This is a genomic window from Klebsiella sp. RC2 (assembly GCF_014192815.1).
Taxonomy (GTDB): Bacteria; Pseudomonadota; Gammaproteobacteria; order Enterobacterales; family Enterobacteriaceae; genus Klebsiella; species Klebsiella variicola.
Window position 1 is genome coordinate 343,193 of record NZ_JACHYL010000001.1, and the last position, 56,187, is coordinate 399,379.

A 56,187-nucleotide genomic window follows, 5' to 3' on the forward strand; every position below is an offset into this window, starting at 1 on the left:
ATGAAGAGTACATTCGCACTGCCGCCAGCCAGCGGGTCACGGCGCTGGATAACATCCTGCGTCCGCTGAGCGCAGAGCGGGCGACGCTACTCTCCCTGGTCGACAAACCCTGCATGGATATTCATCTCACACTGCGCAAAATGGCGGCCTCGCTGCAGACGGTCCGCTCCGTCGCGCTGGTGGCGTCAGGGATGATCTACTGTTCCAGTATCTTTGGGCAACGGCAGGCGGATCTGCACCAGCTGCAGCCCGCGCTTCCGGCTCACCACCCCTTACTGCTCTTTTCTACCGACAACTCACTGCTCAAAGGCACACCGGTGCTGATCCAGTGGTATCCAGCCTCGGAAAGCGGCTTCGACGGCGTGATGTTAATTGTCAATATCGAGCTGCTGGGAACCTTAATTCTCAAGGAAAAATCGCCCCTGATCAGCGACGTCAGCCTGCAGGTCGGCGACCATTATTTTATCAGCGGCCTCGGCCTGATTGACAAAGCGCACGCCCCGCAGGCGTCGGTGATTTATCGCCAGCGCTCTACAGAATTTCCCTTTACCATCAATATTAACGGTCCGGGCGCCGCGACTATCGCGCTGGAGGAGCTGCCCGGTGAGCTGCCGCTGGCCCTCATCTTCAGCCTGTTGATGACCGGCATCGCCTGGCTGGCCACCGCCGGCAGAATGAGTTTCTCGCGAGAGATAAGTCTCGGCATCACGGCCCGGGAATTTACCCTCTGGTGCCAGCCGCTGCAGGATGCGCGCAGCGGACGCTGCTGCGGGGTGGAGATCCTGCTGCGCTGGAACAACCCCCGCCGCGGCGAGATTTCGCCCGAGGTATTTATTCCCATCGCCGAAGGGGACAATCTGATTATTCCCCTCACCCGCTATGTGATCGCCGAAACCGCCCGCCGCCTGGACGCCTTCCCCAGCGAGCCGCATTTTCATATCGCGATTAATGTCGCTGCCCGTCACTTTGCACACGGTTTGCTGCTGCATGACCTGCACAATTACTGGTTTAGCGTCAATCCGGTACAACAGCTGGTGGTTGAACTCACCGAACGTGATGTCCTGCAGGATGGCGACCAGCACATGGCCGAACATTTGCATTTAAAAGGGGTCCAGCTGGCGATAGATGATTTTGGCACCGGTAACAGCTCGCTCTCGTGGCTGGAAAAACTGCGGCCGGACGTGCTGAAGATCGACCGCTCGTTTACCAGTTCCGTCGGGATAGACAGCGTCAATGCCACGGTGACGGATATTATTATAGCCCTCGCCGACCGTCTGAATATCGTTACCGTGGCCGAAGGGGTGGAGACGCTGGAGCAGGAAAGCTATCTCCGGGGCCACGGCGTCGATGTGCTGCAGGGATTTTATTATGCCCGGCCGATGCCGATAGAGGCGTTTCCGGCGTGGCTGGCAGACAGAGAGGGGCAGAAAAGCGAGGGGGGAGAATAGCTCGCCGGCCACAGGGGCCGACGAGCAGGGCAATTACTCTTCTTCGTCGCTCAGCGGACGGGTGACCACCGCGCGGACCAGGTCGACCCGGTAATCATTCGCTTCCACCACGGTAAACTGCAGCGGCGGTAGCGACACGGTGTCGCCAATGCGCGGGATATGGCCATTGACGGCGATCACCAACCCGGCCACCGTGGCAATATCCTCATCTTCATTGACCAGCGCATCCAGTCCAAGCGCCTGCTGCAGCGCATGCAGGTCGGTCGAGCCTTTGATCAGCCAGCCATCGCCGTCAATGACGATCTCCGGCGTCTCATCGGCATCCGGGAATTCACCGGCGATGGCTTCCAGGACGTCCAGCGGCGTCACCAGCCCCTGCACCATGCCAAACTCGTTGGTCACGATGACAAAGCTGCCGCGCGCGCGGCGCAGAACGCCGAGCAGATTGATCGGGTCCAGCGTTTCCGGGACGACAATCGCCGGGGAGGCGGAGGCCAGCGCCGCAACGTTTTCGCCCGCCTCAAGGGCCACCAGCAACTCTTTCGCCCGCACGATACCAATGATTTCATCCAGCTCTCCGCGGCAGACCGGGAACAGACTGTGCGGCGACGAGAGCAGCTGACGACGAATTTCGTCATCACTCTGTTCGGCGTCGACCCAGCTGATTTCACCGCGCGGGGTCATAATACCGCGCAGGGAGCGCTGGGCCAGCGTCAGCACGCCGTTAATCATGTAACGTTCTTCTTCGGCAAACGCCCCTTCCGGCACCGGTATGGCTGCCGGGCTGTCGGCGTCATGGCTGACGGAGGTCTGTTTCCGGCCGCCCATCAGGCGCAGGATCGCATCCGCGGTACGGGCACGCAGCGGCAGCGTCGACTGATGTCGGACAAAGTTGCGTCGCGCCACCTGGTTAAAGAACTCGATGATGATCGAGAAACCGATCGCCGCGTACAGATACCCTTTCGGAATATGGAAACCAAACCCTTCCGCCACCAGGCTCAGGCCGATCATCAACAGGAAGCTCAGACAGAGCACCACCACCGTCGGGTGCTGGTTGACAAAGCGCGTCAATGGCTTCGACGCCAGCAGCATCATGATCATGGCGATCACCACCGCCGCCATCATCACCGGCAGATGGTTAACCATCCCGACCGCCGTGATCACCGCATCCAGAGAGAAGACGGCGTCCAGCACCACGATCTGCAGTACCACCACCCAGAAACTGGCATACCCTTTACCGTGACCGCTATCGTGCTGGCGGTTTTCCAGCCGCTCATGCAGTTCAGTCGTCGCCTTAAACAGCAAGAAGATCCCGCCGAGCAGCATGATAAGGTCGCGCCCGGAAAAGGAGAAATCAGCGATAGTAATCAGCGGCTTCGTCAGGGTCACCATCCAGGAGATCACCGACAGCAGCCCCAGGCGCATCACCAGCGCCAGCGAAAGGCCGATCAGTCGCGCTTTATCGCGCTGCTTCGGCGGCAGTTTGTCCGCCAGGATGGCAATAAACACCAGGTTGTCGATACCGAGCACAATCTCCAGAACGATAAGCGTCAACAGGCCAGCCCAGATTGAGGGATCCATTAACAATTCCATGTACGACTCCGGTTAGCGGCAAGCTGAGTCATCGCCATGTCATGCATGGGCGCGACAATAGGTGCTGAGAGAAAAGCGTGATGCGTGGAGGTGGCAACCAGGTGCCAGAAAGTGAAAAGACGTCGATGACGGTCCATACTGCGGGCTATGCCCTATACTCCTGAGTAATTAAACGGAAGTTAAACATAGCAAAATATAGATCGAAATTGGAAAAAATTTACCTGAATTTGCAATAACTAAGGCTATTTTTTGCGCTGCAAAATTATTACCAGGCGATGCCTGATTAACGGATCTTCATCACATTAATTATTTTTTCACTGTCTAAAATAATTCGCGGTAGTAACTATTTTCTATCTTACACCCTAACTGAATCGATTTTGTCCTCAAGAGTGATTCAGGATGTATCAAAGCAGATGATGCATTCACGATAATAAAGGAGGTAGCAAGTGACGATTGCTATTGTAATAGGCACACATGGTTGGGCTGCAGAACAGCTGCTGAAAACAGCAGAGATGCTGTTGGGCGAGCAGGAAAACGTTGGCTGGATCGATTTCGTTCCGGGTGAAAACGCCGAAACGCTGATCGAGAAATACAATGCCCAGTTGGCAAAACTGGATACCAGTAAAGGCGTGCTATTTCTCGTCGATACATGGGGAGGCAGCCCGTTCAACGCTGCGAGCCGCATTGTCGTCGATAAAGAGCATTACGAAGTTATCGCTGGCGTCAACATCCCGATGCTGGTGGAAACCTTCATGGCCCGCGATGATGACCCTTCGTTTGATGAACTGGTCGCCTTAGCGGTGGAGACCGGTAGCGAAGGCGTGAAAGCGCTGAAGGCCAAACCGGTGGAAAAAGCGGCTCCCGCGCCAGCCCCTGCCGCGGCGCCAAAAGCCGCCGCGCCGGCCAAACCGATGGGCCCGAACGACTACATGGTGATTGGCCTCGCGCGCATTGACGACCGCCTGATCCATGGTCAGGTCGCCACCCGCTGGACCAAAGAGACCAACGTCACCCGCATCATCGTCGTCAGCGACGAAGTGGCCGCGGATACGGTGCGCAAAACCCTGCTGACCCAGGTTGCACCACCGGGCGTCACCGCCCACGTGGTGGACGTCGCCAAAATGATCCGCGTTTACAACAACCCGATGTACGCCGGGCAGCGCGTCATGCTGCTGTTTACTAACCCGACCGACGTTGAGCGTATCGTCGAGGGCGGCGTGAAAATCACCAGCGTCAACATCGGTGGTATGGCGTTCCGCCAGGGCAAAACCCAGGTTAACAACGCGATTTCGGTCGATGCCAAAGATATTGAGGCGTTTAACAAGCTGAACGCACGCGGTATCGAGCTGGAGGCACGTAAAGTGTCCACCGACCCGAAACTGAAAATGATGGATCTGATCGCCAAGGTTGATAAATAACCCGGCCGATCGCGCCCCAGTTTTCACTTTAAGACTTAATCAACAGGAGAAGTACAATGGAGATTACCCTTCTTCAGATTGTGCTGGTGTTCATCGTCGCGTGTATTGCGGGTATGGAGTCGGTGCTTGATGAATTTCAGTTCCACCGTCCTCTGGTCGCTTGTACGCTGATCGGTGCCGTTCTCGGCGATATGAAAACCGGTATTATCATCGGCGGTACGCTGGAAATGATCGCTCTGGGTTGGATGAACATCGGTGCGGCGGTTGCACCTGATGCCGCGCTGGCGTCCATTATTTCCACCGTTCTGGTTATTGCCGGCCATCAGAGCATCGGTGCCGGTATCGCGCTGGCTATCCCGCTGGCGGCGGCAGGCCAGGTGCTGACCATTATCGTTCGTACCATCACCGTAGCCTTCCAGCACGCGGCAGATAAAGCGGCGGAGAATGGCAACCTGACCGCCCTGTCGTGGTTGCACGTCTCGTCCTTGTTCCTGCAGGCGATGCGTATCGCTATCCCGGCCGTCATCGTCGCCATTTCCGTCGGTACCAGCGAAGTCCAGGGCCTGCTGAACGCGATCCCTGAAGTGGTCACCAGCGGTCTGAACATCGCCGGCGGTATGATCGTGGTTGTCGGTTATGCGATGGTCATCAACATGATGCGCGCAGGCTACCTGATGCCGTTCTTCTACCTCGGCTTCGTCACCGCCGCCTTCACCAACTTCAACCTGGTAGCCCTGGGTGTGATTGGTGCGGTCATGGCTATCCTCTACATCCAGCTGAGCCCGAAATATAACCGCGTCGCCGGTGCGCCGGCTCAGGCGGCTGGTAACAACGATCTCGATAACGAACTGGACTAACAGGTGAGCGAAATGGTTGATATGACTAAAAATACCACCGAGAAAAAACTCACTCAGAGTGATATTCGTGGCGTGTTCATTCGTTCTAACCTGTTCCAGGGGTCATGGAACTTCGAACGTATGCAGGCGCTGGGCTTCTGCTTCTCTATGGTTCCGGCAATCCGTCGCCTGTACCCGGAGAACAATGATGCGCGTAAGCAGGCGATTAAACGTCACCTTGAGTTCTTCAACACCCATCCTTACGTTGCCGCTCCGGTACTGGGCGTAACCCTGGCGATGGAAGAGCAGCGCGCCAATGGCGCAGAGATTGACGATGGCGCCATCAACGGCATCAAAGTCGGTCTGATGGGACCGCTGGCCGGCGTCGGCGACCCGATCTTCTGGGGTACCGTGCGTCCTGTGTTCGCGGCCTTAGGCGCTGGGATCGCGATGAGCGGTAGCCTGCTCGGTCCTCTGCTGTTCTTTATCCTGTTCAACGCAGTGCGTCTGCTGACCCGCTACTATGGCGTCGCCTATGGTTACCGCAAAGGCGTGGACATCGTTAAAGATATGGGCGGCGGCTTCCTGCAGAAACTGACTGAGGGGGCGTCAATCCTCGGCCTGTTTGTCATGGGGGCTTTGGTTAACAAGTGGACGCACGTGAATATTCCGATGGTGGTGTCAAAAATCACCGGTTCTGACGGACAGGTTCACGTCACCACGGTGCAAACCATCCTCGACCAGTTGATGCCGGGCCTGGTACCGCTGCTGTTGACCTTCGCCTGTATGTGGCTGCTGCGCAAGAAAGTTAACCCACTGTGGATCATCGTTGGCTTCTTCGTCATCGGTATCGCGGGCTACGCTGTCGGCCTGCTGGGTCTGTAATTTCCAGGTTGTACGCCGGGGGCTTGCCCCCGGCTTTTTTTTATCAGGAGGAACGCAAAGCAATGACATTCACGGACCTGGTGATCATCCTGTTTATCCTTGCGCTACTGGCCTACGCGGTGTATGACCAGTTCATTATGCCGAGGCGGAACGGCCCGGTGCTGCTGGCCATCCCCCTGCTTCGCCGCAGCCGCGTTGACGGTCTGATCTTTGTCGGCCTCACCGCCATTCTGATCTATAACAACATTACCCAGCACGGCACCCCGATCACCACCTGGCTATTATCTGCCCTGGCGCTGATGGGTCTCTATTTATTCTGGATCCGTACGCCGAAAATCATTTTTAAACCGCGCGGCTTTTTCTTCGCCAACGTGTGGATAGAATATCAGCGAATTAAAGAGATGAATTTATCCGAGGACGGCGTGCTGGTGATGCAATTAGAGCAACGGCGGCTGCTTATTCGCGTACGAAATATCGACGACCTGGAGAAAATCTACAAACTTCTCGTTTCAACTCAATGAGTTATAAATATAGCCAGCGCTATATTTTCCAGTTTCCCTCTGGAAAAACATATAGCCATGGCTATATTTCCCTGCCTCCTCTTCCCTTTTTTATTAACTATTTATTTACTTATAAATTCAAATGAAAATCGTTATCATTTGGTTATTAAAATAGCCGTCTTCTGTTATTGTTTTATATTCTAAAAATATGTTAAGGTTGCGCCCGTCGTTGGGGAGTAGCCGATTTCCTGTTTGCCAGGAAATGTACGTGTCAACATACTCGTTGCAAAACGTGGCACGTACGGGTTGAAGTGATTCAATCAGGCGAGACCATAGATACATCACTGCTGTACGTATTGCTCAGCCATTGAGCGGCTCCGCGTATATTTACTGGGGGCAGCGATGTGTCATATGGATTATCCCCGGTCAGGACACGCACATGAATTTATCCGCTACCATTCTTCTCGCCTTCGGCATGTCTATGGACGCCTTTGCAGCCTCTATCGGCAAGGGTGCCACCCTGCACAAACCTAAATTCTCAGAAGCCGTCCGCACCGGGCTGATTTTTGGCGTGATTGAAACCCTGACCCCGCTGGTCGGCTGGGGACTCGGCATGTTGGCCAGCCAGTTTGTCCTCGAGTGGAACCACTGGATTGCCTTTATTCTGCTGGTGTTTCTCGGCGGGCGAATGATCGTGGAAGGTGTTCGCGGCGACAGCGACGAGGAGTGCGACGCGCCTCGCCGTCATGGTTTCTGGCTGCTGGTCACCACCGCCTTCGCCACCAGCCTTGACGCGATGGCCGTTGGTGTGGGTCTGGCCTTCCTGCAGGTCAGCATTGTGACCACCGCACTGGCGATCGGCTGCGCGACGTTTCTTATGTCGACGCTGGGGATCATGGTCGGTCGCTTTATTGGCCCGCTGTTGGGCAAACGGGCCGAAATCCTCGGCGGTATTGTGCTGATTGGCATCGGCAGCGAAATCCTCTGGAGCCATTTCGCCGGTTAAGCCTTACGCCTCGCGCTGCCAGCAATGGATCATGAAGTCGGTCTGGCAGCCAAACGTCGCCTGCTGACGCAGCGCGGCGTGCACCTCAGGCTTAGCCCGCCACGCGAACGGCGTCATCTGCAGCAGCGCCTGCGCTTCACTTCCCGTCAGGGTCATCGGATAGGCCAGCTGCTGCTGAGCGTCCAGGCGGAATCCCGGCATCGCTTCCGTCTTCAGCTCATGCAGGCGTACCTCATCGTAAATCAGCCCTTTTAGCTCCAACAGATGGCGGGGTCCCGGCGTGGCGGTGATCACCCATCCGCCAGGCCGCACCACCCGCGCCAGCTCTTCGGCGTTGCAGGGGGCGTAAATGCGCACTACCGCATCGAAGCTGTTATCAGAGAACGGCAGACGCTGGCTGGAGGCGACGCAAAAACTGACCTGCGGGTAGCGTTTTGCCGCCGCGCGGATCGCTGGCTTCGACACGTCCAGCCCCCAGCTATGGCTGGCGATGGTGGCAAACGCGTGGGTGTAATACCCTTCGCCACAGCCGATATCCAGTAAATCCGCAGGGGCGTGGTGCCGCAGCCGTTCGGCGATCGCCTCCCGTAGCGGCTGATAATGACCCGCATCCAGAAACGCCCGCCGGGCCTGCATCATCTCAGCGCTATCGCCGGGATCGCGCGACCGCTTGAACTGCACCGGTAGCAGATTGACGTACCCCTCTTTCGCCAGATCGAACTGGTGCCGCTGCGGGCAGGAATAGTGGTTGTCGCCGCGGCTTAACGGCGCGTGGCAAAGGGGGCAACTGTATGACATGACGGCTCCGGTGTTGCTAAAGGGCGAAAGTGTAGCGCTATTCGCCCCTGCAGACCACTGTTACAGCGCCGGCGCCAGCGGATGGCTGTCGTGCATCACGATCAGATTCTCCGCCCCTTGCGGCATGCCGTCCGGCATGACGTTCTCCAGCCGCAGGACATCCCCCATGATCTGGCTGAAGACCGGCGCGGACACCGCCCCGCCGTAATAGGAGCCATTACTCGGATCGTTCATCACCACCACCAGCGCAAACTGTGGACGACTGGCGGGCGCCACGCCGGCGGTGTAGGCCACATATTTATCGATATATTTGCCGTCCGGACCGATTTTCTTCGCCGTCCCGGTTTTTACCGCCACCCGGTAGTCGCGCACTGCCGCTTTGGTCCCGCCCCCGCCCGGGAGCGCCACGCTCTCCATCATATGCTCTACGCTGTGCACGATGTTCTCCGGCATCACCCGCGTACCTATCACCGGCGGATCGATGCGGGTTATCGATAACGGTCGTTCAATACCGAAACCGCCGATAGTCGCGTAGACGTGCGCCAGCTGGAGCGGCGTCACCATTAACCCATAGCCGAAAGCGAAGGTAGCGCGATCCAGCTGCCCCCAGTAGCGACGATGCGGCATCAGCCCGGCGCTTTCCCCGGTCAATCCCAATCCGGTCGGCTCGCCGAACCCAAATGCCTGATAGGTATCAAGCAGATGCTGCACCGGCATAGCGAGCGAGAGATGCGACACGCCGGTATCACTGGATTTTTGCAGGATCCCGGTCAGACTCAGCTCCGGATAATAGCCCACATCGCGGATGCGGTGGCCGTCGAGGACAAACGGATGGGTGTCCACCACGCTATCCGGCTGGACAATCCCCTGCTGGAGCGCGGTCATGATCACCAGCGGTTTGACGGTCGACCCGGGTTCGAAGGTGTCGCTGATGGCGCGGTTGCGGAAATCATCCAGCGTCGCGCTGTCGCGATTGTTCGGATTGAAGTCCGGGTAGCTGGCCATCGCCAGAATCTCACCGGTATCAATTTTGATCAATACCGCCGCCCCGGATTCCGCCTTATTCCAGCGAACGGCATTATCCAGCGCATCTTCGGTCACCGTCTGCAGACGTTCATCAATACTCAGCTGCAGATTATGCGCCGGGACTGGCGGCACTTCGGTAATATTTTCAATAACATTGCCATGTTTATCTTTGCGCACCAGGCGTCGTCCGGGTTTGCCGGTCAGCTGGGCATTAAAGCTTTTCTCCACCCCTTCGATGCCCTGATTATCGACGTTGGTAAAGCCCAGCAGATTGGCAGCCACATGACCAGCCGGATAGAAACGTCGCGATTCATCGCGCAGATAGACGCCCGGGAGATGCAGTTTATCAATCCACTCCGCCTGCTCCGGATTGATCTGACGCGCCAGATAGAGAAAACGGGCGTGAGGATGACTTTGTACCCGTTGGGCCAGCTCCCCGAGGTTGAGATGCAGTGCTTCGGCCATTGCCTGCCAGCGAGGACCATAACCAACCCCGCCCTTCTCCATGGTGGTCTGGGGGTCGATCCAGATAGCGCTGACCGGTACGCTCACCGCCAGCGGTCGTCCTTCGCGGTCGCTAATCATGCCGCGCTCCACCGCCACAGGCTCTTCGCGCAGAGAACGCATGTCTTCTTGTTTTACCAGGTTATCGGGAGAGACAATTTGCAGCCAGCCCACGCGGGCCAACAGCAGTCCCAGACAACCAAGAATGGCCACACAGAGTAACCCGAAGCGAATCGGGGTAAAGCTGGCGGCGGACTTCATTTTTTTCTTTAGCACCATAGCTCCGGCATCATTTTGCAACCATCTGATTTAACAGAAAATTAGCAAAACAGACTGCTACACAATGCTAATAAAGTTGACTATTTGCAACAAGACGCGACGGAAGGGGGTAAAATGACATGCTTTGCAATAAAAACGCAAAAGCCCCGCGCAGGCGAGGCTTTTATACAAGAAGAGTGGTCTTGTATCAGATAGCAGTTACGTTAACTGCAGCCGGACCTTTCTGGCCGTCCTGAATTTCGAACTCAACGTTCTGGCCTTCAGCCAGAGTTTTGAAGCCGTTACCCTGGATAGCGGAGAAGTGTACGAACACGTCTTTGCTGCCATCAGCCGGAGTAATGAAACCAAAACCTTTAGACTCGTTGAACCACTTAACTTGACCTTTAATCTTTGCCATTTGCAAAATTCCTTAGACTGTTTTCTTCGCCTGCTGGCGTTTACATAGATAAAACTGACACATAACTGCATGAGGCACTAATTTAAGGTTCGGCAGAGAAGCGGTATTCAACGACAACGTGTTTACTCAGGACTTCTTTACTGAAAATGCCACACATAAACAGAACTGTACCTCGTTTAACCCGAAACGTGTTATCACATACTACGTAAATAATGGCAAGCCATTTTTAAACGTGTCACGATCGTTCGCACAAATTATAAGGTAATCATTTGATCGCCTGCACATTTATGCGTCTTTGCCGCTCCTGGCAAGGCGTTATAGCATTCGCTAATATCACCTGGTTGCTGCCTCATTACTGCAACTTTTTTACCATAGCTCAACAACTTCGCTTCGTCCAGGTATGTACGTATACGAACCGCCATGCTGACGGCGCTTCGCTGAAGGCGATGAATATTGATGCGCATAATTACTCATAACAGCAGACGAAAAATCGCTAAAGCCGTACCAGTGTAGTGATAATAAAACCTGTTAGTCGTCACGCTAAAAATAGAGCTAATTCTGCACCTTAATAATGAAAAAATGATGACAGTGTCACATTCCAGGGCAATAAACGCGGCGGGAATGACTTTATTTACAGCGTGTAAAAAAGGGAATAATGCGCGGGGAAAGGAATAATGGAATAAGAATAAGCTATTACTGCCAGCTATCATGCAGGTGCGCATCTTATGATGCACACCTGTGGAGGTACTTAGCGCTCTGCCACCAGGCGGATAAACTCATCCTCTCCTTTCGCCTTGCCTGCGACGGTCGGCTCGGCCACGTCCTCTTTTTCCGGCGCATTAGCTTCGCAAAGGCGACGTAACAGCGCATTCTGCCGCTTTTGCTGATCCAGCAGCGCCTGCAGCAGTTCTATCTGCTCGTTCGCCCGCGAACTGGCGCGGTTGACGAAGAACCATAACAACAGACCGACAAGCAGCAACGCGACGGATACAGCCAGCGAAGCCAGATTTAAGATCCCAGGATTTAGTAACTCACTCATTTCACCACCTCAAAGAGAAGGCGTTCATTCTACCACCCACACCGCAGAAGGAAATCAGTCGTCAGAAAAATGTCTTACCACGGGATGAATTTATTGATAGTGCAAATGCCGCTGAAAAACTGAACATCCTGGTCGCACATTACGTTAAGCATCTGAGTCCACAGCAACAGGCAGCCTGCTATGATGACTATCAGTAAAACCCACCGTAATTTTTTCACTCCACTCTCCGCATTAGTACTTTATCTCACCAGGATAACACGGCCTTCTTAAACCGCGGCTAACTGTAATACGAACGGCAAGTTTAGGAATCATCGACTTGTTTCAAAACGTGTTCGTGTCAAAATCACGGCAAGGATCATACAAATAATGAGGCATCAATGCGATTAATCATTCGTACTATTGTCGTCGTGGCTATCTTATGGATTGGCGTATTATTAAGCGGCTATGGCGTATTATTCCACAGTGAAGAAAACGTCGGTGGTCTGGGTCTTAAGTGTCAGTATCTCACCGCCCGCGGGGTCAGTACCGCACTTTATGTGCATTCCAACAGCGGTGTGATCGGCGTCAGTAACTGTCCCATTCTGCGCAAAAGCGCAACCGTGGTTGATAACGGTTAAAATCACTCCGGCGAGCGCGACAATAGCACCGCGCTCGCCGGATGTTTCAGCTACCGCGTCAGAACGGGTAGTCGTTGTATCCCATTTGCTCAGAAATCTTGCGCGCCGCCTGATGCAGCATCGCCACATACTCATGCAAACGTTCTTCTGAGAAACGTAGCGTCGGGAAAGAGATGCTCAGTCCGGCGATAACCACGCCGAAACGATCGAACACCGGTACCCCGATGCAGCGTAGTCCCTCTTCCTGCTCTTCGTTATCTTCGCCATATCCCTGCTCGCGTACGCCATCCAGCACCTTCAGCAGCGCTTCCGTGCTGGTGATGGTCCGCTCGGTGCTGCGTTTATACTCCACGCCCTCGAGGATCTGCTCCACTTCGCTGCGATCGCGCCACGCCAGCAGTACCTTACCAATCGCGGTACTGTACAGCGGATTGCGACGGCCGATACGCGAGTACATCCGCAGATTGTACATCGAGTCAATCTTGTGGATGTAGACGATGCTGTCTTCATCCAGCGCCCCGAGGTGAATAGTCTCTTTCGTCAGCCGGGAGAGTTCGCGCATCTGAATATCGGCGCTGCGTACCAGGTCGACGTTCTGCAGCGCACGAGCGCCCAGCTCGAACAGCTTGAGCGTGAGGGAGTATTTCTCTGACTCGCCTTCCTGCGCCACATAGCCCAGTGATTTCATGGTCTGTAAAAAGCGATAAACGGTGCTTTTCGACATCATGACGCGCTGGGACAGTTCGGTAATGCCAATTTCACGCTCTTCACCCAGCGCCTGTAAGATGCCAAAAACCTTCAATACCGAAGAGACAGAATCTGGCTGTTTATCCAAATCTGCACCTGCCATTTATCACCTCGCCGTAACTGTTTTATAAAATTTAGAACCGGTTTTTATTATAAATTCGCCGCCACTGCGCCGCAATCATTCTTCTGCCACTTCGTTACAAATCTGCGACATACTGCGGAATAATCAATGCTAAACTCATCATTCAAAAAACCGTTTCATTTAAGACTTATATTCACCATGGATAAAAATTCTTCCGATGGCGTGCCGCTGCCGCAACGCTATGGCGCCATTCTGACCATCGTGCTGGGGCTGACCATGGCCGTGCTCGACGGGGCTATCGCCAACGTCGCGCTCCCGACCATCGCCAGCGATCTTAACGCCTCGCCGGCGGCGTCAATCTGGATCGTTAACGCCTACCAAATCGCCATTGTCATCGCCCTGCTACCGCTCTCTTTCCTCGGCGATATGGTCGGCTATCGCCGCATCTATAAGATAGGCCTGGTGGTGTTTATCTTTACCTCGCTGGCCTGCGCCCTGTCGCGCAGTCTCGACATGCTGACCTTCGCCCGCGTCGCCCAGGGGCTGGGCGGCGCCGCGCTGATGAGCGTGAACACCGCGTTGATCCGCCTGATTTATCCGCAGCGCTTTCTCGGCCGCGGCATGGGCATCAACTCCTTTGTCGTCGCCGTCTCTTCGGCGGCAGGCCCGACGATCGCCGCGGCGATCCTCTCCCTCGCCTCATGGCAATGGCTGTTTTTAATTAACGTTCCCCTCGGGATCGTCGCTTTTGTTCTGGCCATGCGCTTTCTGCCACCCAACAACGCGCGCAGCAAAATTATCCGCTTCGATCTGCCGAGCGCCATCATGAACGCCCTCACCTTCGGGCTGCTGATCACTGCGCTCAGCGGGTTCGCCCAGGGACAGTCTGTTCAGCTGGTGCTGGCGGAAGTGGCCGCCATGCTGGTGGTGGGCTTTTTCTTCGTTCGCCGCCAGCTCAGCATGCCCGTCCCCCTGCTGCCGGTCGACCTGCTGCGCATCCCGCTCTTCTCACTCTCTATCTGCACCTCCATCTGCTCCTTCTGTGCGCAGATGCTGGCGATGGTCTCCCTGCCCTTCTTCCTGCAGACGATGATGGGGCGCAGCGAAGTGGAGACCGGCCTGCTGCTGACGCCGTGGCCGCTGGCGACCATGGTGATGGCGCCGCTGGCCGGTTATTTGATTGAGAAATGCCATGCGGGACTGCTGGGGGCCATTGGGCTGCTGGTTATGGCCTGCGGCCTGTTCGGCCTGGCGCTGCTGCCCGAGTCGCCTTCCGATCTGGATATTATCTGGCGTATGGCGCTGTGCGGCGCCGGTTTCGGGCTGTTTCAGTCGCCGAATAACCACACTATTGTCGCCTCGGCTCCGAGCCATCGTAGCGGTGGCGCCAGCGGGATGCTGGGTACCGCTCGCCTGCTCGGTCAGAGCACTGGCGCGGCGCTGGTCGCCCTGCTGTTCAACCTGCTCGGCAACAGCGGCACCCATACCGCCCTGCTGCTGGCCGGCATTCTGGCGACCGTTGCCGCACTGATTAGCGGTCTGCGCGTCACCCAGCCGCGCGCGGCCTGATAAACGGCGGCAAAAAAAATCCGCAGCTTTCGGGCTGCGGATTTTTATTTTTAGCGTCGAACCGACGGATTACTTCAGATACTCACCGCTACGCAGGGCTTCAATACGTTTATCCAGCGGCGGGTGAGTCATAAACAGCTCGCTCATGGATTTCGCTTTACCATTGATGCAGAACGCCATCATGCTGCTGGCTTCCTGTGGCTCATAGCTGGTTTTCAGACGCTGCAGGGCAGCAATCATCTTCTCGCGGCCCACCAGTCGCGCCGAGCCGGCGTCAGCGTGGAACTCGCGATGACGAGAGAACCACATGGTAATAATGCTGGCCAGAATACCGAACACCAGTTCCAGCACCGTGGCGACAGCGAAGTAGATCAGCGGGTTACCATTGCTGCTCTCCCCTTCATCTTCCCGGTTGCCGCCGAGGAAACCGGCCGCAATCTGGGCAATCACGCGCGAGATAAAGATAACGAAGGTGTTCACCACCCCCTGAATCAGCGTCATGGTCACCATATCGCCATTAGCGATGTGGCTGATTTCATGGGCAATGACCGCTTCCGCTTCATCACGGCTCATGTTTTGTAGCAGCCCTGTGCTGACGGCGACCAGCGAGGCGTCGCGACGCGCGCCGGTAGCAAAAGCGTTGATATCAGGCGCGTGATAGATAGCCACCTGCGGCATGGCAATGCCCGCCTGCTGCGCCTGTTGGGCGACGGTGTGCATCAGCCAGCGTTCCGTTTCGTTGCGCGGCTGCTCGATCACTTCCCCACCCACAGACTTCAGGGCCATCCATTTCGACATCATCAGCGAAACGATAGAACCACCGAAGCCGAACAGCAGGGCCATAATCAACAGACCGGTCATGCTGCTGGATTGGATCCCCGTGAGGCTTAACACCAGCCCGAACACGACCATTACTGCCAGGTTCGTCAGCAGGAAAAGCGCGATTCGCATCATAATTTTCTTTTTACCTCAATTTAACAAAACGCACTATGCGATTACCCACATCGTATGGGTCAGGCTGCAATTTTCAACCATCAACCCCCGCTAAGTCACGATAAAAACACAACTTTACATTTTGTAGCATCTTGCTGACAGCGGCCGGGCAGGTTGACATTTTGTTAGTTGAGCTGAAAGGTGATGACAAAAGCACAAAATAAAACGGGCACCCTCTGAGGTGCCCGTTTGTTATTTATTTACTGGCTGGCGGTTCCACCGCCGGGCGCGCTTTTTCAAGATGCGCCAGGTCTACCGCGATATGGACCGTTTCATCAAGATACGGATCCGGCTCCTGGTAATCCTTCGGCAGGTCATCCAGTTTTTTCAGCAGCGGTTTGCCTTCGCGTTTCAGGCGATCGTTAATCCGCGCCAGACGAATCGCATCATCCTCTTCGTTCTCTTTCTCACGCTGGGCGTAGTTCAGAGAGACGATGTTACGCTTGTCCTTCATCGCGTTATAACGGGCAATATCCTTCATGATGTACTGGAACTCTGGATCCTGCGCGATACGCTCATCATGGCGCTTGAGCAGTTCCGGTCCAAACGGGGTCAGATCCCCGGACTTCACGTAGGTGGCTGCGTTGATGCTATCCCACGGCAGCGCGTTGTCTTCATACTGCTCGCCGGTCTCACGATCTTCATTACCGGTTGGCATCATGATATCCGGCGTCACGCCTTTACGCTGCGTACTGCCGCCGTTAATACGGTAGAACTTCTGGATGGTGTACTGGACGGAACCTAACGCCGGCCAGTCCGGACGCAGCATCTGATCGTAGATACGATTCAACGAGCGATACTGCTGTACCGTCCCTTTACCGAAGGTCGGCTCGCCAACGATCAGCGCGCGGCCATAATCCTGCATCGCCGCGGCGAAGATTTCAGACGCCGAGGCGCTAAAGCGGTCAACCAGCACCACCAGCGGCCCTTTGTAATAGACCACGCCATCGTTGTCGCTGTCTTCGCGGACCTTGCCATTGTTATCACGGACCTGCACTACCGGGCCGGACGGAATAAACAGACCCGAGAGCGATACCGCCTCGGTCAGCGCCCCGCCGCCGTTGCTGCGCAGATCAATGACGATGCTGCTGACGTTCTGTTTTTCCAGCTTCTGCAGTTGCACCTTCACATCATCGGTGAGACCAACGTAAAAGCCCGGAATATCCAGCACGCCGACTTTTTCTTTACCAACGGTTTTCACCGACATCTTCACCGCACGGTCTTCCAGACGGATCCGCTCGCGGGTCAGGGTCACGATACGCGTCTTGGCCCCTTTGCCTGCCGGCAGGATCTCAAGGCGCACTTTGCTGCCCTTCGGTCCTTTAATCAGCGCGACCACGTCATCCAGACGCCAGCCGATGACATCAACCATCGGCTTCCCGGTCTGGCCAACGCCAACGATACGGTCGCCGACGCTGATCGCTTTGCTCTTCGCGGCCGGGCCGCCCGCCACCAGCGAATTGATGACGGTGTAGTCATCATCCATTTGCAGGACAGCGCCGATCCCCTCAAGAGAGAGGCTCATCTCAGTGTTGAACTGCTCGGTATTACGTGGAGACAGGTAGTTGGTGTGCGGGTCGATTTCGCGAGCGAAGGCGGTCATCGCCAGCGAGAAGACATCTTCGCTGTTGGTTTGCGCCAGACGACGGATCGCGAACTTATAGCGACGCGTTAAGGTGTCGCGGATCTCTTTATCGTCTTTACCCGCCAGCTTCAGGCTTAACTGGTCAAACTTCACCTTGGCGTCCCACAGCGTGTTCAGCTCGGCCTCATCTTTTGGCCACGGCGCTTTGGAGCGATCAAGGTTAAAATTATCGTTGCCGGTAAAGTCCATCGGACGTTCCAGCACTTTGAGCGCATACTGATAGCGCTCAAAGCGACGCTGCTGCGCCAGGTTATAGAGGTCGTAGAAGACGTCCAGTTTCCCGGTGCGCAGTTCGTCGCCGATTTGATCTTTTTTGGCCGCAAACTTCGCCACATCGCTGGCCAGCAGCACATTGTGGCTGTAGTCCAGCAGGTTCAGATAACGGTCAAAAATCTTTGCCGAGAAGGCGTTGTCGAGATCAAACTGACGGTAGTGAGAACGGGTAAAGCGCGACGTCACGCGCTCGCTCACCGTCGCGTGCTGCGGCTCTTCTTTCAGCACGGGTATTTGATCTGCACGGGTTATTTCATCAACAGCGAAAGCATGGCCTGCTATTGCCAGCAGGCCCGCAAGCGCAGTGATTTTAAAAAATGTGTTCATGCCTGGCCCGGCCTCCGTTTCAGAACACCAGGTGTTCTGCGCGTACAATCATTGACATACCAGAAGTCAGCTGTACACGAACGCCATCTTTGGTGATTTCCAGAACGGTGGCGTCCATTGCGTTATTGCCTGCTTTTACCTTCAGCGCCTGGCCGACGGTCAGAACGGAAACATCCGAAACCGGAGTATGACGCTCTTCACGCGGGGCTTTGGCCGCAACAGGACGCGGTTTACGCTGTTCAGCGCCTTCTTTACGACGCGGCTGCTGAGGACGTGGTTTACGCTCGCGGCGAACCCCTTCATCCTGCTGACCTGCGGCGGCGGCTTCGCGTTTTTTCGCCTGCTGGGCAGCGCGCTGCGTCTGAACGCGAGCTTTCGCTTCTTCCAGCTGCTGGCGCGCATGGGCAATGTGCTGTTCTTCCAGTTCGCCGCACGGGTTGCCGTCCAGGTCAACGCGGATAGCGCCGGCTTTCACGCCGTACAGATAACGCCAGCTGGACGTGTAGAGACGTAATGCAGCGCGAAGCTGGGTTTTGCTGAGATTCATCTCACCACCCACTCGCTCAACGAGATCCTGAAAAATACCAATTTTCAGGGGGCGCGCTTCGCCTTCAGCGCTAAAGCACTGCGGGAAACGTTCGGCCAGAAAGGCGATAACTTCTTTACTGCTATTCAACTTAGGTTGATTTTCCATGAAATTTCCTGATTACAACGGACGTAGCCAACAAGCCGCAGGCATGAACAGGCGACATTATAATGACGTCCTCGCTAAATGCTACGTTATCCGTTGATTATCCCACGACACGGGTAAAGATTTTTTGATAATCAGTGGCCGCGATAAGTTTTTCCAGTTGCTCGACCAGCGTGCGCAACCCCTGCTCATCTTCAGCTGTGAAGCGGCCATACGCCGTGCTGTCGATATCCAGCACGCCGATAATCTGGTCGTTCACGCGCAGGGGAAAGACAATTTCTGAATTACTGGCCGCATCGCAGGCAATGTGACCATCAAACGCATGCACGTCCTCTACGCGCTGGACCTGGGCTTGCGCCACCGCGGCGCCGCAGACGCCGCGACCAACCGGAATGCGCACACAGGCCAGTTTGCCCTGGAACGGCCCCAGTACCAGGGTATCGCCTTCCAGAAGATAGAAACCGGCCCAGTTGACCTCGCTCAGCCGCTCGAACAGCAGCGCGCTGGTATTGGCGATCATCGCCAGAAAACTGGTTTCACCTGCCATTAATGCCTGGAAATCGCGGTTCAGATCCGCGTAAAATTCTGTTTTGCTCATTATATCTTCACTTGGTTGTCTTACTGCCTGATACGTACAGCCTACTAAAATAAGCATTAAATGCGCTTAGGCTCAAGATGAATTCATTCATAGGTTAAGATAGTGGGATACATTCATTCCTGTACGTAATAAATGCCGATAAAAACACCAACGATTAAACCTGCGAAGAAGTTGGTCGTGCATGCCGTCAGCACACCGCTTCCCTATGCGCATTATCAGCGCTGTACGCAGTGTGACATGCTCTTTCGCTTACCGGTGCTTAAGCGCAACCAAAGCGCCTGGTGCCCACGCTGCAACGCCAAGGTGCGCGATGGGCGCGACTGGTCGCTGACGCGTTTGGGCAGCATGGCCGTTGCGATGCTGCTGCTCATGCCTTTTGCCTGGTCGGAGCCTCTGCTGCGCCTGCACCTGCTGGGCGTGCGCATCGACGCCAACGTCCTGCAAGGGATCTGGCAGATGACCGCGCAGGGTGACCCGCTTACCGCCGCCATGGTGCTGTTTTGCGCGGTGGTCGCCCCGGTGCTGCTGGTGGTCTCGATTAGCTATCTCTGGCTGGGCAACGTGCTGGGGATGAACCTGCGCCCGGTGCTGCTGATGCTCGGCAAGCTCAAAGAGTGGGTGATGCTGGATATCTATCTGGTGGGTATTGGCGTCGCCTCCATCAAGGTGCAGGATTACGCCTTTCTGCAGCCCGGCATCGGCCTGGTGGCGTTTATCTCGCTGACGCTGCTGAGCATCCTGACGCTTATTCACATGAACGTCGAAGAGCTGTGGGAGCGTTTCTATCCTGAACGGCCAGCGACCCGCGCCGATAACAATTTACAGGTGTGCACCGGCTGCCACTACACCGGCTACCGCGACGCGCGTGGCCGCTGCCGACGCTGCCACTCCCCGCTGCATCATCGCAGGCCACAGAGCCTGCAGCGCAGCTGGGCGGCGCTGATTGCCTCGCTGATATTTCTCTTACCAGCCAACCTGCTGCCGATCTCGATCATCTATGTTAACGGTGCGCGCCAGGACGATACGATCCTTTCCGGGATCATCTCCCTTGCCAGCAGCAATATCGCCATCGCCGGAGTGGTATTTATCGCCAGTATTTTGGTGCCATTCACCAAAGTTATAGTGTTATTTACCCTATTGGTCAGCATACAATTCAAGTGCGAGCAAGGCTTGCGCACCCGCATCCTGCTGCTGCGGCTGATAACCTGGATTGGCCGCTGGTCGATGTTGGATCTGTTTGTTATTTCACTCACCATGTCGCTAATCAATCGCGATCAGCTCCTCGCTTTCACCATGGGGCCGGCGGCGGTTTACTTCGGCGGTGCGGTAATTTTAACTATTCTTGCAGTTGAATGGCTGGACAGCCGCTTACTTTGGGACGCACATGAGTCAGGAATCGCCCGCTTCGCAGACTGAAGCCAGAATAAAAACTAAACGCCGTATTTCGCCATTCTGGCTGTTGCCGGTCATCGCGCTGCTGATTGCCGCCTGGCTCATCTGGACCAGCTTTGACGACCGCGGATCGACGATTACCATCGATTTCCAGTCCGCTAACGGCATTGTGCCGGGGCGGACGCCTATCCGTTATCAGGGGGTCGAGGTCGGCACCGTCCAGGATATTAGCCTCAGTAAAGATCTGAGTAAGATTGAGGTTTCCGCCAGCATCAAACGCGATATGAAAGATGCGCTGCGCAAAGAGACCCAGTTCTGGCTGGTCACCCCAAAAGCCTCTCTGGCGGGGGTCTCCGGGCTGGATGCGCTGGTGGGCGGGAACTACATTGGCATGATGCCTGGCAAAGGTGAGCCCGAAGATCACTTCGTGGCCCTCGACACTCAGCCGAAATACCGCATCAACAACGGCGAGCTGATGATCCACCTGCAGGCGCCGGACCTTGGCTCCCTGAACAGCGGCTCGCTGGTCTATTTCCGCAAGATCCCGGTCGGGCGCGTGTATGATTTCACCCTGAATGCCAATAATCAGGGGGTCACCATCGATGTCCTGATCGAGCGCCGGTTTACCAACCTGGTGAAAAAAGGCAGCCGATTCTGGAACGTCTCCGGGATCAAAGCCGACGTCGGCCTGAGTGGGGCAAAAGTGCAGCTGGAGAACCTTTCTGCGCTGGTGAACGGCGCTATCGCCTTCGATTCACCTGCCGATTCGCAGGTTGCGGCGCAAAACGATGACTATCATCTGTACGAAGATCTGGCGCATAGCCAGCGCGGTGTGCTGGTCACCCTCGACCTGCCCGACGGCGATGGGCTGAAAGCAGGCTCGACGCCGCTGATGTATCAGGGGCTGGAAGTGGGTCAGTTAAGTAAGCTGAATCTTAACCCCGGCGGCAAAGTGACCGGCGAGATGACCGTCGACCCGAGCGTGGTGACGCTGCTGCGTGAGAAGACGCTGATTCAGATGAAGAAGCCGAAGATTTCCCTCGATAACCCCAGCGTCAGCGCCCTGCTCACCGGCAATACCTTTGAACTGGTACCCGGTGAAGGCGAGCCGCGCAACCACTTCTCCGTCATGCCAGCAGATAAAGCGCTGCTGGAGGAGCCCAACGTCGCCACCGTCACGCTCTCGGCGCCGGAAAGCTACGGGATTGACGGCGGCCAACCGCTGGTGCTGCACGGAGTAAAAGTCGGCCAGGTGCTGGAGCGCAAACTGACGGCCAAAGGGGTGACCTTCCAGGTCGCGATTGCCCCCGAATACCGCGATCTCATTCGCGGTGACAGTAAGTTTGTGGTTAACAGCCGTCTGGATGTCAAAGTCGGACTCGATGGCGTGCAGGTGCTGGGGGCCAGCGCCAGCGAATGGGTTAATGGCGGGATCCGGGTCATTCCGGGAGAAAAAGGCGAAATGCAGAGCAGCTACCCGCTATACGCCAACCTCGAAAAGGCCCAGGAAAACAGCCTGAGCGAAGTGCCGACCACGACCTTAAGCCTCTCAGCCGAGACCCTGCCTGACGTTCAGGCCGGCTCGGTGGTGCTGTATCGTAAATTCGCCGTCGGCGAGATCATCGCCGTCAAACCGCGCAAAGACGCTTTCGATATCGATTTGCATATCAAGCCGGAGTACCGCTACCTGCTGAGCAACAACAGCGTCTTCTGGGCCGAAGGGGGGGCGAAGGTCAAACTTGACGGCAACGGACTCACCGTTCAGGCCTCGCCGCTGGCGCGCGCCATTAAAGGGGCGATCAGTTTCGATAACCTCAATGGCAGCAGCGCCAACGCGCGGCTGAATAACAAACGTATCCTTTACGCTTCGGAAACGGCGGCGCGCGCCGTGGGCGGCCAGATCACCCTGCACGCGTTTGACGCCGGGAAGATGGCGGCCGGGATGCCGATTCGTTATCTCGGCATCGATATCGGTCAGATCCAGTCCCTGGAGCTGATCACCGCCAAAAACGAAGTGCAGGCGAAAGCGGTGCTCTACCCGGAATACGTCGGTACCTTCGCCCGGGCCGGGACCCGCTTCTCGGTGATCACCCCGCAAATCTCCGCCGCGGGCGTCGAGCATCTGGACACCCTGTTCCAGTCCTATATTAACGTTGAGCCCGGACGCGGGCCGGCGCGCCGCGACTTTGAGATCCAGGATACGACGATCAGCGACTCACGTTATATCGACGGCCTGAACATCGTGGTGGAAGCGCCGGAGGCGGGGTCGCTTGGCATCGGTACGCCGGTCCTGTTCCGCGGCCTTGAGGTGGGGACGGTCACTGGCCTGTCGCTGGGGTCAATGTCCGATCGGGTGATGGTGAAACTGCGCATCAGCAAGCGCTACCAGTATCTGGTACGCAATAACTCGGTGTTCTGGCTGGCCTCAGGTTACAGCCTCGACTTCGGCCTGATTGGCGGCGTGGTGAAAACCGGGACCTTCAACCAGTTTATCCGCGGCGGGATCGCCTTCGCCACGCCGCCGGGGACACCGCTGGCGCCGAAGGCCCAGGATGGCAAGCACTTCCTGCTGCAGGAGAGCGAGCCGAAAGAGTGGCGGGAATGGGGCACCGCCCTGCCGCAGTAACCCTCGTAACGCTTTTCCCGCACCGGCCAACGCCGGGGGCGGGAAGATGACTCACCGCACGCCCCGGTGTCCTGCACCGGGGCGTTTGTGCTAAACTGCGCACCCTTTTTTTTCTGTGGTGCGCTGCCTGTGGCTGAAAATACTGTCTATTTCCCTGAAGCGTTTCTCGCTCAAATGCGTGCGGCAATGCCCGCGCATCTCTCTTTCGACGACTTTATCGCCGCCTGCCAGCGCCCGCTACGCCGCAGTATTCGCGTCAACACGCTGAAAATCAGTGTGGCCGATTTTCTCTCTCTGGTCGCCCCGTATGGCTGGCAGCTGACGCCGGTCCCCTGGTGTGAAGAGGGATTCTGGATCGAGCGGGACGGCGACGATGCCCTGCCGCTGGGCAGCACCGCCGAACATCTCAGCGGGCTGTTCTATATTCAGGAGGCAAGCTCGATGCTGCCGGTCGCCGCTCTGTTCGCCGATAACCCGCAGCCTGAACGGGTGATGGATGTTGCCGCCGCGCCGGGGTCTAAGACCACCCAGATTGCCGCCCGAATGGGTAACGCGGGCGGCATTCTGGCCAATGAGTTCTCCGCCAGCCGGGTGAAGGTGCTGCATGCCAACATCAGCCGCTGCGGCATCAATAACGTCGCCCTGACTCACTTCGACGGCCGGGTTTTCGGCGCGGCCTTGCCCGAAACCTTCGATGCCATTCTGCTTGATGCCCCCTGTTCGGGCGAAGGCGTGGTGCGTAAAGATGCTGACGCACTGAAAAACTGGTCGCCGGAGAGCAACCTCGACATTGCCGCCACCCAGCGCGAACTTATCGACAGCGCCTTCCATGCCCTGCGTCCTGGCGGGACGTTGGTGTATTCGACCTGTACCCTGAATCGCGAGGAAAACCAGTCGGTTGTTCAGTGGCTGCTGTCCCGTTATCCGCAGGCGGTGGAGATCCTGCCGCTGGGAGATCTGTTTTCCGGCGCGGCCGATGCCTTAACCGCAGAAGGATTTTTGCACGTGTTCCCGCAGATCTACGATTGCGAAGGCTTCTTTGTCGCTCGCCTGCGCAAGACCGCGGCGATCGATCCGCTCCCGGCGCCAGGCTATAAGGTCGGCAAATTCCCGTTTACGCCGCTGAAGAGCCGGGAGGCCGCCGCGGTAACTGCCGCCGCCAGCGCTGTTGGCCTGGTGTGGGACGCAGGTCATACGCTGTGGCAGCGGGATAAAGAGCTGTGGCTGTTCCCGCAGGCTATGGAGCCCCTGTTTGGTCAGGTGCGTTTTTCACGCATCGGCGTACGCCTGGCAGAGGTGCACAATAAGGGGTACCGCTGGCAGCATGAGGCGGTTATCGCCTTTGCCGCGCCGCAGCGCGCCTTCGAGCTGACCCAGGAGGAAGCGGAGGAATGGTATCGCGGACGCGACGTCTATCCGCAGACCGCGCCGCAGCAGGATGAGGCCATCGTGACCTTCCAGGGTGTCCCGCTGGGTCTGGCCAAGCGCGTCGGCTCCCGTCTGAAGAATAGCTACCCGCGCGAACTGGTGCGCGATGGGAAACTTTTTGCCGGCAAGGTGTGACGCCGCGCAAAAAATGCGCACTTTTTGACTGGCGGTTTTCACCCCATTGACTACGCTGAAAAATGACGGCCTCAACTGGTCGTACCACAACTCAGCTGAAAAATGGGGTGAAGCGATGAGTAAAACCAATGTCCGTATCGGCGCGTTTGAGATAGACGATGCCGAACTGCACGGTGAACATCAGGGAGAGCGAACGTTAAGTATTCCCTGCAAATCCGATCCAGATTTATGTATGCAGCTTGACGCCTGGGATGCCGATACCAGCGTGCCCGCTATTCTCAATGGCGAACATTCCGTGCTCTACCGTAAACATTACGACCGCCAGTCTGATGCCTGGGTCATGCGCCTTGCCTGACTCAAATGAACCCGTCGCCTGAGACGGGTTATTTATTTCCCCGTCCCGCCGTCATCCCCTACACTAAAGAGTATGTGAACCCGAGCATGAGGCCAGGATGTTTGCCTTGGTGTTGTTTATTTGCTATCTGGATGGCGGCTGCGAGGACATTGTGGTTGACGTCTACCGCGAGGAAACGCAGTGCTTAGTGGCGATGGAGGATCAGCGGATCCGCCACGGCGGCTGCTATCCGATAGAAGATTTTATTGATGGCTTCTGGCAACCCGCCAGCGAATACAGCGATTTTTAACCTGCCGATTGTAGCGCCACCAGCGTCAGCGTTCCGCCAAACACGGCGCCCGTATCAATATAGTGTTGATTATCGCGTTCATAAGGCGTGCGAAGCGGCGTATGGCCAAACCAGAAATGGTCTGCTCCGGCGATGGCGCCATGACGTCCCGCCAGATGTTCGCTCAGGCGATGACGGCTCCATAACACCCGCTGGGGATCCACCGGCTGCTGCCAGCGATAGACTGGCGCCGGATAATCGGCATGGGCGATCACATGCCGGGCATCTGCACACCCAACTTCAATAATCAACGGTAGCCGCTGACAACGCGCTAACAGCCGGTCGGCTTCGGCCCGCTGCTGCGCGGTGCCCCGGCCATACCAGTCGCCGCCATTCATCTGCCAGAGTGCCATATCCCCGCTCTCCAGCGCCTCCAGCGCCATCTGTTCATGATTCCCCCGAACGGCCCTGAACCAGCGGCAGCGCAGCAGGCCGAGGCAGTCAGCGCTCTGCGGTCCGCGATCGATCAGATCGCCCACGGAAATGAGCAGATCGGCCCAAGGATCAAAGCGCAGCTGACGCAGGCGGCCCATCAGTAGCGCAAAGCAACCATGCAGATCGCCCATCAGCCAGATATTACGCCAGTCGCTACCATTAATACGTTGATACATATAATTACCTCTCTGCTGTAATTATAGGTAATTGCGCCGAATCCCCGTGATTTTTATTTACACCTCAATCGATTTTAAACAAACGGGAAATATAGTCGGCCAGAGGATTAAGCTTATCAGAAGCTCGCTTTAAAATAGGAGGAAATAACAACGAGGTGTTTATCGTGACAGACAATAGCCTGCATTCAACCAGCGTGCTTGCGCCGCGCTCGCATCTTATTGCCGATCTGGTGATGGGCAGACTAATACCTGCACCTATCTGGCGGCAGAAAAATTTTCGCCTTAAATTTCTGCTGCGTACGGCGTTATTTTATAGCCCCACCAAAGCAATGCTTGAGTCGCTTAGCGCCCGTGACGATTTTAATCAGCTTCTGACCGCGCAGGCGACCTTGCCGGGAAAAGTGCACCGTCAGTACCTGACGCGCGATCTTAACGCCTGGCAGCGGGCGATGGCGGTGATAAGTCATTATCGCTACATCGATACCCTGCAAGGGTCGCTGCTGGCGCATGCCATGACCGCGGTGAGCGAGGTCCCGCTGCTGACGCTGAACGGAAAAGACGACAGCCCGTTCACTCTCTCCGCCTCCTCAGCCGGGAAGGCTGAGCGCGAGGGCGAAACCACATTATGGCTACGCGACGGCGATCACACCCTGTTGGCCAGCGCAACCTTTAGCGTGACCTGGGACGGTGAAGCCTGGCAACTTGTCATCGGCGGCCTGCAGGGGCCACGGCGCCACGTTTCCCATGAGGTGATTAAGCAGGCCACTCGCGCCTGCTTCGGCCTGTTCCCGAAGCGCCTGCTGCTGGAGTTCATTTGGCTGCTGGCCGCTCGCAGCGCTATCGAGTCGATTTATGGCGTCAGCGATAACGGCCATGTGTTCCGTGCCCTGCGCTATCGTCTGAGCAAGGGCCGCCATTTCCACGCCAGCTACGACGAGTTCTGGCAGTCCATCGATGGTAAGCCGGAAAGCGCGTGGCGCTGGCGGCTGCCGCAGCGTCTGGAACGAAAATCACTGGAGAGTATCGCCAGCAAAAAACGGGCCGAATACCGGCGTCGGTTCCAGCTGCTGGATCAGCTGGCTGAGCAGGTGGACATCCTGACGCAACCGCGCCATGGTGCGTAAATGTCGCTGCGGATAGCGCCGCGCTGACACGCGGCGTTTGCTTATTCGGTCGTTATTTCGCTACTATCATGGCCCCTGGCGCCATTGGATAGTGGTTGGCATGATGAGTAAAACCGAAATTTTCCTGCTGATTATTCTTGCGGTCATTCTGCTGGGCTGCGTATGGTTTGTTTTTAGTGATGAAATTTGGCTTTTGCTCTGCTATCTCGAAAGTAAAATATATCCCACCTTTAGCGTCCCTGAATAATTTTAGCCGCTGTAAATAGCGGCGCATTCGCTTATTATTTTTAGCGATACGGTCGTTCATTGATAGCTAATCGCATGAATTGCCAAACCTATTAGACTTTGCTTATTTTATTTGTCATACAAATGTGTATACTAGCAGCCTTCCGATGTTGGCCCGCCAGTTAACCTGCACGCCGGGCCTGGTTAGGTGCAGGTTTTTTCTTTTCTCTTTCCACCCCAGCTTCAGATCTCTCCTTCCCGACGCAACCCTTCCTCAGGATGCGATTTGTGTGTAAATGGATTGTGTATGCTAAAAACGGTGTGCTATAACGGGACATCCAGAGGCCAGCCTGGGGTTTGACTGACATGATGTCGCTGGCTATTGCGAAAGCAGAAGGTTACCGATAAAAAGAGACCGAATACGATTCCTGTATTCGGTCCAGGGAAATGGCTCTTGGGAGAGAGCCGTGCGCTAAAAGTTGGCATTAATGCAGGCTAAGTCGCCTTGCACTATAAGAATAGTTTAACGCGTCAGCTTTTCCAGTCCGTGGCCAATGTGGTCGTATAATTCCTGGGAAACGGCTGTCAGCCAGTAAAAAACCGCCACTGCCGTTATCCGGCAAGGGCGGTTTTTTTTATGCTATTACAGTAAGATAACGCGGAACGCTAGCAGAGCTTCTGCGCTCGCTCGATAAATGGCGCAAGGCTCATTTTTTGTCCCGGGTGCTGCGGATCGTCGATCTGGATCACCGAGATCGGTTGCGCGGTCGTCTTGCCGGCTTTAACCTGCTGTTCCGCGACGTCATTGAGCGGATACTGGACCAGCGTACTCGGGTTGATGGCGTAAAGCGCGTTACCCGGACGGCAGGTCAACATCACCTCTTCACGGTTGAACGCCCAACTCTCCTTCCCCACTTCAAAGCGGCTCACGGTGATAATTTGCGGCGCCGCCAGAGCAGCCCCGGAGCTTGCCAGTAACAACATGGTCAGAACAATTTTTTTCATGATTTTGCCAGTTAATTCAATAAGGTTCCCAGGTGGCAAACAGACTGACGGCCAGCAGCGCCAGCGCGCCCAGCCCTATCTCAGCCTGCGTGGTTCGCAGGATCAGGCTTTCCGCCCGCGAACCGCTTGCCGACATGCGCGGTACCAGAACATACCTGTTCACTAAGGCAATTACCACCATCCCGGCGACCAGCGCACATTTGATCAACAGCATGCGTCCCCAGGGCGAGGTTCCGATCACCGCCCCCTGGATCAACAGCGCATTGACCACGCCGCTGGCAAGGGTGCCGGCCACCGCCAGATGTCCATAACGCGAAAAGCGCGCCATGGTATAGACCGCAGCCTGACGCCAGCGCCCCTGCGCCAGACGCAGGCAGTAGATGAAGGGCAACAGGCCGCCGAACCAGCTGGCGACGCAGAAGAGGTGGACGGCATGATTAGTCCGCTGCAGGGCGCCGAGTAAGCCATCGTGCATAGCAGCATGCCCAACCCCGGCGGAAAGCAGCAGCTGGGCCGCCAGCAGGGCCATCAGTTGCCTGGCGCCGTGATGGGGGCGGATCCACACCACGGCGAGAGCAGTCAACGCCAGCAGGATCTGCCAGATCCACACCCCGCCGAAGCGGGTTCCCGCTACCGCCTGCCAAACGGCGGGCTGCCAGACATCCGCCCAGCCGTCGCCCATTATCCCCCCCTGCAGCAGATACAGCGCCACGGTTGAGAGCGCGCCAATCAACATCAGGGGGCGCAATAGCGGATAAAAGCGGTGCATCAGCACGCGCCTCAGCGGTACCGGCGCCCACCAGGCGCCATACAGCACGCAGCCAAAAGCCAACATCAGGGTGATAAAGTGCCCAAAACGCAGCGTGATATAGAGCCCGGTCAACATCGATCACTTCACGCTAAAAGTGTATTGCCCTTTGGTTTTATGGCCGTCAACCGAGACCACATGCCATGCTACGGTGTACTCCCCCGGAGGCAACGTTTCCGCCAGGGGTAAGGTGACCTGAGCGGGGTTGTCAGCGCTGCGGGTCAGTTTACCGGCGGCTACCGCGTGCTGCTGCGGACCGGTGACGGTCACGCCGCTGAAGGCCGGTTCGATCCCTTCGGAGAAACTGAGCGTCAGCGTCTGAGGGGGCGCGGTCAGTTGGGCACCCGCGGCGGGGATCTGCTGTTGCAGGTGAGCATGGGCGAAGGCGCCTGCCGCGGTTAATATACCGGCAAACGCAACGGAGAGGCGCAACGCGCGTCCAGCGAGGAGTCGCATATTCGTCATTCCCTTTTGTTATGTCTGTAGGACAGAGAATAACCCTGTATAATGGCAGAGTCGAGCTAAGCGTCAGCGCCTCGACCGGGTTTACCAGCACACTGGAGTTAATAATGGAAAGAAATCTGGCCAAAATTTCGCAAGCTGAGATGGATAAGGTCAACGTCGATCTCGCCGCCGCCGGCGTCGCCTTTAAGGAGCGATACAACATGCCGGTGGTCGCTGATTTGGTCGAGCGTGAGCAGCCCGCCCATCTGCGCGACTGGTTCCGCGAACGACTGATCGCCCATCGGCTGGCCTCTGTCTCGCTTTCCCGACTGCCCTGGGAGCCGAAGCAGAAATAATGCGCGCCCGCCTGCTCCCCATCGGTTGGCAAGACCACCCAATTCCTTTACGCTTGTTGTTTTGCTCTGGAGCGAGCCATGCTGCGCGTCATTGATACCGAAACCTGCGGCCTGCAGGGGGGCATCGTCGAAATCGCCTCGGTCGATATTGTCGACGGGCGAATCACTAACCCGATGAGCCATCTGGTGCGTCCTGATCGGCCCATCACGCCGCAGGCGATGGCTATCCACCGTATAACGGAAGAGATGGTCGCCGATAAGCCGTGGATTGAAGAGATTATTCCGCATTATCTTGGCAGCCCCTGGTATGTCGCGCACAACGCCAGCTTTGACCGCCGGGTGCTACCGGAGATGAGCGGCGAGTGGATTTGTACCATGAAGCTGGCCCGCCGCCTGTGGCCGGGGATCAAATACAGCAATATGGGGTTATATAAATCACGTAAGCTGAATGTGGCGACCCCGCCGGGGCTGCATCACCACCGCGCGCTGTATGACTGCTATATCACCGCCGCGCTGCTGCTGGATATCATCAACGTTTCCGGCTGGACGCCTGACGAAATGGCCGATATCACCGGCCGCCCGGCGCTGCTCACCACCTTTACCTTCGGCAAATACCGGGGTAAAGCGGTGGCCGAAATTGCTGAAAACGACCCCGGCTACCTGCGCTGGTTATTCAACAATCTCGACCGGATGAGCCCCGAACTGCGTCTGACCCTCAAACACTACCTCGGGGAATAATCGTCACACAGCCGCTTTTCCCGGCAGTGTCCCCTGCGCCAGGGCAATGAAAAAGGCATACTCCAGGGCCACCCCTTCATAGCTTTTAAAGCGCCCGGATTTGCCGCCATGGCCGGAATCCATATCGGTACAGAGCAGCAGCAGGTTATCGTCGGTTTTCAGTTCCCGCAGTTTGGCCACCCATTTCGCCGGCTCCCAGTATTGCACCTGGGAATCGTGCAGTCCGGTGGTGACCAGCATATGCGGATAAGCCTGCGCCCGGACGCCGTCGTAGGGGCTGTAGCTTTTCATGTAGTGGTAATAGGTTTCATCCTGTGGATTCCCCCACTCTTCAAATTCCCCGGTGGTCAGTGGAATAGATTCGTCCAACATGGTGGTCACCACATCGACGAACGGCACCTGGGCTATCACGCCATGAAACAGCTCAGGACGTTCGTTAACGGCCACGCCCATCAGCATCCCGCCGGCGCTGCCCCCCATGCCATAGCAGAGCTGCGGATCGCCGTACCCCTGGGCCAGCAGCGCGTCACAGACGTCCAGATAGTCGTTGAAGGTATTTTTCTTACACAGAAATTTGCCGTCCTCATACCACTGCTGCCCCAGCTCGCCCCCGCCGCGGACATGGGCGATGGCGTAGACAAAGCCGCGGTTGAGCAGGCTCAGCCGGCTGGCGCTGAAATCGGCATCGATACTCTCGCCATACGAGCCGTAGCCATAGACCAGCAGCGGATTGCTCCCTTTGCGGAAATGGTCGCGATGGTAGACCAGCGATACCGGAACCTCGACGCCATCGCGGGCGGTCACCCACAGGTGTTCGCTCTGGTAGCAGCTCGTGTCCAACCCCTTCACCTCCTGCTGCTTGATAACCCGCCGCTCGCCGGTATCCATGTCCAGTTCAAACAGGGTGTCTGGCGTAGTCATGGAGGAATACCCGTAGCGCAGGCGCGACGTTTCAGGTTCCGGATTATAGGCAAGCCAGGTGACATAGGCCGGATCGTCAAAGGCGATCCCTACCACCTCCCGGGTCTTGCGGTTAATTTGCCGCAGGCTGGTCAGGCCGCGCTGGCGCTCCTCGACGACCAGCCAGTCAGTAAACAGGGTAAATCCTTCGAGCATCACGTCGTGACGCGGCGGGATCAGCGTGGTCCACTGATCTTCATCGCGCAGCACAGTACGGTAGAGGCCAAAATTCTTCCCCTCGCGGTTGGATCGCAGATAGAACGCGTGCTGATAGTGATCGAGGCTGTATTCGTGATCTTTCCGCCGCGGCAGGAAGCAGACCGGCTCGGCGTCAGGGAGTTCGGCGTTGAGCAGTAATGCTTCACTGGTGGTGGCGCTGGAGAGATAAATCACCACGAACTGCTGGGAAGTGGTCTTATGTACGCTGACGTAGAAGGTCTCATCTTTTTCTTCATAGACCAGCACATCACTCTGCGCCGCGGTACCCACCGTGTGGCGCCAGACCTGATAAGGCAGCAGTGTGGTGGGATGTTTACGCACGTACCACACAAAGCGGGAATCATTGCTCCAGGCAAACCCGGAGGTAACATTTTCCAGGATCTCCGGGTACCATTCACCGCTGCTAAGGTTGCAGAAGCGCAGGCCATACTGGCGGCGGGAAAGATAATCCTCCGCCACCGCCATCAATTGGTTATTCGGCGCGACGCCCAGTCCGCCAAGGGTGTAGAACTCACTCTTCGCCGCCCGCAGGTTGCCGTCGAGCAGGATCTCCCACTCGTCCCACTCCTCTTTGAGCACCGACTGGCGCTGATAGATGGCGTATTCACAGCCCGGCTCGTAAACCTGACGGTAGCGAAAACCATTTTTACTGTAAGGGGCGGAGACTTCCCGTTGCGGAATGCGGTCGATAATTTCTTTCAGCAGACGTTCCTGCAGGCTGAGCTGCGAATCCATCACCCGCTTGCCATAGGCGTTCTCCGCGTGCAGGTACTCCAGCACGTCAGGTCGCGCGCGCTCATCGTCGCGCAGCCAGTAATAGTTATCGATGCGTGTATCGCCATGCAAGGTCATGGCGTGAGGGATCCGTTTGGCTTTAGGTGGCATGTTGTTCTTCTGCTGCTTTATCGTGACACAAGAGCATTCAGGTCACACGGCGGCGCCTGAATGATGACGTGTCTATAAGGGTGGCAAAAGACGCGGGCGATGCAAGCGAAACGTGATAATTTAGACGCTTAGCGCTTGTTTTTGTGACTGGATATCCTGTTCTATATCGGCCCGGACATCCTTTGGCAGTGACAAAGCGTCTCCCAGCGCGTTCAGATAACTGCGTTCCATAAAGTGGTCGATATCAATGACCGCGCAGCTGACGTAGTAGATCTCCAGTGCCTCCTGCGGATCAACGATGCCCTCCGCCAGACGCTGAGGATCCAGCGGTTGGGCCAGCGCCTGGTCGATCAGCACCCGGGCCTGAACGTCGATATTGGCCGCCCGCAGCTGGGCTTCAATATTAGCCCGTTCGTGGTCATCTATATGACCATCGCTCCTGGCGGCAAAAACCAGCGCGGTGATCAGTCGCACGCTGCGCGGATCAACGTCCGCCGGCACGGCAGCCGGCGTGTTCGCCCCGGGGACAGGCGCGTTTTGAGCGCGCATCTTCTGCTGATACTTGTTCCATAACACCGTACCCGCCACCGCCCCACCGCCAGCCAGCAGCGCGCTGGTGCCGTACTTCGCCAGCAGTTTGCGTGAGGATTTACTGGCCACCAGCAACCCGGCCAGCCCGCCAATCGCGCCGGGCAGCAGTGCGCTCCCTTTTGACGACTCGCCTGTCGATGACGCGCCCTGCTGCCCGAGCAGCGACTGCAGTTGATTAAGCCAGTTAGCCATGGTTTTCCTCTCAGGTGATAAAACACTGCTATCAGCCTAAACGACGCGATGTCAGGAAATGTTAGATCTGGCTAAAGATGCGCAAAGGTGGGCGCGGCAGACAAATCCCTGCCCAGCCAGGCCATAGCTGGCTGCCGCCAGTCAGGCCACTTTCGCCTTACGCGCTTTGGTCGCTGGCGCCGCGGCGTCTTCCGCTGGAGAAGCCTCTTCTGCCGCCGACGGCGCGGGTGAGTCGTGCGCGGACGCATCCTGCTCCGGCAATCGGCCGACGCGCAGGATATGCTGCAGCGCCTCTTTTCGCTCTGCCAGCCACATCGCCATGGTGTCACGCTGGGCGTCATCCATCTCCAGCGGCGATGCCACCAGCCAGTCATTCAGCACCTCTGCCAGATCGAGCATTTTGTCGTAAGCGTCGGCCTCTTTTTTGCTGGCAAAAGACATTTTTTCCTCACCTTCGCGGATCACAACATATTTAATTTCAACCGCCATGCTGCAGCCTCTCAATACTGTATTTTTATACAGTATAACAAATTTCCTTTCCGGACTCAACTCACGCGCGTAAAGACAGACGCAAACGTTTTCGTTTATAATCGGCAGCATCTTTTTTTACTGCGGAAGAGAGTTATGACTGTATTAGGCACCGCGCTGCGCCCGGCAGCCACCAAAGTAATGCTGTTAGGTTCCGGCGAGCTGGGCAAAGAAGTCGCTATTGAATGTCAGCGTCTGGGCATTGAAACTATCGCCGTCGACCGCTACCCCGATGCCCCGGCGATGCAGGTCGCCCACCGCGCCCATGTCATCAATATGCTGCACAGCGAGAGCCTGCGCGCTCTGATTGAACAGGAAAAACCCGATTACATCGTGCCGGAGATCGAAGCTATTGCTACCGATACCCTGGTTGAACTGGAACAGGCCGGGCAGAAAGTAGTCCCCACGGCGCGGGCGGCTAAGCTCACCATGAACCGCGAAGGCATTCGCCGCCTGGCGGCAGAAGAGCTGCAGCTCCCCACCTCCAGCTATCGCTTTGCCGACAGCGAAGAAGGCTTCCGCGCGGCGGTCACCGACATCGGTTTGCCGTGCATCGTCAAACCAGTGATGAGCTCCTCCGGCAAAGGTCAGAGCTTTATCCGCTCGGCTGACCAGCTCAGCGAAGCCTGGCGCTATGCGCAGCAGGGCGGCCGCGCCGGCGCCGGGCGGGTGATCGTCGAGGGGGTGGTGAATTTCGATTTCGAAATCACCCTGCTCACCGTCAGCGCCGTCGACGGCGTGCATTTCTGCGCCCCGGTTGGCCATCGCCAGGAAGACGGCGATTACCGTGAGTCCTGGCAACCGCAGCAGATGAGCGACCTGGCCCTCGAACGTGCCCAGGCCATCGCCCGCAAGGTAGTGCTGGCGCTGGGGGGTCATGGCCTGTTTGGCGTGGAACTGTTCGTATGCGGCGACGAGGTGATCTTCAGCGAAGTTTCCCCGCGCCCACACGACACCGGCATGGTAACGCTGATCTCGCAGGATCTCTCGGAATTCGCCCTGCACGTTCGTGCCTTTCTTGGACTGCCCGTCGGCGCTATCCGCCAGTATGGTCCGGCCGCTTCCGCAGTGATCCTTCCGCAGCTGACCAGTCAGAACGTCAGCTTTGGCCAGCTGCAATCGGCCGTCGGGGCTGGCCTGCAGCTGCGACTGTTCGGCAAGCCCGAGATTGACGGTACCCGCCGCCTGGGGGTGACCCTCGCCGTTGCCGATTCGGTTGAAGAGGCCGTAGCGCGGGCTAAAACCGCCGCCGCTGCGGTCATCGTCGAAGGCTAAAGACAAAAAAACCCGGTCGCGTTGCCGCTGACCGGGTTGTCGACCCTGAGGCGCGGTTTACTTCGCGCCTTCCACCGCTTCACGCGCCAGGGTGGTGATGCGATCGTAGTCGCCGGCCTCCAGCGCGTCGGCTGGCACCAGCCAGGAACCGCCGATGCACAGCACGCTATTCAGCGCCAGGTAGTCACGGTAGTTGGCCGGAGAAATACCGCCGGTCGGGCAGAAACGAATGTGGCCGAACGGACCAGCAATCGCCTGCAGGGCTTTCACGCCGCCGTTGGCTTCCGCCGGGAAGAATTTAAACTCTTTCAGACCATACTGCATACCCAGCATCAGCTCGGAAACCGTGCTGATCCCCGGGATCAGCGGAATGGTGCCGTCTTCGGTCGCCGCTTTCAGCAGGGATTCGGTCAGTCCCGGGCTGATAGCGAACTGCGCGCCAGCTTCCGTTACCGCTTTCAGTTGCTCGACGTTGGTGACCGTGCCCGCGCCGACAATCGCGTCCGGCACTTCTTTAGCAATCGCGCGGATCGCTTCCAGGGCGCACTCGGTGCGCAGGGTGACTTCCAGCACGCGCACGCCGCCCGCGACCAGCGCTTTCGCCATCGGTACCGCATGCTCCAGCTTTTTCACCACGATAACCGGGACAACCGGACCGGAGGTGAGGATTGCTTCTGCTGTTGTTTTCCAGTTTTTCATCAGGATTTTCTCTCGCCAGATCTAGAAATAAAATCGTCTTAAAAAGTGATGCAGGTTGCGCCCTGCTCCGCGCCAGAGAGCTTCTCACGCAGCGCCCCAAACATCTCCCGACCAGTTCCCACGCGCGACGCGCTGAGGTCAGGGATATGCGGCTGACGCGCCGCCAGTTCGGCATCGTCCACCAGCAGCGTCAGTTCCCCCGTCTGCCCGTTCACGCGAATCACATCGCCATCGCGCACTTTCGCCAGCAACCCACCATCATAGGCTTCAGGCGTGACATGGATAGCTGACGGGACTTTACCGGAGGCGCCAGAGAGTCGGCCATCGGTCACCAGCGCTATTTTGAAACGGCGGTCCAATAATACACCAAGTGGCGGCATAAGTTTATGTAATTCTGGCATCCCGTTCGCTTTTGGCCCCTGATGACGGACCACCACCACACAATCTTTATCCAGCAGGCCCGCTTCAAAGGCCGGCAATACGTCGTGTTGGCTCTCGAACACCACCGCCGGCGCTTCGATCACCTGATTCTCCACCGGGACAGCCGAGGTTTTCATTACCGCGCGCCCCAGGTTGCCGCTCAGCACCTTGGTGCCGCCGTGGCGGGAGAACGGTTTCTCGAAGGTCGCGATGACCTGATCGTCAAGCGGCGCTGTCGCCCCTTCACGCCAGTCCAGCTCGCCGTTGTTGAGCCACGGCTCCAGGGTATAACGCGACAGACCAAAGCCAGCGACGGTGTGAACATCCTCATGCAGCAGGCCGCCTTTCAGCAGCTCGCGCACCAGTACCGGAACGCCGCCCGCCGCCTGGAAGTGGTTGATATCCGCCGGGCCGTTGGGATAGAGGCGCGCCAGCAGCGGCACCACGTCTGACAGGTCGGAGAAATCGTCCCAGTTAATGATGATCCCCGCCGCGCGGGCCATCGCCACCAGGTGCATGGTATGGTTGGTGGAGCCACCGGTCGCCAGCAGCGCCACGATGCCGTTGACCACCACTTTTTCGTCGAACATTTTCCCCAGCGGCATCCACTCGTTGCCATTGCCGGTCATGCGGGTGACCTGGCGCGCGGCGGCGGCGGTCAGCGCGTCCCGCAGCGGGGCATCCGGATGGACAAAAGAGGAGCCCGGCAGCTGCATGCCCATAAACTCAACCACCATCTGGTTGGTGTTCGCCGTCCCGTAGAAAGTACAGGTTCCCGGCGCGTGGTACGAGGCAGCTTCAGACTCCAGCAGGGCCATACGATCCACTTTACCTTCCGCGTACAGCTGGCGAATGCGGACCTTCTCTTTATTAGCCAGGCCGCTGGCCATTGGGCCGGAGGGAATAAAGACCGACGGCAGATGGCCGAAAGAGAGTGCCGCCATGGTCAGGCCAGGAACAATTTTATCGCATACCCCGAGGTATAGCGCGCCGTCGAACATGTTATGCGACAGACCGATAGCGGCGGACATGGCGATCACTTCGCGGCTCAGCAATGAGAGCTCCATACCGTCCTGCCCCTGGGTTACGCCGTCGCACATTGCCGGCACGCCGCCGGCCACCTGGCCGACCGCATTGGCGCTATGCAGCGCTTTACGGATGATGTCCGGATAGTGTTCGTAGGGCTGGTGAGCGGACAACATATCGTTGTAGGAGGTAATGATGGCGATATTGTTGCGCAACATGCTTTTCAGAGAGGCTTTGTCGTCAGCCTGACAGGCCGCGAAACCGTGAGCCAGATTGCCGCAGGCCAGTTGCGCACGATGCACGGTGTCGGTTTTGGCCTGGTTAATCCTTGCGAGGTAAGCCGCGCGGGTGTCACGCGACCGTTCGATAATGCGATTTGTTACCCGTAACATTGTCGAATTCATAAAGGCTCCTCAAATTTGTATCTGTCCGGCCGCTGCGTGATGACGTATTTTTGTGCTAAAGGCCACCAACACCAGCGCTCAGGGGCAAAATGTCTGAAAGCAGTGTAATAAAAAAAGCCCCGTGGGTGAATCCTCACGGGGCTTAAAAGATTAAAAAGCGTGCGACTTTCTGCGTCAGATCATGTTACCGGTAAAATAACCCTGACGGATTAGGCGGCGAGCTTACTCGAACTCGTTCCATGAGCGGCCGTCACGGGTGATCATCGCCACCGACGCAACCGGTCCCCAGGTCCCTGCCTGATACGGTTTCGGCGCATCGCGGTCGGCAGCCCAGGCTTCGGTGATGGAATCCACCCATTTCCACGCCTCTTCCACTTCATCACGGCGGACGAACAGCGCCTGGATACCGCGCATGGTCTCCAGCAGCAGACGCTCATAAGCATCGGCCAGGTGCGTCTGGTTGAAGGTCTCGGAGTAGCTCAGATCCAGCTTGGTGATCTGCAGATTATGCTTATGGTCGAGGCCCGGCACTTTGTTCAGCACCTGGATATCCACCCCTTCGTCCGGCTGCAGACGAATGGTCAGCTTGTTCTGCGGCAGCTCCTGCCAGGTCTCTTTAAACAGGTTCAGCTCCGGAGTTTTGAAGTAAACCACGACCTCAGAGCATTTGGTCGGCAGACGTTTGCCGGTGCGCAGATAGAACGGTACGCCGGCCCAGCGCCAGTTATCGATATCGACGCGGATAGCCACGAAGGTTTCGGTGTTACTGGTTTTGTTGGCGCCCTCTTCTTCCAGGTAGCCCGGCACTTTTTTGCCCTGGGCAAAGCCGGCGGTGTACTGGCCGCGAACGGTTTTCTCACGCACGTTGGAGCGATCAATGCGGCGCAGGGATTTCAGGACCTTGACCTTTTCATCACGGATGCTGTCGGCGCTGAGATCGGACGGCGGTGACATGGCAATCATGCAGAGGATCTGCAGCAGGTGGTTCTGGATCATGTCGCGCATCTGCCCGGCCTGGTCGAAGTAACCCCAGCGCCCTTCAATACCCACCTCTTCCGCGACGGTGATTTCGACATGGTCGATAGTGCGGCAGTCCCAGTTATTGACGAACAGAGAGTTGGCAAAGCGCAGCGCCAGCAGGTTGAGGACCGTCTCTTTACCGAGGTAGTGGTCGATACGGTAGACCTGGCACTCTTCAAAAAACTCGCCGACCTGGTCGTTGATTTCACGCGAGGTTTCCAGCGAGGTACCCAGCGGTTTTTCCATCACCACGCGCGCAGGCTTGGCATTGAGCTTCGCTTCGCCCAGACCTTTGCAGATCGCGCCAAAGGTGCTCGGCGGCATGGCGAAATAGTTGATGGTGACACGGTTCTGTTGATCCAGCATCTCACCCAGACGCGTGAAGCCGCTGGTGTCATTGACGTCAAGATTACAGAACTCCAGGCGTCCGCTCAGGGAATCCCACAAACCCTCATCAATTTTTTCCTTCATGAAGGTTTCCAGCGCTTCGCGCACGACTTTGGTGTAAGCCGCTTTATCCCAATCGGCACGGCCGACGCCAATGATGCGGGTGTCGGCGTGGATCTGGCCCGCTTTTTCAAGCTGATACAGGGAAGGCAACAATTTACGTCGCGCCAGGTCGCCCTTCGCGCCGAAAATGACCAGGTCGCATGCCTGGGCCGTTTGCGTTACCGCCATGTCATTCTCCTCAGTTGATAGTCTGGTGCTTCTGCCAGGCTATATTTGTAATTTTCTTACACTGCACTGTACTGTGTTTACGTATTTCCCGAAAGCCTTCCCCTTCGTTTGCGGCGGTAAAACCGCACAGGGTGAAAACATTCGGCGATGATTTGGGCATCTGGCTGATATTGTTCGTTGTTTGTACCTGTTTCAGGTCAGTAAAATACGACTCTGATCATGTAATGAAAAAAAACAACATTATTTCACGTCATTCCTCACCGCTTGCGCTTGCGGAGGGGTATATTCTTGCTAAAACGCCCGATGATTTCACCCATTAATGAAATCGTTTCCATTGATGAGCGCCCTGTTACTAATGAACATGCTGGAAAAAATCCAGTCCCGACTGGAACACCTTAGCAAATCTGAACGCAAAGTGGCGGAAGTGATCCTCGCCACCCCCGCGCAGGCCATTCATTCGAGCATCGCCGCCCTCGCCCTTGAGGCCGGGGTGAGCGAACCGACCGTCAATCGCTTCTGCCGCAGTCTCGAAACCCGCGGGTTTCCTGATTTTAAACTGCACCTTGCCCAGAGCCTCGCGCACGGCACGCTCTATGTTAACCGGAATGTTGATGAAGACGACAGCGTTGAGTCATACACGGGAAAAATATTCGAATCGGCCATGGCGAGTTTAGATCAGGTCCACCATTCTCTCGACATGTCGGCGGTGAATCGCGCGGTGGATCTGCTGACTCAGGCCAAAAAAATCGCCTTTTTCGGCCTCGGTTCCTCGGCGGCGGTCGCCCATGATGCGATGAACAAATTTTTCCGCTTTAACGTGCCGGTCATCTATTCCGACGACATTGTCCTGCAACGCATGAGCTGTATGAATTGCGATGACGATGATGTGGTGGTGATTATCTCGCATACCGGAAGAACCAAGAGCCTGGTGGAGCTGGCGCAGCTGGCCCGTGAAAACGATGCCATGGTGATCGCCCTCACCTCCGCCGGTACCCCCCTGGCCCGGGAAGCCACGCTCGCCATCACCCTCGATGTCCCGGAAGATACCGACATCTATATGCCGATGGTCTCCCGTCTCGCCCAGCTGACCGTCATCGACGTATTGGCGACGGGGTTTACGCTGCGTCGAGGGGCAAAATTCAGAGATAACTTGAAGAGGGTCAAGGAAGCGCTGAAGGAATCGCGTTTTGATAAAGAACCGTTCGTACCCAGTGATAATCAATAAAAGTTGATAACAAGCAGTACCCCATTACACCTTCGATAACGATCCGGCTGTGCGACGTTGCAGGCTGGCGCTACCGAATCCATGTTCACGCAACACCAAAGTTGTATCAGTCAACGGAGTATTACATGTCCAGAAGGCTTCGCAGAACCAAAATCGTTACTACCTTAGGCCCAGCAACTGACCGCGATAACAACCTGGAAAAAGTTATCGCCGCGGGCGCAAACGTAGTGCGTATGAACTTCTCTCACGGCACCCCGGAAGATCATCAGCTCCGTGCCGACAAAGTGCGTGAGATTGCGGCAAAACTGGGCCGTCACGTGGCCATCCTCGGCGACCTCCAGGGACCAAAAATTCGCGTATCGACCTTCAAAGAAGGCAAAATTTTCCTCAACGTCGGCGATAAATTCCTGCTCGACGCTAACCTTGGTAAAGGTGAAGGCGACAAAGAGAAAGTCGGGATCGACTACAAAGGCCTGCCGGCGGATGTCGTGCCGGGCGATATCCTGCTGCTCGACGATGGTCGCGTGCAGCTGAAAGTCCTCGAAGTTCAGGGAATGAAAGTGTTTACTGAAGTGACCGTCGGCGGTCCGTTGTCTAACAACAAAGGGATCAACAAGCTGGGCGGCGGTCTGTCTGCCGAAGCGCTGACCGACAAAGACAAGGCTGATATCGTCACCGCCGCCAAAATCGGCGTCGACTACCTGGCGGTCTCTTTCCCGCGCTGCGGCGAAGACCTGAACTACGCCCGTCGCCTGGCGCGCGATGCCGGCTGCGATGCGAAAATCGTCGCCAAAGTTGAGCGTGCGGAAGCGGTCTGCGATCAGGATGCGATGGACGACGTGATCCTCGCCTCCGATGTGGTCATGGTTGCGCGCGGCGACCTCGGCGTCGAAATCGGCGATCCAGAGCTGGTGGGTATCCAGAAAGCGCTGATTCGTCGTGCCCGTCAGCTGAACCGTTCCGTCATTACCGCCACCCAGATGATGGAGTCGATGATCACCAACCCGATGCCGACTCGTGCGGAAGTGATGGACGTGGCCAACGCCGTGCTGGATGGCACCGATGCGGTGATGCTCTCTGCGGAAACCGCTGCCGGTCAGTATCCGTCGGAAACCGTGGCCGCGATGGCGCGCGTGTGTCTGGGCGCCGAAAAAATCCCCAGCCTCAACGTTTCCAAACACCGTCTGGACGTCCAGTTCGACAACGTGGAAGAAGCGATTGCCATGTCGGCGATGTATGCCGCCAACCACCTGAAAGGCATCACGGCCATCATCACCATGACCGAATCGGGCCGCACCGCGCTGATGACCTCGCGCATCAGCTCCGGTCTGCCGATTTTCGCCCTTTCCCGCCACGAGCGCACCCTGAACCTGACCGCACTCTACCGCGGGGTGACCCCGGTGTTCTTCGACAGCCAGAATGACGGGGTAGCCGCTGCGCACGATGCCGTCAATCTGCTGCGGGACAAAGGCTACCTGGTCTCTGGTGACCTTGTGGTCGTTACCCAGGGTGACGTGATGAGCACCATCGGCAGCACCAACACCACCCGTATCCTCACCGTCGAGTAAGCCTCGGTGTCGACCTGCCAGCGATGCGCTGGCAGGTTTTTTTTGCCCACTATCTGGCAGATTACACCACCCAGCTCAACAACAGCGTCGCGGCGATCACCGTCGACGCCCCGCCGATCCGCGTCGCAATCTGGGCAAACGGCATCAACCCCATCCTGTTTGACGCCGAGAGGATGGCCACATCTCCGGTTCCTCCAAGGCCGCTATGGCAGCTGGTCACGATAGCGGCTTCCACCGGATACATATTCAGGCGAGTAGCGATAAAGAAACCGCTCAGCGCCATGGCAATAACGATGGAGCCGCAAACCACGACGTAGCCAATGGAGAAGACCGAGACCACGCTCTCCAGCGGCACATACAGCATGCCCAGGCCGATCATCAGCGGCCACACCAGCGCGGCGGAGACAAACTTGTAGCAGCTATGCGCCCCCAGCTCCATCGCCGCCGGGATAACGTTGGTATATTTGCAGAAGACGGCCGCCAGAATCATCAGCACCGGCCCGGGAATATGCACTACCTTCTCCAGCAGACCACCGACGATGAAAAATGCACAAATCATCAGCAACCCGGCGCCCATCAGCTGAAAATCGGTGGGCTGGGTACTCTGATGCTGCGCAAAGACGCTATTATCGTCATGGCTGCGGATCAGCATCCCATTGCCGGAGAGCGCCGGACGACGTGCGCCCATGCGCGCCAGAAAACCAGCGCAGATAATGGCGAAAATATTCCCAACCACCGCGGCCGGCGCCAGCTGGGCAACATAGACATCAGGTGTTTGCCCGAGAATGGCCGAATAAGCCAGCGACAAAGGCAGGATCCCTTCGCCGATGCCGCCGCCGATAATCGGCACGATGATAAAAAAGAAGGTGTGGTAAATACTGTAGCCAAATAAGCTGCCCACCAGCAGGCCGGTTAATATTGCCGCCCCGGTCCCGGCCACCAGCGGGACAAACATACGCACCATCCCCTGGATCAGAATAGTGCGGTTCATTCCCAGAATACTCCCGACAACCAGACAGGCGATGACGAAATAGAGGAGATTGGCCTCTTTCATCAGCAAGTGCACAGTATCGAGCGTATGAGCTTCAAACACGCCAAAGTAGACCAATACTGAGGGCATCATCAGACACAATATGGCCGGCCCGCCAATGTCTTTTAGTACTGGCACCATGCGGCCAATCTTAGCCAGCGCGAATCCCAGGGTCATAATGACCGCCAGTCCGCCAATCATATTTTTCGGCAGCAGGCCCGCGCTCGCAGAGAGCGCGACGATCGCAGCGATACCAATAAAGAGCGTTAACGGTACGGCACCAACGTCGATATTGGATAAAAGTCGTGTCGATTGGCCGTTCGGTTGCGTTTTATCTATCGGGTGGTTGAGTGAATTATTTTCCATATTTTTACCTGAATGATAAGGAGGTAGCGTAGGGTAGTAACGCAATATTAAAATTTGCGTAGCAACATAAATGAAATAGCACTAAACACCGGCTCACCAAAATACACTCAAAACGGTAGCACAGGCGTTTAAAACAAAAAATGACAAACGGATTTCTTCTGTTGGCTTTGTGACTAAACTATAAAATTGATTTTAAGTAATTTAATTTATCGTCATAAAGCTAAAGTTTTCATCAATAGTGAAATTTAAATGCCATAGATACAACCCCATGATTTAACCCTGTTTTCTTTATTTGTAAGTAAAGTATCCGAGACGAAATTATTTAAAGGCAGGCGACTGTGATGACTATCACCTTTTAAATATTACGGGATCGCTAGATTGGCGACACAACAACCCGATAAAATATGTCAGGACATCTTATGCCTTCACTACTCTTACAATCTCTTTTCCCATTGGTATTTATCATGCTGCTGGGATGGCTTAGCGGTAAACTAGGCTATACCCGGCGCGAGGATGCCTCCGTTCTGGCCACGGTGGTGATCCGCTTTGCGCTTCCGTTCCATCTTTTTATCGGCGCGTTAAATACCCATCCCGATAAAATTAAAAACTTCACCTTTATGGCGGTGTTAGTCATTGGCCTGATGGGGTCCTATTTTCTCACGCTGCTGATCTCACGCTATGTTTTCCGTCATGATATTAAAACCAGCGCGATTCAGTCGCTGGTTTGCGCCTTCCCCGATATGGCCTACTTTGGCGCGCCCGTGCTGGCGGTACTGATAGGTCCGGAGGGTTTTCTCGGCGTGCTTATCGGAAACCTGGTGACCAGCGTATTGATGATCCCCCTGACTATTATCCTGATTCGCATGGGAGACAAGCACCGGAGCGCGGATGAACCCCAGCTTCACGCCGGGCAGCTGATCCTGCAAAACCTACTGAAGGCCGTGAGAAACCCCATCGTCTGGATCCCAATTTCCGGCGTATTGCTCAGCCTGGCGGGAGTCCAGCTGCCACCTATGCTCAGTATGCCTATTGAAATGGTGGGTAAAATCGCCGGCGGTCTGTCACTGTTCGCCCTGGGACTGCTGTTTTACGGCGAACGCCCGACGGTCAATATTCAAACCTGTACCAATATCAGTATCAAAAATCTGATCCAACCGGCAATGATGGCCCTGGCCGGACTGGCCTTTGGGCTCAGTCATACCTTAATGCAACAGGTTATTATCATCGGCGCGACGCCTTCCGCCATCGCGGCAGGGATGTTTGCGCTGCGCAGCGATACCTATATTGAGCCGGCCTCATCCTCTATTTTGCTGGGTACCGCCATCGGCGTCGTCACCGAAGGCATCATGATTTATCTCATTTCGTAATCACGGAAATAAAACACCAAGACATCAGGCAATGTTTTAATTTGATATTCAGGAGTCATCCAATGTTAGCCACAGAAACCTTATACACTCCCTATAACGGTGCCGTCCTGCTGGAAAATCCGTTATTAAATAAAGGCCTTGCTTTTACCGAAAGTGAACGCACGGCATTTAATCTTCAGGGACTGTTACCCCATAATGTTGAAACCATTGAAGAACAAACCGAGCGCGCATGGGGCCAGTTTTGCCAGTTCAAAAAGAGTATTTCGCGCCATATCTATCTCAGGAATATTCAGGATACTAACGAGACATTATTCTATAACCTGCTGCGTAGTCATATGAAAGAAACGCTGCCGGTGATCTATACCCCGACGGTGGGTGAAGCGTGTGAACATTTCTCAGAAATATATCGCCGGGGACGCGGTTTGTTTATTTCCTGGCCCAACCGTCACCAGATTGACGAAATGCTGCAGGGATTTTCCCGCAATGATATCAAAGTCATTGTCGTGACCGATGGCGAGCGCATTCTGGGGCTGGGCGACCAGGGGATTGGTGGCATGGGGATCCCCATTGGCAAACTCTCGTTATATACCGCCTGCGGGGGCATTCACCCGGCATCCACGCTGCCTATCATGCTAGATGTCGGCACCAACAACCCGCAGCATCTGGAGGATCCGCTGTATATGGGCTGGCGCCATCCGCGCATCAGCGACGAGCAGTACCTGGAGTTTATGGACATGTTTGTCCATGCCATTCAGCAACGTTGGCCGAATGTATTACTTCAGTTTGAAGACTTTGCCCAAAAGAATGCCACGCGACTGCTCAACCGTTATCGTCACCAGCTGTGCTGTTTTAACGATGATATCCAGGGCACCGCCGCCGTGACCTCAGGGACGCTGATCGCCGCTGCGGCCGCGGCCGGGACGCCGATCCGCGACCAGCGGGTAGTTTTCCTTGGCGGCGGTTCGGCCGGATGCGGCATTGCGGAAAAAATCATTGCGCTGATGGTGGATGATGGGCTTTCGCAGGAGGAAGCACGCCGCCGTATCTTTATGGTTGACCGCTTTGGCCTGCTGACGGATGAGATGCCCAATCTGCTCGATTTTCAGCGCGACCTCGTCACGCCGCGAGCCAGTATTGCCCACTGGAATACCGAGTCCGCCCAACTGTCGCTGATGGATGTCGTACGCAACGTCCACCCTACCGTACTGATTGGCGTGTCTGGCCAGCCGGGGTTATTTAGCGAAGAGATAGTGAAGGAGATGCATCGGCACTGCCCGCGTCCGATTATTATGCCGCTCTCTAACCCCACCTCCCGGGCCGAAGCCCAGCCGAAGGATTTGCTGGAGTGGACCCGGGGAAGCGCGCTGATCGCCACCGGCAGCCCGTTCGAACCCGTCTTCTACGACGGCAAAACCTACGATATCGCTCAGTGCAACAACGCCTATATTTTTCCCGGTCTGGGGCTGGGGATCCTCGCCAGTAAAGCGCAGCGCGTCACGGAAGCGATGCTGATCACCTGCAGTAAAACCCTGGCAGCCCACTCGCCTTTGGCGAGCCGTGAAACCGGTGCTTTACTGCCGCCGGTTGAAGAGATCGAAATGATTTCCCGGGCTATTGCCGCAGAGGTCGCTCGCGCCGCGCAGCGGGACGGCGTTGCGCCGCAGATTGACGAGGCACAGCTGGCGGCGAATATCGATAAAACCTTCTGGCGAGCGCGCTACACCGCCTATAAACGATCGTCATTCTGATCGTCATTCCTCAACTCATCTTGCGGGAAGCCGGCTGGCTTCCCGCCACACCGGGGAACCACGCATGTTCAATGTGCTGATCGTCGATGATGATCCCATGGTAGCCGACCTGAACCGGCTGTTTATCAGCCGGGTAGCTGATTTTCACTGCTGCGGGGTGGCGGCGACGATCGGCGACGCCAAAGCGATGCTAAGCCATCTGGCGCAGGTCGATCTACTGCTGCTGGATGTCTATATGCAACAGGAGAATGGCCTGGACCTGCTGCCGGCGCTTCGCGCAGATGGGCGGAATATTGACGTCATCATGATGACGTCTGCCGCCGATACGCTCACGCTACAAACGGCGCTGCACTATGGCGTGGTGGATTACCTGATTAAACCGTTTCAGTTTCCGCGCTTTGAGGAGGCCCTGCAGGCATGGCGCAAAAAGCGTGAGGTGACGCAGGCGAAATCCTGTTATGCCCAGGCGGATATCGACACCCTGCTGCGCCGCGGGATCCCGCAACAGGAAAGCGCCCGCCGCCTGCCGAAAGGGCTGACGCCGCAAACCCTTCGCCTGGTGTGCCAGTGGATTGACGACCATCAGGCGCGCGATTTTTCGACCAACGAGCTGGCGGCGGCGCTGCAGATATCCAGGGTGTCATGCCGTAAATACCTGATTTGGCTGGAGCAGATAAACGTGCTCTTCACGACCAATCACTACGGTATCACTGGCCGCCCGGAGTATCGCTACCGGCTTGTCGTCGAGAACCTGATGTTACTGACGCAATATAGCCAGTGAGCCAGGAACGCCCACTGGCTCTCTTTTAGACTACTTCTTTGGGAACAGCTCTTTGCGTTTGTAGGGCTCGATTTCACCCGGCTTGCGCGTTTTCAGCAGCTTCAGGATCCAGGTGTACTGCTCGGTGTGCGGCTTAACAAACACTTCCACTTCTTCGTTCATCCGCCGGGCGATCGTCGTATCGTCTGCGTCCAGCAGGTCGTCCATCGGCGGGCGGACCAGCACCGTCAGGCGATGCGTTTGGCCATCATAGACCGGAAACAGCGGTACGACGCGGGCGCGGCATACCTTCATTAAACGGCCAATCGCGGGCAGCGTCGCCTTGTAGGTGGCAAAGAAATCCACAAATTCACTGTGCTCAGCGCCGTGATCCTGATCGGGCAGATAGTAACCCCAGTAGCCCTGGCGCACCGACTGAATAAACGGTTTGATCCCGTCGTTGCGCGCGTGCATACGCCCGCCAAAACGACGGCGCACGGTATTCCACACGTAATCAAAGACCGGGTTACCCTGGTTGTGGAACATCGCCGCCATCTTCTGCCCACCGGAGGCCATCAGCATCGCCGGGATATCCACGCCCCAGGCATGCGGAACGAGGAAAATCACTTTCTCGTTATTACGCTGCATCTCGTCGATGATCTCTTTCCCCTGCCAGTCGACGCGGGCAAGGATTTTCTGCGGATCGCGCAGGCCCAGCTCGGCCATCATCACCATCGCCTGCGGCGCCGAGGCATACATGGCGTCGATGATCGCTTCCCGTTCGTGCTCGCTTTTTTCCGGAAAACAGTAGAGCAAATTAATCTGCGCCCGGCGCCGCGAGCTTTTCGCCAAACGCCCTACGAAGCGGCCGAGTTTTCCGAGGATCGGATCGCGAAAGGAAGGCGGCGTCAGCGCGATGCCTGCGAAGGCAAAGACGCCCAGCCACGCGCCCCAGTAGCGCGGCAGTAAAAAGGATTTCTCAAACTTAGGGATAAACTCAATATTATTTTTTTTCGTTTCCATGCCCAATCCGCAGGTCGACTGCTTAATCAAGATAATGGGATAGTGTAGCGAGACGTTAGGTAACCTACAAAAGAAAAAGCCGGCGCCCTGGGGCACCGGCTTTCCACTGACCGGTGGTTAGTCAAACCGCAGCTGCGGGACGACCTCTTTGACCTGCGCCAGGTAATCGGTACGGTCGGAACCGCTCAGCCCTTCGGTACGCGGCAGCTTAGCCGTCAGCGGGTTGACCGCCTGCTGGTTGATCCACACTTCATAGTGCAGGTGCGGCCCGGTAGAACGGCCGGTATTCCCCGACAGCGCGATACGATCGCCGCGCTTCACTTTCTGCCCCGGTTTCACCAGCAGCTTACGCAGGTGCATATAGCGGGTGGTATAGGTGCGACCGTGGCGGATAGCAACATAATACCCGGCAGCGCCGCTGCGCTTGGCCACTACCACTTCGCCATCACCCACTGCCAGCACCGGCGTCCCCTGCGGCATCGCGAAATCGACGCCACGATGCGGCGCGACGCGCCCGGTGACCGGATTCAGACGACGCGGGTTAAAGTTAGAGGAAACGCGGAACTGACGCGCCGTCGGGAAGCGCATAAAGCCTTTCGCCAGCCCCGTCCCGTTACGATCGTAGAATTTGCCGTCTTCGGCACGGATAGCATAGTAATCCTTACCGTCGGAGCGCAAACGCACGCCCAGCAGCTGACTTTGCTCGCGCTTGCCGTCGAGCATTTCGCGCGACATCAATACCGAGAACTCGTCGCCTTTTTTCAGCTTACGGAAATCCATCTGCCACTGCATGGCCTTGATCACCGCGCTGATTTCGGTACTGGTCAGGCCGGCATCGCGCGCGCTGGAGACAAAGCTGGCGCCGACGGTGCCCTTCAGCACATTGTTGACCCAGTCGCCTTTCTGCAGCTCGCTGCTCATTTTAAAACCGTTGTCCACACGGGTATAAGTGCGGGTTTCGCGGCGGGACATCTCCCAGGTCAGGCTCTGCAGATCGCCGTCCGCGGTCAGGGTCCAGGAGAGCTGCTGGCCAATCTTCAGATTACGCAGCTCTTTATCGGCGGAGGAAAGCTGGGCGATATCGCCCATATCGATACCGTACTGGTTCAGGATGCTGCTGAGCGTATCGCCAGTCGACACCACATATTCATGACCGCCGGCATCGGTATCGGCCTTCTCGTCGAGTTCATCCTGAGGAATGGCTTCTTCTTCCTGCGGGGCCTGGTCGATCGGCTCGGAGGCTTCCGGCAGCAGGGAACGGATCTCGCTTTTTTCCAGTTCAATGGTTCTGACGATGGGGGCGGATTCCGGGTGGTAAATGTAGGGTCGCCAGACGGCGACCGCTAAGGTAAGAACGCTAAGCGACCCCAACATGACGCGATGAGGTCGTGGCAGATTGTTGAATGCCTGAGTGACAGCGCGGGCTATCTGTTGCACGTATTCACTTCCTCGTTAATCTCCTTTCAGGCAGCTCGAATACTGATTCGCCAGCTGGGTCAGGAATTGCGGGTAACTCGCTTTACCCAACGTAATTCCAGTACCCAGCGGATCCAGGGTTCCCATGCGCACAGACGTGCCCCGGGCAACAGCTTCGATAACCGCTGGCCTGAACTGTGGCTCAGCAAAAACGCACGTGGCCTTCTGCTCAACCAGTTGTGTTCTGATTTCGTGTAAACGCTGCGCACCAGGCTGTATTTCAGGGTTGACGGTAAAGTGCCCCAGCGAGGTCAAACCGTAGTGTTTTTCAAAGTAACCGTAGGCGTCATGAAAAACGAAATAGCCCTTCCCTTTCAGCGGTGCCAGCTCATTGCTAACCTGCTTGTCAGTCGCCGCCAGCGCGGCCTCGAACTGCTGCAGGTTGCTGTCGAGTTTGGCTCGACTCTGCGGCATAAGTTCTAATAATTTATCGTGGATTGCAACCGCCGAAAGCCGCGCTATCTCTGGGGATAACCACAGATGCATATTGTAAATACCGTGATGGTGATCGCCGTCACTTTTTTCTGCTGCGCCGTGGTCATGACCATCATGATCGTCATCGTCATCCGCCCCGGTCATCAGCAGCGGCTTCACCCCTTCCAGCTCCGCGATGGTCACCTTTTTATTCGCCGCAATGCTTTGCGTCGACCTATCCATAAAGGCTTCCATTTCCGGCCCAATCCATACCACTAAGTCTGCGTTCTGTAAGCGTTTTACATCAGAAGGCCGCAGTGAATAGTCATGCTCTGAGGCGCCGTCGGGCAATAGCACCTGAGTATCTGTCACCCCATCGGCGATGGCGGCTGCGATAAAGCCCAGCGGTTTCATGGAAGTCACTACGGCGGCGCTGGCCAGCGGAACCTGCGCGAACAAAAAAACAGCGCCAAGTCCAGCGCAAAGAAGCGTATTTTTATGTAACATAATGCGTCTAGTCATCGAAACGAGTGAATGTGATGTGATATTATAACATTCACTAGCTTGTGCAACCCTAAATTACTATGACAAACCTTGTTACGCTGGAAAATGTGTCGGTGGCCTTTGGCCAACGCCGCGTGCTGTCTGACATTTCGCTGGCACTCACGCCAGGCAAAATATTAACCCTGCTGGGCCCGAACGGCGCCGGTAAATCGACCCTTGTGCGAGTGGTTCTGGGGCTGGTAGCACCAACAGAGGGTGTCATCAAGCGGGAAGACCGCCTGCGGATTGGCTACGTGCCGCAGAAGCTGCATCTTGACGCCACGTTGCCGCTGACCGTCAGCCGCTTCCTGCGTTTGCGCCCGGGTACCCGCAAAGACGACATCCTGCCGGCACTGAAACGTGTGCAGGCCGGGCATCTGATCGACGCGCCGATGCAAAAACTCTCCGGCGGCGAAACCCAGCGCGTACTGCTGGCCCGCGCCCTGCTCAACCGCCCACAGCTGCTGGTGCTGGATGAACCGACCCAGGGTGTTGACGTCAATGGCCAGGTGGCGCTTTACGATCTTATCGACCAGCTGCGCCATGAACTGGACTGCGCAGTGCTGATGGTATCGCACGACCTGCATCTGGTGATGGCCAAAACCGACGAAGTCCTGTGCCTGAACCAGCATATCTGCTGCTCCGGCGCGCCGGAGGTGGTCTCCATGCATCCGGAGTTTATCTCCATGTTCGGCCCGCGCGGCGCGGAACAGCTGGGGATTTACCGCCACCACCATAATCACCGCCACGACCTTCAGGGGCGAATTGTACTGCGTCGGGGAAACAGCCGCTAATGATTGAACTTCTGTTACCTGGCTGGCTGGCCGGGATGATGCTGGCCTGCGCCGCCGGTCCGCTGGGCTCCTTTGTGGTCTGGCGCCGCATGTCCTATTTCGGCGACACGCTGGCGCATGCGTCGCTGCTCGGCGTCGCTTTTGGCTTATTACTTAACATCAATCCGTTTTATGCGGTGATCGCCGTGACTTTGCTGCTGGCCGGCGGGCTGGTGTGGCTGGAAAAACGCCCCCATCTGGCGATCGATACCCTGCTGGGCATCATGGCGCACAGCGCACTGTCGCTGGGGCTGGTGGTGGTCAGTCTGATGTCTAACGTCCGCGTCGATCTGATGGCGTACCTGTTCGGCGATCTGCTGGCAGTGACGCCGCAGGATTTGATTGCCATCGCCATTGGCGTAGTGATTGTGATTGGTATCCTGCTCTGGCAGTGGCGACCGCTGCTGGCGATGACCATCAGTCCGGATCTGGCGTTTGTCGATGGCGTGAAGCTGCAGCGCGTGAAGTTGCTGTTGATGCTGGTCACCGCTCTGACTATCGGCGTGGCGATGAAGTTCGTCGGCGCGCTGATCATCACTTCCCTGCTGATTATCCCGGCCGCCACCGCCCGCCGTTTTGCCCGCACGCCGGAGCAGATGGCCGCCGTGGCAGTGGGCGTGGGCATGCTGGCCGTTACCGGCGGGTTAACCTTCTCGGCCTTCTACGACACCCCGGCCGGGCCGTCGGTGGTGCTGTGCGCCGCCGTGCTGTTTATTCTCAGCATGACAAAAAAAGCCGCCAGCTGAAAATGAAAAAGCCCGGTCGCGCTGCTGACCGGGCCTCATAATGAACGACACATCCGTCGCGAACTACGGCATTTCCGGCGGCGTGATCCCGAAATGATTCCAGGCGCGCACCGTCGCCATTCTTCCCCGTGGCGTACGCTGCAGAAAACCCTGCTGAATTAAGTAGGGCTCCAGCACATCTTCAATGGTTTCCCGCTCTTCGCCGATCGCGGCGGCGAGGTTATCCAGCCCCACCGGCCCACCAAAGAATTTATCTATCACCGCCAGCAGTAGTTTACGGTCCATATAGTCGAACCCTTCCGCATCGACATTCAGCATATCCAGCGCCTGGGCAGCAATGTCGGCAGAGATGCTGCCGTCGTGGCGCACTTCCGCGAAGTCGCGCACCCGGCGCAGCAGACGGTTGGCAATACGCGGCGTGCCGCGTGAACGACGGGCCACTTCCAGCGCGCCTTCGTCGCTCATCTCCAGCCCCATATGGCGGGCGCTGCGGCTGACGATATGCTGCAGATCGGGTATTTGATAGAACTCCAGACGCTGCACGATGCCAAAGCGGTCGCGCAGCGGCGAGGTCAATGAACCGGCCCGGGTGGTGGCGCCGATCAGGGTAAACGGCGGCAGATCGATTTTGATGGAGCGCGCCGCCGGACCTTCGCCAATCATAATATCCAGCTGATAGTCTTCCATCGCCGGGTAGAGCACCTCTTCCACCACCGGCGAGAGGCGATGGATCTCATCGATAAACAGCACGTCGTGCGGTTCGAGGTTGGTGAGCATCGCGGCGAGATCGCCCGCTTTCTCCAGCACCGGGCCGGAGGTGGTGCGCAGATTCACCCCCATCTCATTGGCGACAATGTTCGCCAGGGTGGTTTTCCCCAACCCAGGCGGGCCAAAAATCAGCAGGTGATCGAGGGCGTCGCCGCGCAGTTTCGCCGCCTGGATAAAGATCTCCATCTGGGAGCGCACCTGCGGCTGGCCGACATACTCTGCCAGCAATTTTGGGCGGATGGCGCGGTCAACGGCCTCTTCTGCGCCGCTGCTGTCTGCCGATACCAGCCGGTCTGCTTCAATCATCCCTTACCTCACAACGCGGCGCGCAGCGCTTCGCGGATTAGCGTTTCACTGTTGGCGTCCGGACGGGCAATCTTGCTTACCATCCGGCTGGCCTCCTGCGGTTTATAGCCCAGCGCGACCAGCGCGGCAACCGCTTCCTGTTCGGCATCATCTGCCGTCGGGCCTGCCGGCGAGGTCAGCACCAGATCGGCCGCCGGAGTGAACAGGTCGCCGTGCAGCCCTTTGAAACGGTCTTTCATCTCGACGATCAGGCGTTCTGCGGTTTTTTTGCCAATCCCCGGCAGCTTCACCAGCGAGGCGACTTCTTCCCGCTCAACGGCATTGACGAACTGCTGCGCCGACATGCCGGAGAGGATCGCCAGCGCCAGCTTTGGCCCCACACCGTTGGTTTTAATCAGCTCTTTAAACAGCGTACGTTCCTGTTTGTTGTTAAAACCATACAGCAGCTGGGCATCTTCACGCACCACAAAGTGGGTAAAGACTATCGCCTCCTGACCGGCCTCCGGCAGCTCATAGAAGCAGGTCATTGGCATATGCACTTCATAGCCGACGCCCGCCGTTTCCAGCAACACCAGCGGGGGTTGTTTTTCGAGAATGATGCCTCTGAGTCTGCCTATCACGTGGGGCTCCTGCGTTATGGTCTAAGTATCTGGCGGTATCATAAAAAAAGGCTGGATAGATATCCAGCCTGATTTGCGATTATCGTAAGCGCCCTCGCGCCAGATTGAGCCGGGTCTCGCTGACCTGAGCAACATTCTGGCTGATATGGCAATGGGTGATGGCAATCGCCAGCGCATCCGCCGCATCCGCTTGCGGATTGGCAGGCAGTTTGAGCAAGGTGCGCACCATGTGCTGAACCTGGCTCTTTTCGGCGCTGCCGATCCCGACAACGGTCTGCTTGACCTGACGGGCGGCGTATTCAAACACCGGCAGCGACTGATTGGTCGCTGCAACGATCGCCACTCCCCGCGCCTGCCCAAGCTTTAACGCCGAATCGGCGTTCTTCGCCATAAAGACCTGCTCAATGGCGAAATAGTCGGGCTGAAACTGGGTGATGATTTCCGTCACCCCGGCGTAGATCAGCTTCAGCCGCGACGGCAGATCGTCCACTTTGGTGCGGATGCATCCGCTGCCAAGGTAGCTCAACTGCCGTCCAACCTGGCGGATCACGCCATAACCGGTGACGCGCGACCCCGGGTCAATGCCGAGAATAATAGCCATCACGCGCCTCCAGTTAACCGTGGATGCGACTGCATCACAGGGTGGCCGCGACCTCGTCGGAGATCTCGCCGTTATGGTACACTTCCTGCACGTCGTCGCAGTCTTCCAGCATATCGATCAGACGCAGCAGCTTCGGCGCCGTCTCGGCATCCATATCCGCTTTGGTGGACGGGATCATCGAGACTTCGGCAGCGTCGGCTTTCAGGCCAGCGGCTTCCAGCGCGTCGCGCACAGCGCCCATCTCTTCCCACGCGGTGTAGACGTCGATGGCGCCGTCGTCATAGGTCACCACGTCTTCTGCGCCAGCTTCCAGCGCCGCTTCCATAATGGTGTCTTCATCGCCTTTCTCGAAGGAGATGACGCCTTTCTTGCTGAACAGGTAGGACACGGAGCCGTCGGTACCGAGGTTACCACCGGTTTTGGTGAAAGCGTGACGCACTTCCGCAACGGTACGGTTACGGTTGTCGGACAGACATTCCACCATTACCGCGGTACCGCCAGGGCCATAGCCTTCGTAAATGATGGTTTCCATGTTCGCGTCTTCATCACCGCCGACGCCGCGCGCGATGGCGCGGTTCAGGGTGTCGCGCGTCATGTTGTTAGACAGCGCTTTATCAACGGCCGCACGCAGGCGCGGGTTGGAAGCCGGATCGCCGCCGCCCAGACGCGCCGCAGTCACCAGCTCGCGAATGATTTTCGTAAAGATTTTACCGCGTTTAGCATCCTGTGCCGCTTTGCGGTGTTTGGTGTTGGCCCATTTACTATGACCTGCCATAAAAAACTCTCCAAAAAGCGCGCCCTTTCAGGCGGCGTTAATTACAAATTCTTCAATCGCCTGCCGGTTGCTCCACGACTTGGTCAGCGCAGCGGCTTCCGTCGCGCTGACCCAGCGGTAGGCCAGATGTTCGGTGAAGGTAATCTCCCGCTCATGAGGCAGCGCAAGACAGAACCAGAATTCTGTATTGCGCTCTACACCCGGCGCATAGCGATGACGCAAATGAGAAAATATCTCGAACTCCACCGTGCGCTGACAGTCAATTAAGGTCAGTT

Annotated in this window: 56 protein-coding genes, 2 pseudogenes and 1 riboswitch (2 of these 59 only partly in view); of the genes and pseudogenes, 25 read left to right on the forward strand and 33 right to left on the reverse strand. The window is 56.9% G+C overall.

Annotated features, from left to right (window positions below; genetic code table 11):
- On the forward strand, positions 1-1,448 hold the 3' portion of the coding sequence (locus FHW76_RS01625) for an EAL domain-containing protein (protein WP_012967761.1). It extends 124 nt beyond the left edge of the window; 1,448 of the gene's 1,572 nt are visible here — the last part of the coding sequence; its start codon lies beyond the left edge, outside the window; its stop codon occupies positions 1,446-1,448.
- Positions 1,449-1,481: 33 nt separating this feature from the next.
- On the opposite strand, the gene yoaE is transcribed toward FHW76_RS01625, so the two are convergent.
- Complete coding sequence (gene yoaE, locus FHW76_RS01630; RefSeq protein ID WP_008804290.1) at positions 1,482-3,041, reverse strand: CNNM family cation transport protein YoaE; 1,560 nt, start codon at positions 3,039-3,041, stop codon at positions 1,482-1,484.
- A 446-nt stretch (positions 3,042-3,487) separates the two neighbouring features.
- On the opposite strand from yoaE, the gene manX reads away from it, so the two are divergent.
- The 5 genes from manX (at position 3,488) to mntP (ending at position 7,686) form a co-directional block, all read left to right on the forward strand.
- Positions 3,488-4,459 (forward strand): PTS mannose transporter subunit IIAB, encoded by a 972-nt coding sequence (manX, locus tag FHW76_RS01635; protein WP_008804289.1) that lies wholly within the window; start codon positions 3,488-3,490, stop codon positions 4,457-4,459.
- 56 nt (positions 4,460-4,515) lie between these two features.
- Complete coding sequence (locus FHW76_RS01640) at positions 4,516-5,316, forward strand: PTS mannose/fructose/sorbose transporter subunit IIC (protein WP_004203359.1); 801 nt, start codon at positions 4,516-4,518, stop codon at positions 5,314-5,316.
- Between the two features lie 12 nt (positions 5,317-5,328).
- Entirely contained in the window at positions 5,329-6,180 is an 852-nt protein-coding gene (locus tag FHW76_RS01645; protein WP_004145526.1) for a PTS mannose transporter subunit IID, read from the forward strand.
- A gap of 62 nt (positions 6,181-6,242) precedes the next feature.
- A complete protein-coding gene (locus FHW76_RS01650; RefSeq protein ID WP_008804288.1) occupies positions 6,243-6,701 on the forward strand; it encodes a DUF986 family protein in 459 nt (152 codons plus the stop codon).
- 198 nt (positions 6,702-6,899) lie between these two features.
- Positions 6,900-7,002: riboswitch (yybP-ykoY riboswitch) on the forward strand.
- Between the two features lie 117 nt (positions 7,003-7,119).
- Positions 7,120-7,686 (forward strand): manganese efflux pump MntP, encoded by a 567-nt coding sequence (gene mntP / locus FHW76_RS01655; protein ID WP_040968665.1) that lies wholly within the window; start codon positions 7,120-7,122, stop codon positions 7,684-7,686.
- A gap of 3 nt (positions 7,687-7,689) precedes the next feature.
- Here mntP and rlmA read toward each other — a convergent pair whose 3' ends face one another.
- The 7 genes and pseudogenes from rlmA to mgrB all read right to left on the reverse strand — a co-directional run bounded on the left by rlmA (position 7,690) and on the right by mgrB (position 11,947).
- Positions 7,690-8,484, reverse strand: coding sequence for a 23S rRNA (guanine(745)-N(1))-methyltransferase (rlmA, locus tag FHW76_RS01660; RefSeq protein WP_008804286.1), 795 nt, complete (start codon positions 8,482-8,484; stop codon positions 7,690-7,692).
- A gap of 60 nt (positions 8,485-8,544) precedes the next feature.
- A complete protein-coding gene (gene ftsI / locus FHW76_RS01665; protein ID WP_008804285.1) occupies positions 8,545-10,293 on the reverse strand; it encodes a peptidoglycan glycosyltransferase FtsI in 1,749 nt (582 codons plus the stop codon).
- Positions 10,294-10,480: 187 nt separating this feature from the next.
- Positions 10,481-10,690 carry a transcription antiterminator/RNA stability regulator CspE gene (gene cspE / locus FHW76_RS01670; protein WP_001062678.1) on the reverse strand — a complete coding sequence of 70 codons (210 nt, stop codon included), beginning with the start codon at positions 10,688-10,690 and terminating at the stop codon, positions 10,481-10,483.
- A gap of 85 nt (positions 10,691-10,775) precedes the next feature.
- A pseudogene (locus FHW76_RS01675) lies at positions 10,776-10,847 on the reverse strand (DUF2627 domain-containing protein); the annotation flags it as partial.
- A 97-nt stretch (positions 10,848-10,944) separates the two neighbouring features.
- Entirely contained in the window at positions 10,945-11,154 is a 210-nt protein-coding gene (locus tag FHW76_RS01680) for a hypothetical protein (RefSeq protein WP_153242727.1), read from the reverse strand.
- Positions 11,155-11,438: 284 nt separating this feature from the next.
- Positions 11,439-11,729, reverse strand: a complete 291-nt coding sequence (locus FHW76_RS01685; protein WP_002911374.1) for a YebO family protein — start codon at positions 11,727-11,729, stop codon at positions 11,439-11,441.
- A gap of 74 nt (positions 11,730-11,803) precedes the next feature.
- The gene (gene mgrB / locus FHW76_RS01690) at positions 11,804-11,947 is read right to left on the reverse strand and encodes a PhoP/PhoQ regulator MgrB (protein WP_002911375.1); all 144 of its coding nucleotides are present in this window, start codon (positions 11,945-11,947) and stop codon (positions 11,804-11,806) included.
- Between the two features lie 159 nt (positions 11,948-12,106).
- Here mgrB and FHW76_RS01695 point away from each other — a divergent pair, with 159 nt between their 5' ends.
- Positions 12,107-12,346 (forward strand): YobH family protein, encoded by a 240-nt coding sequence (locus FHW76_RS01695; protein ID WP_008804283.1) that lies wholly within the window; start codon positions 12,107-12,109, stop codon positions 12,344-12,346.
- Positions 12,347-12,404: 58 nt separating this feature from the next.
- On the opposite strand, the gene kdgR is transcribed toward FHW76_RS01695, so the two are convergent.
- The gene (gene kdgR, locus FHW76_RS01700; protein ID WP_008804282.1) at positions 12,405-13,196 is read right to left on the reverse strand and encodes a DNA-binding transcriptional regulator KdgR; all 792 of its coding nucleotides are present in this window, start codon (positions 13,194-13,196) and stop codon (positions 12,405-12,407) included.
- A 177-nt stretch (positions 13,197-13,373) separates the two neighbouring features.
- Between kdgR and FHW76_RS01705 the strand changes: the two genes are divergently transcribed.
- Complete coding sequence (locus FHW76_RS01705) at positions 13,374-14,744, forward strand: MFS transporter (RefSeq protein WP_064169357.1); 1,371 nt, start codon at positions 13,374-13,376, stop codon at positions 14,742-14,744.
- Between the two features lie 69 nt (positions 14,745-14,813).
- On the opposite strand, the gene htpX is transcribed toward FHW76_RS01705, so the two are convergent.
- From htpX to FHW76_RS01725, 4 genes and pseudogenes are all read right to left on the reverse strand, one after another.
- On the reverse strand, positions 14,814-15,698 hold the full coding sequence (htpX, locus tag FHW76_RS01710; protein WP_008804280.1) for a protease HtpX: 885 nt from the start codon (positions 15,696-15,698) through the stop codon (positions 14,814-14,816).
- A gap of 235 nt (positions 15,699-15,933) precedes the next feature.
- Complete coding sequence (prc, locus tag FHW76_RS01715) at positions 15,934-17,982, reverse strand: carboxy terminal-processing peptidase (RefSeq protein ID WP_008804279.1); 2,049 nt, start codon at positions 17,980-17,982, stop codon at positions 15,934-15,936.
- A gap of 19 nt (positions 17,983-18,001) precedes the next feature.
- Positions 18,002-18,676 (reverse strand): RNA chaperone ProQ, encoded by a 675-nt coding sequence (proQ, locus tag FHW76_RS01720; protein ID WP_032741230.1) that lies wholly within the window; start codon positions 18,674-18,676, stop codon positions 18,002-18,004.
- An 81-nt stretch (positions 18,677-18,757) separates the two neighbouring features.
- Positions 18,758-19,271: pseudogene (locus FHW76_RS01725) on the reverse strand (GAF domain-containing protein).
- A gap of 132 nt (positions 19,272-19,403) precedes the next feature.
- Here FHW76_RS01725 and yebS point away from each other — a divergent pair.
- The 5 genes from yebS to FHW76_RS01750 all read left to right on the forward strand — a co-directional run bounded on the left by yebS (position 19,404) and on the right by FHW76_RS01750 (position 25,496).
- On the forward strand, positions 19,404-20,687 hold the full coding sequence (gene yebS / locus FHW76_RS01730) for a membrane integrity lipid transport subunit YebS (protein ID WP_008804276.1): 1,284 nt from the start codon (positions 19,404-19,406) through the stop codon (positions 20,685-20,687).
- Entirely contained in the window at positions 20,656-23,289 is a 2,634-nt protein-coding gene (locus tag FHW76_RS01735) for a PqiB family protein (RefSeq protein ID WP_016161386.1), read from the forward strand. Before yebS ends, FHW76_RS01735 begins: the two co-directional genes overlap by 32 nt.
- A 129-nt stretch (positions 23,290-23,418) precedes the next feature.
- Positions 23,419-24,852 carry a 16S rRNA (cytosine(1407)-C(5))-methyltransferase RsmF gene (gene rsmF, locus FHW76_RS01740; RefSeq protein WP_110209367.1) on the forward strand — a complete coding sequence of 478 codons (1,434 nt, stop codon included), beginning with the start codon at positions 23,419-23,421 and terminating at the stop codon, positions 24,850-24,852.
- 115 nt (positions 24,853-24,967) lie between these two features.
- Complete coding sequence (locus tag FHW76_RS01745) at positions 24,968-25,207, forward strand: YebV family protein (protein WP_002911393.1); 240 nt, start codon at positions 24,968-24,970, stop codon at positions 25,205-25,207.
- Between the two features lie 97 nt (positions 25,208-25,304).
- The gene (locus tag FHW76_RS01750; RefSeq protein WP_002911395.1) at positions 25,305-25,496 is read left to right on the forward strand and encodes a YebW family protein; all 192 of its coding nucleotides are present in this window, start codon (positions 25,305-25,307) and stop codon (positions 25,494-25,496) included.
- Here the strand turns inward: FHW76_RS01750 and pphA are convergent.
- Positions 25,493-26,146, reverse strand: coding sequence for a protein-serine/threonine phosphatase (gene pphA, locus FHW76_RS01755; protein ID WP_008804273.1), 654 nt, complete (start codon positions 26,144-26,146; stop codon positions 25,493-25,495). The genes FHW76_RS01750 and pphA overlap by 4 nt on opposite strands.
- 155 nt (positions 26,147-26,301) lie before the next feature.
- On the opposite strand from pphA, the gene FHW76_RS01760 reads away from it, so the two are divergent.
- Both FHW76_RS01760 and FHW76_RS01765 read left to right on the forward strand, forming a co-directional pair.
- Entirely contained in the window at positions 26,302-27,270 is a 969-nt protein-coding gene (locus FHW76_RS01760) for a VirK/YbjX family protein (RefSeq protein ID WP_162493241.1), read from the forward strand.
- A 103-nt stretch (positions 27,271-27,373) separates the two neighbouring features.
- Positions 27,374-27,517, forward strand: coding sequence for an Ecr family regulatory small membrane protein (locus tag FHW76_RS01765; protein ID WP_046621074.1), 144 nt, complete (start codon positions 27,374-27,376; stop codon positions 27,515-27,517).
- Positions 27,518-28,161: 644 nt separating this feature from the next.
- Here the strand turns inward: FHW76_RS01765 and FHW76_RS01770 are convergent.
- Genes FHW76_RS01770 through yobA form a run of 3 tightly spaced genes read right to left on the reverse strand, consistent with a single transcriptional unit; the run spans position 28,162 to position 29,764 of the window.
- Positions 28,162-28,500, reverse strand: a complete 339-nt coding sequence (locus FHW76_RS01770) for a YebY family protein (protein WP_008804271.1) — start codon at positions 28,498-28,500, stop codon at positions 28,162-28,164.
- 16 nt (positions 28,501-28,516) lie between these two features.
- Positions 28,517-29,386: a copper homeostasis membrane protein CopD gene (gene copD / locus FHW76_RS01775; RefSeq protein WP_012541262.1), complete on the reverse strand. Its 870-nt coding sequence runs from the start codon at positions 29,384-29,386 to the stop codon at positions 28,517-28,519.
- Positions 29,387-29,389: 3 nt separating this feature from the next.
- Entirely contained in the window at positions 29,390-29,764 is a 375-nt protein-coding gene (gene yobA / locus FHW76_RS01780; protein ID WP_008804269.1) for a CopC domain-containing protein YobA, read from the reverse strand.
- A gap of 113 nt (positions 29,765-29,877) precedes the next feature.
- Between yobA and FHW76_RS01785 the strand changes: the two genes are divergently transcribed.
- Positions 29,878-30,108, forward strand: a complete 231-nt coding sequence (locus FHW76_RS01785) for a DNA polymerase III subunit theta (RefSeq protein ID WP_012541260.1) — start codon at positions 29,878-29,880, stop codon at positions 30,106-30,108.
- Positions 30,109-30,186: 78 nt separating this feature from the next.
- The gene (exoX, locus tag FHW76_RS01790; RefSeq protein ID WP_008804267.1) at positions 30,187-30,846 is read left to right on the forward strand and encodes an exodeoxyribonuclease X; all 660 of its coding nucleotides are present in this window, start codon (positions 30,187-30,189) and stop codon (positions 30,844-30,846) included.
- Between the two features lie 3 nt (positions 30,847-30,849).
- Here the strand turns inward: exoX and ptrB are convergent, their stop codons facing one another.
- The 3 genes from ptrB to FHW76_RS01805 all read right to left on the reverse strand — a co-directional run bounded on the left by ptrB (position 30,850) and on the right by FHW76_RS01805 (position 34,182).
- The gene (gene ptrB, locus FHW76_RS01795) at positions 30,850-32,910 is read right to left on the reverse strand and encodes an oligopeptidase B (protein WP_110209368.1); all 2,061 of its coding nucleotides are present in this window, start codon (positions 32,908-32,910) and stop codon (positions 30,850-30,852) included.
- Between the two features lie 120 nt (positions 32,911-33,030).
- On the reverse strand, positions 33,031-33,693 hold the full coding sequence (locus tag FHW76_RS01800) for a tellurite resistance TerB family protein (protein ID WP_012541257.1): 663 nt from the start codon (positions 33,691-33,693) through the stop codon (positions 33,031-33,033).
- Positions 33,694-33,834: 141 nt separating this feature from the next.
- Positions 33,835-34,182 carry a YebG family protein gene (locus FHW76_RS01805; RefSeq protein ID WP_012967680.1) on the reverse strand — a complete coding sequence of 116 codons (348 nt, stop codon included), beginning with the start codon at positions 34,180-34,182 and terminating at the stop codon, positions 33,835-33,837.
- A gap of 135 nt (positions 34,183-34,317) precedes the next feature.
- Between FHW76_RS01805 and purT the strand changes: the two genes are divergently transcribed.
- Positions 34,318-35,496 (forward strand): formate-dependent phosphoribosylglycinamide formyltransferase, encoded by a 1,179-nt coding sequence (gene purT / locus FHW76_RS01810; protein ID WP_049138202.1) that lies wholly within the window; start codon positions 34,318-34,320, stop codon positions 35,494-35,496.
- Between the two features lie 57 nt (positions 35,497-35,553).
- On the opposite strand, the gene FHW76_RS01815 is transcribed toward purT, so the two are convergent.
- The 4 genes from FHW76_RS01815 to FHW76_RS01830 form a co-directional block, all read right to left on the reverse strand.
- The gene (locus FHW76_RS01815) at positions 35,554-36,195 is read right to left on the reverse strand and encodes a bifunctional 4-hydroxy-2-oxoglutarate aldolase/2-dehydro-3-deoxy-phosphogluconate aldolase (RefSeq protein WP_002911423.1); all 642 of its coding nucleotides are present in this window, start codon (positions 36,193-36,195) and stop codon (positions 35,554-35,556) included.
- A 38-nt stretch (positions 36,196-36,233) separates the two neighbouring features.
- Positions 36,234-38,045, reverse strand: coding sequence for a phosphogluconate dehydratase (gene edd / locus FHW76_RS01820; RefSeq protein ID WP_008804261.1), 1,812 nt, complete (start codon positions 38,043-38,045; stop codon positions 36,234-36,236).
- A gap of 222 nt (positions 38,046-38,267) precedes the next feature.
- On the reverse strand, positions 38,268-39,743 hold the full coding sequence (zwf, locus tag FHW76_RS01825; RefSeq protein ID WP_008804260.1) for a glucose-6-phosphate dehydrogenase: 1,476 nt from the start codon (positions 39,741-39,743) through the stop codon (positions 38,268-38,270).
- Positions 39,744-39,753: 10 nt separating this feature from the next.
- A complete protein-coding gene (locus tag FHW76_RS01830) occupies positions 39,754-39,903 on the reverse strand; it encodes a hypothetical protein (protein WP_004145554.1) in 150 nt (49 codons plus the stop codon).
- 159 nt (positions 39,904-40,062) lie between these two features.
- On the opposite strand from FHW76_RS01830, the gene FHW76_RS01835 reads away from it, so the two are divergent.
- Positions 40,063-40,968 carry a MurR/RpiR family transcriptional regulator gene (locus FHW76_RS01835; RefSeq protein WP_162493240.1) on the forward strand — a complete coding sequence of 302 codons (906 nt, stop codon included), beginning with the start codon at positions 40,063-40,065 and terminating at the stop codon, positions 40,966-40,968.
- 125 nt (positions 40,969-41,093) lie between these two features.
- Positions 41,094-42,536, forward strand: a complete 1,443-nt coding sequence (gene pyk, locus FHW76_RS01840; protein WP_002911440.1) for a pyruvate kinase — start codon at positions 41,094-41,096, stop codon at positions 42,534-42,536.
- Between the two features lie 61 nt (positions 42,537-42,597).
- Here the strand turns inward: pyk and FHW76_RS01845 are convergent, their stop codons facing one another.
- Positions 42,598-43,932, reverse strand: coding sequence for a 2-hydroxycarboxylate transporter family protein (locus tag FHW76_RS01845; RefSeq protein WP_012967679.1), 1,335 nt, complete (start codon positions 43,930-43,932; stop codon positions 42,598-42,600).
- Between the two features lie 419 nt (positions 43,933-44,351).
- Between FHW76_RS01845 and FHW76_RS01850 the strand changes: the two genes are divergently transcribed.
- From FHW76_RS01850 to dcuR, 3 genes are all read left to right on the forward strand, one after another.
- The gene (locus FHW76_RS01850) at positions 44,352-45,299 is read left to right on the forward strand and encodes an AEC family transporter (protein WP_012541253.1); all 948 of its coding nucleotides are present in this window, start codon (positions 44,352-44,354) and stop codon (positions 45,297-45,299) included.
- Positions 45,300-45,361: 62 nt separating this feature from the next.
- Positions 45,362-47,047: an NAD-dependent malic enzyme gene (locus FHW76_RS01855; protein WP_183476166.1), complete on the forward strand. Its 1,686-nt coding sequence runs from the start codon at positions 45,362-45,364 to the stop codon at positions 47,045-47,047.
- Between the two features lie 64 nt (positions 47,048-47,111).
- Positions 47,112-47,828, forward strand: coding sequence for a two-component system response regulator DcuR (gene dcuR, locus FHW76_RS01860; RefSeq protein ID WP_008804254.1), 717 nt, complete (start codon positions 47,112-47,114; stop codon positions 47,826-47,828).
- A 30-nt stretch (positions 47,829-47,858) separates the two neighbouring features.
- On the opposite strand, the gene lpxM is transcribed toward dcuR, so the two are convergent.
- The 3 genes from lpxM to znuA all read right to left on the reverse strand — a co-directional run bounded on the left by lpxM (position 47,859) and on the right by znuA (position 51,227).
- Positions 47,859-48,830, reverse strand: a complete 972-nt coding sequence (gene lpxM / locus FHW76_RS01865) for a lauroyl-Kdo(2)-lipid IV(A) myristoyltransferase (protein ID WP_008804253.1) — start codon at positions 48,828-48,830, stop codon at positions 47,859-47,861.
- 117 nt (positions 48,831-48,947) lie between these two features.
- Positions 48,948-50,267 (reverse strand): murein DD-endopeptidase MepM, encoded by a 1,320-nt coding sequence (gene mepM, locus FHW76_RS01870; RefSeq protein ID WP_012541251.1) that lies wholly within the window; start codon positions 50,265-50,267, stop codon positions 48,948-48,950.
- Between the two features lie 15 nt (positions 50,268-50,282).
- Positions 50,283-51,227 carry a zinc ABC transporter substrate-binding protein ZnuA gene (gene znuA / locus FHW76_RS01875; RefSeq protein ID WP_008804251.1) on the reverse strand — a complete coding sequence of 315 codons (945 nt, stop codon included), beginning with the start codon at positions 51,225-51,227 and terminating at the stop codon, positions 50,283-50,285.
- Positions 51,228-51,337: 110 nt separating this feature from the next.
- Between znuA and znuC the strand changes: the two genes are divergently transcribed.
- On the forward strand, positions 51,338-52,057 hold the full coding sequence (gene znuC / locus FHW76_RS01880) for a zinc ABC transporter ATP-binding protein ZnuC (protein WP_229531798.1): 720 nt from the start codon (positions 51,338-51,340) through the stop codon (positions 52,055-52,057).
- Positions 52,057-52,842, forward strand: coding sequence for a zinc ABC transporter permease subunit ZnuB (gene znuB / locus FHW76_RS01885; RefSeq protein WP_008804249.1), 786 nt, complete (start codon positions 52,057-52,059; stop codon positions 52,840-52,842). Before znuC ends, znuB begins: the two co-directional genes overlap by 1 nt.
- A gap of 63 nt (positions 52,843-52,905) precedes the next feature.
- On the opposite strand, the gene ruvB is transcribed toward znuB, so the two are convergent.
- From ruvB to nudB, 5 genes are all read right to left on the reverse strand, one after another.
- Positions 52,906-53,916 (reverse strand): Holliday junction branch migration DNA helicase RuvB, encoded by a 1,011-nt coding sequence (gene ruvB / locus FHW76_RS01890; RefSeq protein WP_012541250.1) that lies wholly within the window; start codon positions 53,914-53,916, stop codon positions 52,906-52,908.
- A gap of 8 nt (positions 53,917-53,924) precedes the next feature.
- Positions 53,925-54,536 carry a Holliday junction branch migration protein RuvA gene (gene ruvA, locus FHW76_RS01895; RefSeq protein ID WP_002911454.1) on the reverse strand — a complete coding sequence of 204 codons (612 nt, stop codon included), beginning with the start codon at positions 54,534-54,536 and terminating at the stop codon, positions 53,925-53,927.
- Positions 54,537-54,615: 79 nt separating this feature from the next.
- Entirely contained in the window at positions 54,616-55,137 is a 522-nt protein-coding gene (gene ruvC / locus FHW76_RS01900) for a crossover junction endodeoxyribonuclease RuvC (RefSeq protein WP_008804247.1), read from the reverse strand.
- A 34-nt stretch (positions 55,138-55,171) separates the two neighbouring features.
- Entirely contained in the window at positions 55,172-55,912 is a 741-nt protein-coding gene (locus tag FHW76_RS01905) for a YebC/PmpR family DNA-binding transcriptional regulator (protein WP_002911459.1), read from the reverse strand.
- 27 nt (positions 55,913-55,939) lie between these two features.
- On the reverse strand, positions 55,940-56,187 hold the 3' portion of the coding sequence (gene nudB, locus FHW76_RS01910; RefSeq protein ID WP_002911477.1) for a dihydroneopterin triphosphate diphosphatase. 196 nt of this gene lie beyond the right edge of the window; the window shows 248 of its 444 coding nt (coding positions 197-444); the start codon falls outside the window, past its right edge — the gene reads right to left on this strand; the stop codon is at positions 55,940-55,942.

What these genes read in the sequence shown, in the direction of transcription:
- kdgR (WP_008804282.1), bottom strand. Translation starts at nt 13,196, where the DNA reads ATGGCAGGTGCAGATTTGGATAAACAGCCAGATTCTGTCTCTTCGGTA.
- FHW76_RS01835 (WP_162493240.1), top strand. Translation starts at nt 40,063, where the DNA reads ATGAAATCGTTTCCATTGATGAGCGCCCTGTTACTAATGAACATGCTG.
- FHW76_RS01830 (WP_004145554.1), bottom strand. Translation starts at nt 39,903, where the DNA reads ATGCCCAAATCATCGCCGAATGTTTTCACCCTGTGCGGTTTTACCGCC.
- FHW76_RS01645 (WP_004145526.1), top strand. Translation starts at nt 5,329, where the DNA reads ATGGTTGATATGACTAAAAATACCACCGAGAAAAAACTCACTCAGAGT.
- proQ (WP_032741230.1), bottom strand. Translation starts at nt 18,676, where the DNA reads ATGGAAAATCAACCTAAGTTGAATAGCAGTAAAGAAGTTATCGCCTTT.
- lpxM (WP_008804253.1), bottom strand. Translation starts at nt 48,830, where the DNA reads ATGGAAACGAAAAAAAATAATATTGAGTTTATCCCTAAGTTTGAGAAA.
- FHW76_RS01650 (WP_008804288.1), top strand. Translation starts at nt 6,243, where the DNA reads ATGACATTCACGGACCTGGTGATCATCCTGTTTATCCTTGCGCTACTG.
- FHW76_RS01800 (WP_012541257.1), bottom strand. Translation starts at nt 33,693, where the DNA reads ATGGCTAACTGGCTTAATCAACTGCAGTCGCTGCTCGGGCAGCAGGGC.
- FHW76_RS01785 (WP_012541260.1), top strand. Translation starts at nt 29,878, where the DNA reads ATGGAAAGAAATCTGGCCAAAATTTCGCAAGCTGAGATGGATAAGGTC.
- htpX (WP_008804280.1), bottom strand. Translation starts at nt 15,698, where the DNA reads ATGATGCGAATCGCGCTTTTCCTGCTGACGAACCTGGCAGTAATGGTC.
- FHW76_RS01770 (WP_008804271.1), bottom strand. Translation starts at nt 28,500, where the DNA reads ATGAAAAAAATTGTTCTGACCATGTTGTTACTGGCAAGCTCCGGGGCT.
- cspE (WP_001062678.1), bottom strand. Translation starts at nt 10,690, where the DNA reads ATGGCAAAGATTAAAGGTCAAGTTAAGTGGTTCAACGAGTCTAAAGGT.
- ruvC (WP_008804247.1), bottom strand. Translation starts at nt 55,137, where the DNA reads ATGGCTATTATTCTCGGCATTGACCCGGGGTCGCGCGTCACCGGTTAT.
- pphA (WP_008804273.1), bottom strand. Translation starts at nt 26,146, where the DNA reads ATGTATCAACGTATTAATGGTAGCGACTGGCGTAATATCTGGCTGATG.
- FHW76_RS01765 (WP_046621074.1), top strand. Translation starts at nt 27,374, where the DNA reads ATGAGTAAAACCGAAATTTTCCTGCTGATTATTCTTGCGGTCATTCTG.
- purT (WP_049138202.1), top strand. Translation starts at nt 34,318, where the DNA reads ATGACTGTATTAGGCACCGCGCTGCGCCCGGCAGCCACCAAAGTAATG.
- FHW76_RS01845 (WP_012967679.1), bottom strand. Translation starts at nt 43,932, where the DNA reads ATGGAAAATAATTCACTCAACCACCCGATAGATAAAACGCAACCGAAC.
- FHW76_RS01680 (WP_153242727.1), bottom strand. Translation starts at nt 11,154, where the DNA reads ATGCGCATCAATATTCATCGCCTTCAGCGAAGCGCCGTCAGCATGGCG.
- ftsI (WP_008804285.1), bottom strand. Translation starts at nt 10,293, where the DNA reads ATGGTGCTAAAGAAAAAAATGAAGTCCGCCGCCAGCTTTACCCCGATT.
- mntP (WP_040968665.1), top strand. Translation starts at nt 7,120, where the DNA reads ATGAATTTATCCGCTACCATTCTTCTCGCCTTCGGCATGTCTATGGAC.
- FHW76_RS01805 (WP_012967680.1), bottom strand. Translation starts at nt 34,182, where the DNA reads ATGGCGGTTGAAATTAAATATGTTGTGATCCGCGAAGGTGAGGAAAAA.
- znuB (WP_008804249.1), top strand. Translation starts at nt 52,057, where the DNA reads ATGATTGAACTTCTGTTACCTGGCTGGCTGGCCGGGATGATGCTGGCC.
- yebS (WP_008804276.1), top strand. Translation starts at nt 19,404, where the DNA reads ATGCCGATAAAAACACCAACGATTAAACCTGCGAAGAAGTTGGTCGTG.
- znuA (WP_008804251.1), bottom strand. Translation starts at nt 51,227, where the DNA reads ATGTTACATAAAAATACGCTTCTTTGCGCTGGACTTGGCGCTGTTTTT.
- zwf (WP_008804260.1), bottom strand. Translation starts at nt 39,743, where the DNA reads ATGGCGGTAACGCAAACGGCCCAGGCATGCGACCTGGTCATTTTCGGC.
- FHW76_RS01640 (WP_004203359.1), top strand. Translation starts at nt 4,516, where the DNA reads ATGGAGATTACCCTTCTTCAGATTGTGCTGGTGTTCATCGTCGCGTGT.
- FHW76_RS01745 (WP_002911393.1), top strand. Translation starts at nt 24,968, where the DNA reads ATGAGTAAAACCAATGTCCGTATCGGCGCGTTTGAGATAGACGATGCC.
- FHW76_RS01855 (WP_183476166.1), top strand. Translation starts at nt 45,362, where the DNA reads ATGTTAGCCACAGAAACCTTATACACTCCCTATAACGGTGCCGTCCTG.
- yoaE (WP_008804290.1), bottom strand. Translation starts at nt 3,041, where the DNA reads ATGGAATTGTTAATGGATCCCTCAATCTGGGCTGGCCTGTTGACGCTT.
- FHW76_RS01705 (WP_064169357.1), top strand. Translation starts at nt 13,374, where the DNA reads ATGGATAAAAATTCTTCCGATGGCGTGCCGCTGCCGCAACGCTATGGC.
- rlmA (WP_008804286.1), bottom strand. Translation starts at nt 8,484, where the DNA reads ATGTCATACAGTTGCCCCCTTTGCCACGCGCCGTTAAGCCGCGGCGAC.
- FHW76_RS01905 (WP_002911459.1), bottom strand. Translation starts at nt 55,912, where the DNA reads ATGGCAGGTCATAGTAAATGGGCCAACACCAAACACCGCAAAGCGGCA.
- exoX (WP_008804267.1), top strand. Translation starts at nt 30,187, where the DNA reads ATGCTGCGCGTCATTGATACCGAAACCTGCGGCCTGCAGGGGGGCATC.
- ptrB (WP_110209368.1), bottom strand. Translation starts at nt 32,910, where the DNA reads ATGCCACCTAAAGCCAAACGGATCCCTCACGCCATGACCTTGCATGGC.
- dcuR (WP_008804254.1), top strand. Translation starts at nt 47,112, where the DNA reads ATGTTCAATGTGCTGATCGTCGATGATGATCCCATGGTAGCCGACCTG.
- FHW76_RS01735 (WP_016161386.1), top strand. Translation starts at nt 20,656, where the DNA reads ATGAGTCAGGAATCGCCCGCTTCGCAGACTGAAGCCAGAATAAAAACT.
- prc (WP_008804279.1), bottom strand. Translation starts at nt 17,982, where the DNA reads ATGAACACATTTTTTAAAATCACTGCGCTTGCGGGCCTGCTGGCAATA.
- FHW76_RS01750 (WP_002911395.1), top strand. Translation starts at nt 25,305, where the DNA reads ATGTTTGCCTTGGTGTTGTTTATTTGCTATCTGGATGGCGGCTGCGAG.
- FHW76_RS01850 (WP_012541253.1), top strand. Translation starts at nt 44,352, where the DNA reads ATGCCTTCACTACTCTTACAATCTCTTTTCCCATTGGTATTTATCATG.
- pyk (WP_002911440.1), top strand. Translation starts at nt 41,094, where the DNA reads ATGTCCAGAAGGCTTCGCAGAACCAAAATCGTTACTACCTTAGGCCCA.
- FHW76_RS01815 (WP_002911423.1), bottom strand. Translation starts at nt 36,195, where the DNA reads ATGAAAAACTGGAAAACAACAGCAGAAGCAATCCTCACCTCCGGTCCG.
- FHW76_RS01685 (WP_002911374.1), bottom strand. Translation starts at nt 11,729, where the DNA reads ATGAGTGAGTTACTAAATCCTGGGATCTTAAATCTGGCTTCGCTGGCT.
- FHW76_RS01695 (WP_008804283.1), top strand. Translation starts at nt 12,107, where the DNA reads ATGCGATTAATCATTCGTACTATTGTCGTCGTGGCTATCTTATGGATT.
- edd (WP_008804261.1), bottom strand. Translation starts at nt 38,045, where the DNA reads ATGAATTCGACAATGTTACGGGTAACAAATCGCATTATCGAACGGTCG.
- ruvB (WP_012541250.1), bottom strand. Translation starts at nt 53,916, where the DNA reads ATGATTGAAGCAGACCGGCTGGTATCGGCAGACAGCAGCGGCGCAGAA.
- yobA (WP_008804269.1), bottom strand. Translation starts at nt 29,764, where the DNA reads ATGCGACTCCTCGCTGGACGCGCGTTGCGCCTCTCCGTTGCGTTTGCC.
- copD (WP_012541262.1), bottom strand. Translation starts at nt 29,386, where the DNA reads ATGTTGACCGGGCTCTATATCACGCTGCGTTTTGGGCACTTTATCACC.